The following is a 57,134-nucleotide window of genomic DNA, read 5'->3' as shown; positions in this document are numbered from 1 at the left end:
GACAGGAACGGCGCCGACGGGTCGTGGCGCCCTCCTCGGCCTCCCGGGTCTCGATGACCCGGGAGTCCGGGTTGTGGCAGAAGGGACAACGCACGGCGGTTCCTCCTCCCCCTGCCCGGCACCCCGCCCCGGGGCTCGCTCCGCGAGCGGTGTCCCGGGTGCCCGCCGCGGGGGTCCTGTGGACCCTCCTGGGGACAACCGGTGCACATCCCGGGGAGGAGCTGAGGACGACCTGTGGACGGACTTACATCGGTGCAACTACTAGATGTAGGGGAACCCTAGGCAGGGCCCCACTAGATGTGCAAGACCGGCGCGGCGTGGCGTGTTCCCGTGCAACCCGCTCGTGACCAGGGGCGGTCAGACACACCAGGAGTCACACGGACACGCCGGGCACAGGCGCGAAGAGCGTGCGCGACGACCCGGAAACGGTGTAGTGCGTGTCGCGGTCGCGGCACCGCGCGAGACCCCGGGGCGACCCGCAGTGGGGGGCCGACGACCCCGCCGCGACAGCTCGGGACGCGGCGGCTCAGGACGCGGCGGCCGACCGCGCGGCTGACGACGAGCCCCACGAGAAGGCCACCACGTCGTCCAGCCGGATCGGACGGGTCAGCAGGCTCGGCCCGGACCCGGGGAGCGTGTCGCCCCCCGCCCGGTGCCGACCACCGAACGCCGGCGCCCGGTGGCGACCGGCCAGGGCGGCACCGTCGACGCACCGGACCACGGGCAGCTCGGCCGTCAGGTCGCTCGCATGCCGGCGGCGGCGCCCGGCGACCCGGCCGGGGAGGGCCTGACCCAGCCGCTCGCGCAGCTCGGCGCGGCTCATGACCACCGTCTCGGCGGGCACCTCCGGAACGGACGGCGCCCCCCCAGCGGCTTCGGGCAGACGGACCGCGGCGAGCTCGACCCCGATCATCCGCACGCCGCCGGCGGAGTGCACCCGCACGTGCGCCTCGCACCGACCGGTCTCGTCGTGCCGCCAGCCGAGGACCGCACCCGGCCACCAGGCTCCGTCGACGTAGACCTCCGCCTCGAGGGGCTGGGCGATGGTGGCCGCTGCTCGGCCGGGCTGGTCCATGGGCACGAGCGCCACGCTAGGTCGCCGCCCCCCACCGTCCCGGGGAGGACGGCGCCCCGAGGGTTGACGAACATCGAGCTCCAGGATTGTGGAGGCGCCGGCGCGACCCGCATTCCCCGGGCGCTCACGGCACCTCCAGCACCTGACCCGGGACGATGGTCGCGCCCTCGAGGTCGTTGAGCCGCTCGATCGCGTCGACGACCGTGCGCACGTCGGCCTCCGGACCGGCCACCGACGCCGCGATCGACCACACGGTGTCCCCCGGCTGCACGACGACGCTGCTGACGCCGGCCAGCTCCAGCTCACCCTCCGGAGCCAGCACGGCCGACAGGACCAGCACCGCGAGCGCCGCCACCGCCACGGCGAGCGCGGTCAGCGCGCACCAGCCGCGCCGGGTCAGCCGCAGAGGTGCACCCCCGCCCGCGCGGCGGGTGGCGACGCCGCCGCGCACCCGGCCGGGGCGGACGGCACCCCCCTCGAGCCGCACCGGCCGCGCGCCCGGGCGCACCCCGTCGCGCCGGGCGGGCGGCGCGCCGGCGAGCGGACCGACGCCGCGCACCACCCCTCGCCCCGCCACGCGCTCACCCGTCGGCCGCACCGGCCCCGCCACCCGCGGCCCCGTGCCACCCCCACCGGAGTACCCGATCTCGCGCCCTGTGCCCGCCACCCCAGCACCTCCTCCCACGACCGCCGCCGATCACCCGGCGACCGAACAGCTGTTCGAATCGAACGTCTGTGCGATGTCTACCGCACGCCGCCGACAGGATCGAGCCGACACCCGTCGACTTCGAACATGTGTTTGAGAACGAGCGCTGGACGCGCTACCGTCCGGACGGGCACCACCCGACGCCGGCGCAGGCAACGCGGCCGACGCCGTCGGGCGGACGAACGAGCCGTGGTTCCACGGCCGGCGAGGAGGAGACGTGGCGGGCACGAGCGGGACGTCGAGCGGGCGCGGCGGGTCACGACGCGGGAGCGGCGCGGCGGCGGGTACCGCACCGGCTCCGACCGGGGAGGTGCGCGCCTTCCCCGACCGGGGCGAAGCGGGCGACGGGCTGACCCAGCGGCAGCGCCGGGTGCTGGAGGTCATCCGCGACTCGATCGACCGCCGGGGCTATCCGCCCTCGGTCCGGGAGATCGGCGAGGCGGTGGGCCTGTCCTCGGCCTCCTCCGTCGCCCACCAGCTCTCCGTCCTGCAGAAGAAGGGCTGGCTGCGCCGGGACCCGAACCGGCCGCGCGCGCTGGACGTCCGGCTGCCGGGCGAGATCCCCGCGGCCGGTGGCGTCTTCGCCCCGCCGCCCGTCGCCGAGGACTCCGCCAGCCCCACGCCCACCTACGTGCCGCTGGTGGGGCGGATCGCGGCCGGTGGCCCGGTCCTGGCCGAGCAGGCGGTCGAGGACGTCTTCCCGCTGCCGCGCGAGCTGGTCGGCGAGGGAACGCTGTTCATGCTCCGCGTCGCCGGCGACTCGATGGTCGAGGCGGCGATCTGCGACGGCGACTGGGTCGTCGTCCGCCAGCAGCCGACCGCCGAGAACGGCGAGATCGTCGCCGCCATGATCGACGGCGAGGCCACCGTGAAGACCTACAAGCGCAAGGACGGGCACGTGTGGCTGATGCCGCACAACCCGGCCTACGAGCCGATCCCCGGCGACGACGCGACCGTGCTCGGCCGCGTGGTCACGGTCCTGCGCCGGGTCTGATCTCCCGCCGGACCGGTCGGCGGCCGCCGACCGGTCCGGGCACGGCCCCCGTCGAGCGCGCGCTCAGCCGCGCGGCGGACCACCGGGCGCCGACCCGCGTCGGCGCCAGCGGCCGACCACCCACAGCGCCAGGGTCGCCACGACGGCGGCGGTCAGCCCGGCGGCGACCGGCGAGACGCCGTCGTCGGACTCGGTGAGGACGTCGGTGAGCGAGCCGTCCGATGCGCCGGTGGCGTCGGCGGGCGCGGTCCCGGTCGGCACGGGGACGACGGTCACCGCGCTGGGCAGCCCCTCGCTGGCGACCACGAGGGCGGAGCCGTCGGCGGAGAAGCTGATCGCCTCCCCCTGAGGCGAGTTCGGCAGCGCGACCCGGACGGGTTCGGCAGCGAGGGCGGCGACGACGTCGGACCCGACCAGCGGCCAGACGTAGGCGTCGGTGTAGGTCCGCAGGGCCAGGGCGTGCCCGTCGGGCGCCACGGCTCCCCCGGTCACCAGCAACTGCCCGGCCCGGCCCACCGGGCCACCCGGGGTGCCCGTCAGGGTGAGATCCACCGAGGCCACCTCGACCAGGCCGACGGTCCCGTCCGCCTCCAGTGCGGCGACCGGTCGGTAGACGTCGCTGGAGCCGAACACCTCCTTGGTGACCACGTACGGCGTGCCGTCCGGGGCGATCAGCAGCGCTTCGGCGTCGCGCGGCCCGTCGGGGTAGACGAGCCGGTGGACACCGGTGGATCCGTCCGGTCGGAGCGCGAGCAGCGCGACCGTCTCGCGGACGGCGTTGTTGTCGCCCGTGTCGGCCAGCCACACCGTCCCGTCCGGCCCCACCGCGAGGTCCTCGGGGTCGTAGGGGTCCACATCGGCGGTGTGCACGCCGGTGACCTGGCAGGCGGGGTCGATCACGTGCACGGCGACCTGGTCGCCGCCGTCGTTGATGGCGAGCATGGTGCCGTCGGCGCCGACGACGAGACCCGAGAGCTCGGGCAGCGACGGATCGGTGATCTCGCACTGGACGGTCGCGCCGGCGCCGTCCTCGGCGCGCGCGGGGGCGGCGGAGAGTGTGGGGGCCGCGACGGTCAGGAGCGCGACGCCGGCCAGCACCCGGACCGGCGTCCGCGCCACCCCGGGGTGGTCAGGAGAGCCGGGGGCCTGCGCGCGCACCGAGCCAGCGTGACAGCACCAGATCGTCCAGCGCGTGAACCACGCCCAACAGCAGCAGCCCCACCGCCGCGCCGACGACGGCGTCGCTGAGCCAGTGGAAGTCGAGGGCGACCATGGCGAGGGTGCACAGGACCGGCCCGATCACGGCCAGCCCCCAGAACAGACGCTGGATCCGCGGCGACATGCCGTACTGGACGGCCTGCCAGCGGGCCACCCCCCACAGCAGCACCGCGTTGGCGAGGTGCCCGGAGGGGTAGGACTGGCCGTCGGGGTGGTGCAGGAAGTCGCCGCCGTGCCCCGGCGCCGTCCGGCCGATCGCGTACTTGAGGGCGTAGACGGCGACGGTGAGCAGCACCAGCGCGACGACGACCCGCAGGAGCGGACGCAGCGTCCGGTGCCGGCCGGCGAGCCAGCCGATCAGCCCCACCAGCACGATGAGCACCGAGCCGCGTCCACCGATCTGGGTGACCCAGTAGAGCGGGGTGTAGGCCGCGGTGTCCCGCAGCCCCCAGCCGCCCACCGTGTCGGAGATCCAGCCGTCGACGTGCTCGGTGACGCCGTGCACGAGCAGGTCGACGGTGAGCACCGCACCCACCAGCAGGGCGACGCCCAGCGCCCACCAGGTGGGGCGCCCGATGGACACGACGGGCGGGTGCTCCGGCACACGCCGGCCCGCGTCCGGGGTGTCCGGCGACCGTCGCACCACGCCGCTGGTCACCGGCTCACGGTACCGGGCCGTGACCGAGTCGTGACCTCGGCCGGAGGAACGACCCGGTTCTGCCGGGCGCGCCGCTCAGCCGACCGGTGCGGCGAAGTCGCCGAGAGCCGCCGCCAGCGCGCCGTCCACCCGCGCGTTGAGCCGCGTGCCGGCGGACTCGTGGCTCTCGCTGAGGACCTCGCCGTCCCGGTGGACCCGGGCGACGAGGTCGCCGCGGTCGTAGGGCACGAGCACGTCGACCTCGGTCTCGGGATGCGGCAGCCGGGTGGCGACGATCTCCCGCAGCCGGTCGATGCCCTCCCCCGTGCGGGCCGACACCCAGACCGCGCCGGGCAGCGCCTGCCGCAGGGTGAGGACGTCGTCCTCGCTCATCGCGTCGACCTTGTTCACCACGATCAGTTCGGGCACCGAGCGGGCGTCGATGTCGGCCAGGACGACCCGGACGGCGTCGATCTGGCCGAGCGGGTCGGGGTCGGCGCCGTCGACGACGTGCAGCAGCAGATCGGCGGCGGCCACCTCCTCCAGCGTGGACCGGAAGGCGTCGACCAGCTGGTGCGGCAGGTGCCGCACGAACCCGACGGTGTCGGTGAGCGTGTACTCGCGGCCGTCGGGCGACTCCGCCCGGCGCACGGTGGGGTCCAGGGTGGCGAACAGCGCGTTCTCCACCAGCACCCCGGCGCCGGTCAGCCGGTTGAGCAGGCTCGACTTGCCCGCGTTGGTGTACCCGGCGATGGCCACGCTGGGGACGGCGTTGCGGTCGCGGCCGGCCCGCTGCGTCGCCCGGGCGGTCGCCATGCCGGCGATCTCGCGGCGGAGCTTGCTCATCCGGGCGCGGATCCGCCGCCGGTCGGTCTCGATCTTGGTCTCACCCGGGCCACGGGTACCGATACCGCCACCGCCGGCGACGCGGCCACCGGCCTGCCGGGACAGCGACTCACCCCAACCGCGCAGCCGCGGCAGCATGTACTGCATCTGGGCGAGCTCGACCTGCGCCTTGCCCTCCCGACTGCTGGCGTGCTGGGCGAAGATGTCGAGGATCAGCGCCGTCCGGTCGACGACCTTCACCTTGAGGATCTTCTCCAGCGCGTTGAGCTGGCCGGGGGTCAGCTCGCCGTCGCAGATCACGGTGTCGGCGCCGGTCGAGGCGACGATGTCGCGGATCTCGTTCGCCTTGCCGGAGCCCACGTACGTGCCGGCGTCCGGCGTCGAGCGCCGCTGGCTGACCGCCTCGAGCACCTCGGAGCCGGCCGTCTCGGCCAGCGCCGCGAGCTCGGCGAGCGAGCGGTCGGCGTCGGCCTGCGTCCCCTCGGTCCACACCCCGACCAGGACCACGCGCTCCAGGCGCAGCTGGCGGTACTCGACCTCGGTGACGTCGGCCAGCTCGGTGGACAGGCCGGCGACGCGGCGCAGGCCCTCGCGCTGCTCGAGGTCGTAGCTGCCGGTGGTCTCGTCGGGCTCGTCCCACTGGCCCGCCGGTGCGGGGCGCACGTCGGGTGTCGGGGAGGTGGGCTGCTGCTCGGGCGCGGTGGTCATCGGCTCCAGCGTGGCACGCCCCTCGCGGAGGGGCACCTGAGTTGTCGCTTCGTCGCGGATCGCTGCTCGTGTCATCGCCGGGTACAACACCGGCCGGCCCCGCATGCATCCCGCTGCCGGGCGGGTAGGGAACGCGGACGCCCAACGACGAGGAGGCACCCCGTGAGCACCAGCAGCGACGCCGGCACGGACGACCCGGGCCGCGACCCGAAGGGGCTGGACCCGCCGCGCAACCTCTTCGGAGGCGCCGATCAGGACACAGGCCGGGGCGAGCCCCGGGGGACCGGGAACGTCGGGCCCGGCGACAAGCCCGAGGCCCCCACCGACGAGCCGGAGACGCGGGCCGACAGCCCCGACCGGCCCTGACGGCGGGCGTCAGCTCCCGGGAACCGGCTCCCCGAGCCACTCCGCCGTGAGCTCGCCCGCGGCGACGACGACGGCCGGCCCGCGCAGCACCGTGGTGTCCGGCCCGACGTCCACCGTCAGCCGGCCGCCGGGAACGTCGACCACGACGGTCCCGGCGGTCGCACCGGCGTCCGCGAGCGCGGCGTAGGCCGCGGCGCAGGCGCCGGTGCCGCACGACCGGGTCTCCCCCACACCGCGCTCGTGCACCCGCAGGCGGATGTGCGCGTCGGCGCCCTCGGCGGGCGCCCGGAGCACCGTGATCAGCTCGACGTTCACGCCCTCGGGGAACAGCTCCGCGTCGAACCGCGGCTGCGCCGTCAGGTCGAGTGCGTCCAGGTCGGCGTCGGTCAGGCACGCCAGGTGGGGGTTGCCCATCGACACGGCCAGGCCCTCGAAGCGCCGCCCGGCGACCTCGGCGGAGCCCCGGCCGAACTCGCGCGCGGGCCCCATGTCGACCCAGTACGTGCCGTCGGCGCCGGCGCCCAGCCGGCGCGGTCCGCCCCGGGTGCCGACCCACACCCCGTCGGCGCAGGCGGCGCGGTCCAGCAGCCCCTCGGTGACCAGGACGTGCAGGAACAGCCGCACGCCGTTGCCGCACATCTCGGCCAGCGACCCGTCGGCGTTGCGGTGGTCCATGAACCACTCGCAGCGGTCCAGGGCGTCGCCGAGCACGGCGGGCGCGTCGGGCACGTGCACGCTGCGCACGACCCGCAGGACGCCGTCCCCACCGAGGCCGGCGCGGCGGTCGCACAGCCGGCGGACCATCGCCGCGTCCAGCCGGATCTCCGGCCAGCGGTCGCCGTCGGGATCGGGGAGGACGACGAAGTCGTTCTCCGTGCCGTGCCCGACGAGCACCCGGTCGCGCGTTCTCACCGGCCCAGCGTACGGGCGGCGAGCAGGCCGCCGACCGCGTCGACCAGGTCGGGGCGGGCGGCGTCGAACCAGGTGGTCGAGGCGTCGCGGCGGAACCAGGAGCGCTGGCGGCGCACGAACCGCCGCGTCGTGACGACGGTGCGCTCCCGGGCCTCCTCGGGGGTCAGCGCGCCGTCGAGCTGCGCGAGCACCTGCGCGTACCCCAGCGCCCGCGAGGCGGTCGGCCCCTCGCGCAGCCCGTCGGCGGCCAGCGTCTCCACCTCGGCGACGAAGCCCGCGGCCCACATGCGGTCCACCCGGTGCGCGATCCGCTCGTCGAGCTCGGCCGGCGCGCGGTCCAGCCCCACCACGACCGCCGGGTAGTGCGGCCGCGGCTCGGGCAGGGACGCGCGGAACGGCCCGCCGGTCAGCTCCACCACCTCAAGCGCCCGCACGATGCGCCGCCCGTTGCTGGGCAGCACCGCGGCGGCCGCGGCCGGGTCGACGCCGGCGAGCCGGGCGTGCAGCGCGGCCGGGCCGACGTCGGCCAGCTCTCCCTCCAGCCGCGCGCGCACCGCCGGATCGGTGCCGGGGAAGTCGAGCTCGTCCAGGACGGCGCGCACGTACAGCCCCGAGCCGCCGACCAGCAGCGGCACCACCCCGGCGGCCCGCAGCCGGTCGACCTCGGCCCGGGCGCGCTGCCGGTACTCGGCGACCGACGCAGGCTCGCGGACGTGCCAGAGGTCGAGCAGGTGGTGCGGGACGCCGCCGCGCTCGGCGAGGTCGGGCTTGGCGGTGCCGATGTCCATGCCGCGGTAGAGCTGCATCGAGTCGGCGTTGACCACCTCCCCGCCCACCCGCCGCGCGAGGGCCACCGCGAGCGCCGTCTTGCCGGTCGCGGTCGGGCCGACGACGGCGACCACCGGCGGCGGCGCACCGGCCGGGGCAGCGGTCACCGCGCCGTCCAGGAGGCCACCAGGTAGCCGACGCCGAACGGGGCGTCGTCGTAGCGCAGTTGCGCCTGCACGGCCCGTCCGGCCACGACCCCGCCGACGGCGCGCCACACGGGCACGCCGGCTGCCAGCAGCCGCTCGCCCTCCGCCGGGTCGAGGGCGGCGAGGGCGGCGGCGTCCCCGGCGGCGAGCGCGGCCGCCACCGCGGCGTCGAAGGGGGCTGCGGCGTCGTCGAGGTAGCCGGGGGCCTTCACGCTGCGGCGGGCCGAGCCGTCCCCGACGGCGAGCACCCCGACGGTGCCCGGCAGGCCGGCCACGGCCTCCGCGAGTTCCGCCGGCCCGACGCCCAGCCGCGGCCCGGTGTGCCCGGCCCGGTCGAGCAGCCAGGCCCCGATCGTGAGCGCGGTCGGGGTGCGGCGACCGCCGGCGCGCGCGCCGCCGGCGAAGGGCACCTCCAGGTCCACGCCGACGCCGCGCAGGTCGCCGGCGTCGCCCTCGCCGTAGCGGCCCTCGGCCCCCGGACCGACGACGACGACGCTCTCCGGGCCCGCCGCGAGCACGGCCTCCACCGCCTCCGCGCAGGCCCGGCGCAGCGCCGTCGTCTCCGGCGCCGCCCGCCCCTCGACCGCCGGGAGCAGCAGCGGAGGACCCGGGCAGAAGGCGATCGCGAGCGGCCGAGCCGGCCCCGGGGCGGAGGATCCGGCCTGTTCTGTCGTCACGGCAGCAGTGTCGCCGATGCGACGTGGGACACTGCGGTGCGTGTCGAGCACGGAGAGCCCCGTAGACGGTTCGCAGCAGGTCCCCCAGTCCTCCGAGGGCGGTGCACCCGCCGCGTCCGAGGCCGTCGGATCGCAGGCCGTGAGCCCCGACGCGGGGACGCCGGCGGCGCCCGATCCCGGGGATGCGGTGCTGGCGGACCCGACGGCGAGCGAGGCCGCAGCCCCCCAGGAGTCGCCCGCCCAGGAGGCCCCCGCCGAGGACCCTGTCGCGGAGGCCCCTGCCGAGGAGGCACCCACCGAGCCGGTGACCCCCGGTCCGATCCCCGAGGAGGCGGCCGCCGCGATCGCCGCCGTCCCGGCACCGGGCGCGCCCGCGCCGGGCACGTTCCCCGCGCACCCGGCCGGCGAGCCCACCCCGGGCCCGATCGCCGCGCCGGCGTCGGACCCCACCGCGTGGGGCCGCGTCGACGAGGACGGCACCGTCTACGTCCGCACCGCCGACGGCGAGCGCGCCGTCGGCTCCTGGCAGGCCGGCGACCCGGCCGCCGGGCTGGCCCACTTCGGGCGTCGCTTCGACGACCTGGCCACCGAGGTGACCCTGCTCGAGGCGCGCCTCAAGGCCCACACCGGCAATCCGACCGAGATCAAGTCCAAGGCGCAGGCGCTGGCCGACCAGATCCCGTCCGCGACCGCCGTCGGCGACCTCGACGGTCTCGCCGCGCGGGCCCGGGCGATGGTGGAGACGGCCGACTCGGCCGCCGCCGAGTCCCGGGCCGAGAAGGCCGCCCACCGGGTCGCGCAGATCGCGCGCAAGGAGGCGCTGGCCGCCGAGGCCGAGCAGATCGCCGCCGAGTCGACGGCGTGGAAGGCCGCCGGTGACCGTCTCAAGGCGATCGTCGAGGAGTGGAAGACCATCCGCGGCATCGACCGCAAGACCGACGAGGCCCTGTGGCAGCGGTTCGCCGCGGCCCGGGACGGCTTCGGTCGCCGCCGCGGCGCGCACTTCGCCTCCCTGGACGCGCAGCGCGGCGAGGCCCGCGCGGCCAAGCAGGAGCTCATCGCGGAGGCGCAGCGGCTGTCGACGTCCACCGAGTGGGGTCCGACCAGCGCGGCGATGCGCTCGCTGATGGACCGCTGGAAGGCCGTGCCGCGCACCGGCCGCGACGGCGACGACGACCTGTGGAAGCAGTTCCGCGCCGCCCAGGACGTCTTCTTCGCCGCGCGCACGGAGTCGGACAAGGCGCGCACCACCGAGGAGGTGGCCAACCAGCAGGCCAAGGAGGAGATCCTCGCCGAGGCGGAGAAGCTCGACGCGTCCAAGGACCTGCGGGGCGCGCAGAACGCGCTGCGCAAGCTGCAGGAGCGCTACGACGCCATCGGGCACGTGCCGCGGGGGGCCATGCGGGCGCTGGAGGACCGGATGCAGGCCGTCGAGCAGCGCGTGCGGGGTGCCGCGGACGCCGGGCGGGTGCGCACCGCCCCGGAGAACCCGATGGTCACCTCGATGCGCGCGGCCGTCACCAAGGCCGAGGAGCAGCTGGCCAAGGCCGAGGCCTCGGGGAACGCGCAGCGGATCTCCCAGGCGCAGGCCGACCTCGCCACCCGCCAGGAGTGGCTGGCCGAGGCCGAGAAGGCCGCCTCCCGCCGCTGACGACGTGCAATTCCGCGCTTCTGCTCGGTGCAGAAGCGCGGAATTGCACGGTCAGCAGCTGCTGGGAACGGGAGCGAGCGGGGGTGGGACGCCGATCCGCGGCATGCCGAGCGAGACGCCGGGAGTGGTCGGCCGCGTGCCGGCGTCGTGCGCGTCCCCGGCGCGGGTGCGCCGGTGCGAGAGCAGCGCGCCGTCGGCCATGAGGTGGTGCGGCGCGACCTCGGTCACCACCGTCTCGACGACGTCTCCGGGGCGGACTCCGTCGGCCGCCGTGAAGTGCACCAGCCGTCCGTCGCGCGCCCGGCCGGACAGCCGGCCGCGGGCGGCGTCCTTGCTGCCCTCCCCCGCGGCGACGAGCAGCTCGACGCGGCGGCCGATCTGGGCGCGGTTCTCCGCCCAGCTGATCTCGTCCTGCAGGGCGGTCAACCGCAGGTAGCGCTCCTGGACGACGGCCTTGGGCAGCTGGTCGGCCATCTCGGCGGCCGGGGTGCCGGGCCGCTTCGAGTACTGGAACGTGAACGCACCGGCGAAGCGCGCCTGCCGGACGACCTCGAGGGTCTGCTCGAAGTCCGCCTCGGTCTCGCCGGGGAAGCCCACGATGATGTCGGTGGTGATCGCGGCGTCGGGCATGGCGGCGCGGACCCGGTCGATGATCCCCAGGTAGCGCTCCTGCCGGTAACCGCGGCGCATCCGCCGGAGCACGTCGTCCGACCCGCTCTGCAGCGGCATGTGCAGCTGGTGGCAGACCGCCGGCGTCTCGGCCATGGCCTCGATGACGTCGTCGGTGAACTCGCGCGGGTGGGGGCTGGTGAACCGCACCCGCTCCAGGCCCGCGATCGCGCCCGTGGCGCGCAGCAGGTCCGCGAAGGCGCCCCGGTCGCGGAACTCGACGCCGTAGGCGTTGACGTTCTGGCCGAGCAGCGTCACCTCGAGCACGCCCTGGTCGACCAGCGCCTGCACCTCGCCGAGGATCTCGCCGGGCCGGCGGTCCTTCTCCTTGCCACGCAGCGCCGGGACGATGCAGAACGTGCAGGTGTTGTTGCAGCCGACGCTGATCGACACCCAGCCGGCGTAGGCGGAGTCCCGCTTGGCCGGCAGCGTCGAGGGGAACACCTCGAGCGACTCGGCGATCTCGATCTGCGCCTCGGCGTTGTGCCGGGCCCGCTCCAGGAGGGCGGGGAGCGACCCCACGTTGTGGGTGCCGAAGACGACGTCGACCCACGGCGCGCGCCGCACGATCTCCCCGCGGTCCTTCTGCGCGAGGCAGCCGCCGACGGCGATCTGCATCCCGGGTCGGGCGTCCTTCACCGGCCGCAGGTGCCCGAGGTTGCCGTACAGCCGGTTGTCGGCGTTCTCGCGGACCGCGCACGTGTTGAGGACGACGACGTCGGCGTCGTCGTCCTCGGCGGCCGCGGTGTAGCCGGCCGCCTCCAACAGGCCTGACAGGCGCTCGGAATCGTGCACGTTCATCTGGCACCCGTACGTGCGCACCCGGTAGGTGCGGGCGGCGCCGGGCTTCTCGTGGGTCGTGGCTTCGCTCTCCATCTCGCCGCCGAGGGTACGGCGCTCCCGCGGCCGGCCTGCTTCGTTACCGCTTCGTGACGGCACCGGTGACCGGGGGAAACCGTGTCCCCCTAGTGTCCGGGGTGTGACCAGCGCCACAAGGCAGCATCCGCTCGTCGAGCTCTCCGGCGTCCAGAAGTGGTTCGGCGACCTGCACGTCCTCGCCGACGTCGATCTGGCCATCGACGCCGGGGAGGTGGTGGTCGTCATCGGCCCCTCCGGCTCGGGCAAGTCGACGCTGTGCCGCGCGATCAACCGCCTGGAACCGATCCAGCAGGGCGAGATCCGGGTCGACGGCGAGCTCCTGCCCGAGGAGGGCAAGGCCCTGGCCCGGCTGCGCGCCGACGTCGGCATGGTGTTCCAGAACTTCAACCTGTTCGCGCACAAGACCGTGCTGCAGAACGTGACCCTCGGGCCGGTGAAGGTGCGCCACCGGTCCAAAGGGGAGGCCGACAAGCGGGCCCGCGAGCTCCTGGACCGGGTCGGCGTCGGCAACCAGGCGGACAAGTACCCGGCCCAGCTCTCCGGCGGCCAGCAGCAGCGCGTGGCCATCGCCCGCGCCCTCGCCATGGACCCGAAGGTGATGCTGTTCGACGAGCCGACGTCGGCACTGGACCCGGAGATGATCAACGAGGTCCTCGACGTCATGACCTCGCTGGCGCGCGACGGCATGACGATGGTCGTCATCACCCACGAGATGGGCTTCGCCCGCCGGGCGGCCAACCGCGTCGTGTTCATGGACGGCGGCCGGATCGTCGAGTCCGCGGACCCCGAGACGTTCTTCACCCGGCCGACGTCGGACCGGGCCAAGGACTTCCTCTCCAAGATCCTCACCCACTGACGCCCCAACCGAGAGGAGCACGTCCATGAGGTTCCGTCGCACGGCATCAGCCCTGACCGTCGCCGTCACCGCGCTCGCCCTGGCCGCCTGCGGCGACGACGACGACGGGGGTGGGGGCGGCGGGGACTCCGCCGAGCCGTCGGTCGCCGAGACGCCGGAGTTCGAGGCCGGCACGACCATGGCCGAGATCGCGGAGCGGGGCACCATCCGCGTCGGCACCAAGTTCGACCAGCCCGGGTTCGGCCTGGAGAACCTCGAGGGCGAGGTGGAGGGCTTCGACGTCGAGGTCGCGAAGATCATCGCCGGCGCGCTCGGCATCGCCGAGGGCGACATCGAGTGGGTGCAGACCCCCTCGGCCGTCCGCGAGGAGGTCATCGAGGGCGGCGAGGTCGACATGGTCGTCGCGACGTACACGATCAACGACACACGGCGGGAGCGGATCTCGTTCGCCGGGCCGTACTACGAGGCCGGCCAGCAGATCATGGTCGCGTCGGACGACGACGAGATCACCGGCCCCGAGTCGTTCACCGAGAACCCGGACGCGACCGTCTGCTCGGTCACCGGGTCGACGCCGGCGGAGAACATCCGCGAGTACCTGGCGAGCGACTCCCAGCTGGTGCTCTTCGAGGAGTACTCGCAGTGCGCGGACTCGCTGAGCAACGGCCAGGTGGACGCCGTCACCACCGACAACGTGATCCTGCTGGGCTTCGTCTCGGAGTCCGACGGTGAGTTCAAGCTGGTCGGCGAGCAGTTCACCGAGGAGCCCTACGGGATCGGCATCACCAAGGGTGACGTCGCATTCTGCGAGTTCATCAACGAGACGCTCGCGGACAACGAGGAGGCCTACGTGGCGGCCTGGGAGAGCACGGCGGGCCAGGTCGAGGGCACGGAGACGCCCTCGCTGCCCGAGCCGCAGCCCTGTTCCTGACGCGGTGAGCACCACGGCCGGCCGCTCCCCGCGGCCGGCCGTGGTGCGCCGACCCGACCTCGTCCTCCCGGCCGGAAGGCGGCGCGCATGAGTCCCGTCCTCGACAACCTCGACCTGTACGTCGATGGCTTCCTGACCTCGCTCAGGATCATCGTGTACTCGCTCATCGGGTGCCTGCTGCTCGGCCTGATCATCGCAGCCTGCCGCGTCTCCCCCGTTCCCCCGCTGCGGGCGTTCGGCACCTTCTGGGTGACGACGTTCCGCAACACTCCGCTGACCGTGGTGCTGGTCTTCTGCGCGTTCGGGCTGCCGGAGCTCGGCATCAACCGCAGCTTCTTCTTCTTCGGCGTCCTCGGCCTGATCCTCTACACCTCCGCCTTCGTCGCCGAGGCGATCCGGGCAGGCATCAACTCGGTGCCGGCCGGCCAGGCCGAGGCGGCCCGGTCGCTGGGCCTCGGCTTCTCGCTCACGCTGCGCGACGTCGTGCTGCCCCAGGCGCTGCGCACCGTCGTACCGCCGCTGGGCAGCGTCCTCATCGCGATGTTCAAGAACTCGGCCGTGGTCGGCGCCTTCGGCGTGGGCGGCGACCTGTGGAGCACCGGGCAGATCCTGACCAGCGCGCGGGGGTACGAGACCCTCCCGGTCTTCATCGGGGTCGCCATCGGCTACCTGCTGATCACCCTGCCCGCCGGGGCGCTGCTGCAGGTCATCGAGCGGAAGGTGGCGATCGCCCGATGAGCGAGCCGTCGGTGCTCTACGACGCCCAGGGGCCCAGGGCCCGCCGGCGCACCCTGATCGGCACGGTCGTCGCGCTGCTCCTGCTCGCCGGGCTGGTGTTCCTGGCGGTGCGCCGCCTGGTCGACCGCGGGCAGTTCACGATGGAGAAGTGGGGTCCGCTGATCGACCCCGACAACGAGGCGTTCGACGCGGTGTGGCGGCTGCTCCGCGAGGGCGTCGTGAACACGCTGAAGGCGGCGGCGGTCGCCATGGTCCTGTCGATCGTGCTCGGCACGGTGATCGCGGTCGCCCGCCTGTCGCTGGGACGCGTCGCCCGGATCCCGCTGATCGGCCTCGTGGAGCTGTTCCGCGGGCTGCCCGTGGTCGTGCTCGTCTACTTCGGCGTCCGGGTGATCGACGACGTCGGCATCGACCTCAGCGGTTGGCCCGGCGGCCAGGTCTTCTGGGGGCTGGTGTTCGGGCTGACCGCCTACAACATGGTCGTCTTCGCCGAGGTCATCCGGGCCGGCGTGGCATCGCTCCCGCGGGGCCAGCGCGAGGGTGCGCTGGCGACCGGCCTCACCGACGGCCAGACGATGCGCATCGTGCTGCTGCCCCAGGCGTTCCGCGTGATGCTGCCGGCGATCATCAGCCAGCTCGTGGTCGTGCTGAAAGACACCTCGCTGGTCACCTTCGTGGCCAACTACGACGAGCTGCTCAGCCAGGGCGACACCATCCAGCGCAACCTGGACAACCCGATCCAGACCTACTTCGTGGTCGCTCTCATCTACATCGCGATCAACTACACGCTCGGCCGGCTGGCCCAGTACATCCAGAAGCGGCAGGCCCGCAGCGGCCGCGTGTCGCGCCCCGCCGCGGCGACTGCCGCCAAGGCGGCGGGACCGGCGCAGGTCGGTGGTGGAGCCTGACCGCGCCCGCGCCCGCGCCCCTGCCCGCGCCCGGGCCCCGCGCCGGGCCGGACGGAGGCGAACGCCGGGCCGGGCGGAGGCGAACCCCGGGACGGGCGGGACTCGCGCGACGGATGAGGCGTCCAGGGATCGGCTCCGCGGCCGTACTGCCGAGTAGGACCCCGTGGACACCGCTCTTCGCCCCGCCGTCCCGCTCCCCGCGGTGACGCGACTCTCCGACGGCCCGTCGGACGCCGCCCAGGAGTTCGTCAACCGGGTCCGTGCGGCCGCGCCGGACTTCGCCGCGGCCGCCGGCGCCGAGACGGCGGTCGTCCGTGAGGTCGTGCCGCCCGCCCGCCACCGCCGCGCCCGCTGCCGGCTGGTGCTGCGCTTCACCGGGGACGTGGAGGTCGACCTCACCTTCCTGGGGCCGGTCAGCCGCGACCCCGCCCGCGACACCGGCTTCGGCGCGCAGATCCAGGAGTGGCTGACCAGCGACCGCAGCAACGAGCAGGCCTGGCTGGTGGCCGACGACGAGTCCCCCGACGGCCTCGCCGTCGACGTCACCGCCTGGGCCGACCTGGAGCACCCCGCGGCGAGCTGAGCCCCCCGGCGCGGTCGTCCGCGCCCGGCACACGAGCCGACGGCCCCGACCCCCGAGCAGACGGCCGCTCGTGCGCCGGCTCGAGGGGGCGGGCCCGGAACGACAACAGCGGCCCTACCGCTCCCTGGTCGCCTCGTGCAGGCAGCGGGCGATCTGCACCCGGTTGGTGACGTCGAGCTTGCTGAACAGCGCCCCGACATGCGTCTTGACCGTCGCCACCCCGAGGTGCAGCCGCTCGGCGATCTCGGTGTTCGTCAGCCCCTGGCCCACTGCCTCCGCGACCTCGCGCTCGCGATCGGTGAGCCGGGCCAGCCGCGCACGCGCCGACCGCTGCACGGCCTCGTCGCGCGGTCGGGTGACCGTGGCGATGAGCTGTGCGGTGACGCTGGGCGACAGGATCGGCTGCCCGGCGGCAACCCGTCGTACGGCATCGACGAGGTCGGCGGGTGACGTGTCCTTGAGCAGGAAGCCCGCGGCGCCGTAGCTGAGGGCGGTGACGACCATGTCGTCGGTGTCGAACGTCGTCAGCACGATGATGCGGGCACTCGTGCCGCGGTCGAGCAGTCGACGGGTCGCGGCCAGCCCGTCCATCCGCGGCATGCGGATGTCCATCAGCACGACGTCCGGCGCCTCACGCAGCACGACGTCCACGGCGTCCTGCCCGTCGGCCGCCTCGGCGACGACGTCGATGTCCGGCGCACCGCCCAGGATCATCCTCAGTCCCGCGCGGACGAGCGGGTCGTCGTCGACGAGAACGACGCGCACCGCCCTCACGTCTGCCATGGAAGGCTCGCCTCCACGACGAAGGAGCCGTCGGCGCGTGCGCCGTGCTCGAGGGTGCCGCCCGCCAGGACAGCGCGCTCGGTGAGGCCGGTGAGGCCGACGCCCGCCGACGGGAGCGCCACGCCGGCGCGCGCCCCGATCGGGTTGGAGACCTCGACGTCGAGCCGGGCCCCCGGGGTCCCGGCCAGGGCCACCCTGACCGGTACGCCGGGTGCGTGCTTGCGGACGTTGGTGAGCGCCTCCTGCACGATGCGGAAGGCGTTGCGCGACAGGGTGGTCGGCACCCGGTCGAGCGTCCCGACCAGCTGCGTCGTGTCGAGGGCAACCTCGGTGCCCGCCTCCCGTGAGTCGGCGAGGAGGGCCGGTAGCTCGGCCAGCGTCGGCTGCGGAGACTCGATGTCATGCGCGCCGTCGTCCGGGCGCAGCACGCCGAGCACCTGGCGCAGCTCGGTCAGCGCGAGCTGCGCGTTGTCCTGGATCGTCGCGGCCGTCTCGGCGGTCTGCTCGCGGGTGAGGTCGTCGCGGTAGACGAGCGCGCCGGCGTGCAGCGCCACCAGCGAGATGCGGTGCGCGAGCACGTCGTGCATCTCACGGGCGATGCGTGTGCGCTCGGCCTCGCGAACCGTGTCGGCGACCAGCGCCTGCTCGCGCTCGGCGGCGAGGGCCTGCTCGTGCCGGTTCGCGGCCAACTCACGACGTGCGCCGACGTAGAAGCCGGTCACCGCCGCTGCTCCGTAGACGACGGGAGCGAGCACCAGACCGACGACCACCTCCCACGGCGCCTCGTCGGGCGGGCGCGTCGGCAGGTCGAGCGCGATGACGACGAGCAGGCCGGCGAGGAACACACCGCCGGTCAGCACGGCCCACGGCCGCCGGCGCCATGTCCCCATGGACACGATGGCGACCAGCGCCGGGCCGAAGCTCGCGGCCGACACCGACAGCAACGCGACGACCGTGCACGCGACGGCGAGCGGGTGGCGACGACGCAGCGCCAGCAGGCCGAGCGACACCAGGCCGAGCACCAGATCGAGCGCGACGACGATCACCGTGCCCTGCTGCGACTCCGGCAGCGGGCCGTCCAGCCGCTCGACCGCGCTACCCACCCCCACCAGCGCGCCGACGCCGATCGCGAACGCGTAGCGCCCCACCCGCGGCCACAACGGCAGCGCCGGGTGGAGCGGGTCCACCTCGGTCGTTGCCGTCATGCCGGTCAGCGTAGGGATCGGGCGAAGCCCGCGACTCCCTCTTCCGGTCGCCGCCCCTCCACCTCTGGGTGGAGCTGCTCGAGCCCTGGGGACGAGGTGCGGCGCCCGCTGCACCGACACGGTGGGTCGCCTGCCGATCACCCAGGAGCCTTCCCATGCGCATTCCCCTCGCCGGGCGCCTCGCCCGAGCATCAGCCCGGCGACCGTGGCTGACGATCGGCCTATGGGCCGCCACCCTCGCCGTCGCCCTGCCGCTCGCCGGCCAGGTCGACGGTGCCGTCACTCCCGACGTGCGCAACCTGGTCACGACGGAGTCCGACGCCGGGCGCGAGCTCGACGAGATGCACCGGTCCGCCGGCTCGCAGTCCTACGACGAGACGGTCGTCCTCACCTCGGATGCGGCTCGCTTCGGCGCGCCGTCCTTCGATGCAGCCGTCGCCGCCGTCGTCCGGACGGTGGACGCCGTCGACGGCGTCGAGCGCGTCACCGCGCCGACCGCCGAGGCAGGGGTGGGTGAGTCCGGCCGCACCGCGCTGGTGCAGGTCCGGACGGCGGCGGACACCGAGGTGGTGCAGGCGCTCGTCGACGCGGTCGGCGAACTCGACGTCGACGGCTTCGAGCTGCTGGTGTCGGGCACGGAGTCCGGCGAGCTGGCGTTCACCGAGCTGGCCGGCGAGCAGCTCGCGCGCGGCGAGCTGATCGGCGTGGCGGCAGCGCTCGTCGTCCTCCTGCTCGTGCTGGGCGCGCTCGTCGCGGCCAGCATCCCGCTGGGCGTGGCCTTCGTGTCGGTCCTGTCGGCGATGGCCATGGTCGCCGTCGTGGGTCGCGCGCTGGAGCTCACCGAGGGAGTCCTCGTCCTGACGACGATGCTCGGGCTCGCGCTCAGCATCGACTACTCGCTCGTCTCCGTGCAGCGCTTCCGTGAGGAGCTCGGCCGCGGTCGAAGCGTCCTCGACGCCGTCACCGCGACCGGCGCCACCGCGAACCGCGCGGTGCTGTTCTCCGGCGCCACCGTGATGCTGTCGCTGAGCGGGCTGCTGCTCATCCCGACCACGGAGTACGTCGGCATCGCGCTGTCGGTCATCTTCGTGGCCATCTCCTCGGTCGTCACGACGCTGACCCTCCTGCCGGCCGTCCTGCGCCTGCTCGGCCATCGGGTCGATCGAGGACGCGTGCCCGGCACCGACCCGACCCGCGGGCCGGTCGGCTGGCAGCGCACGGCCCGCGCCGTCATCTCCCGGCCGGCCGTCGCGACGATCGCCGGCGTCCTCGTCCTGCTCGTCTGCGCCGCGCCGCTCGCATCGCTCCGGCTGGCCCATCCCGGGCCGGAGTCGCTGCCCGAGGACTTCGTCGTCCACCGGGCGAGCGCGCTGCTCGTGCAGGAGTTCGGTCGGGGCCAGTCCGCGACGACGATCGCCGTCGTCAACGCTGCGTCCGCCGAGGACGAGGTCGCCGCGCTGGCCCTGGCCGTCGACGCCGACCCGGCGTTCAACGACACGACGGTCGACCGCCGCGACGACGTCGCGTTCATCGACACGCACGACCGCTACGACTCGGCCGACCCACGGGCGGAGGAGGCCATCGAGCGGTTGCGGACCGAGCTCGTTCCGGGGGCGCTGACCGGTACGGCGGCGACCGGCTACGTGACCGGCGACCAGGCCACCTCGATCGACGGCATCGACCTGCTGCTGTCCCGCGCGTGGATGGTCGTCGCCTTCGTCCTCGGCGCGAGCTTCCTGCTCCTGCTGGTGACCTTCCGCTCGATCGTCATCCCGCTGAAGGCGATCACGTTGAACGCGCTCGGCGCCGCCGCGACGTTCGGGGCCATGGTCGCGGCCTACCAGTGGGGCTGGGGCTCGACGCTGCTCGGGTTCCCCGAGGTCGAGGGCATCTCGCCGTACATGCCGGTCATCACGTTCGCCCTGCTGTTCGGGCTGTCGATGGACTACCACGTCTTTCTGCTCAGCCGGATCAAGGAGGGCTACGACGCGACGGGTGACACCACCGAGGCGGTCGTCCACGGGCTCGGCCGGACGGGACGGCTCATCACCGGAGCCGCGGCCATCATGGTGGCCGTCTTCTCCGGCTTCGCCGCCTCGGGCATCCCCGAGCTCTCGCAGTGGGGCTTCGGCCTCGGCTTCGCCGTGCTCGTCGACGCGACCATCATCCGCACCCTGCTGGTGCCCGCCGCGATGGTGTGGCTGGGCGACAGCAACTGGTACCTGCCCCGCTGGCTGGAGTGGTTGCCCCGGATCGGGACGACGGAGCCCCCGGCCGAGCAGCCGTCGCCAGAGCCGGAGCCGGCACTCGTCTGAGCAGTCGGGCCGGCACCGGGCGCATGGACGCGGTGCCGGCCGAGCCTGGACCAGGCGGCCTCGGTGCGGGGCTGTCGTCGTCCGCCCCGCGCCGGTGCGACGAGCCGCGGCGGGTCAGGGCAGGAACGCGTCCAGCCCCTGATCGGTGTCCGCCGCGCTCGGTTCGTCGGCCTCCCACTCGGCGTCCAGCGCCTCGCGGACGACGATCCCCGCGAGCCCCGAGCCGTAGCCCTTGCGGGCGAGCATCCCCAGCAGCCGGCGGTGCGCGGTCTCCCGGTCGACCCGGCGCAGCCCGGACACCCGGCGCGCCACCAACCGGCGCGCGGCGTCCCACTCGTCCTGGTCGCCCACGAGCGCCAGCGCCTGGTCGGCGTCCTCGCAGTCGACGCCCTTCGCCCGCAGCTCCGACTTCAGCGCGCGCCGCGACAGCCCCCGGCTCGCCTGCCGGGAGTCCACCCAGGCTCGGGCGAAGGCGGCGTCGTCGATCAGCCCGACCTCGCCGAAACGGTCCAGCACGGCCGCGGCCGCGTCGTCCGGGATCTCCTTGCGGGCCAGCAGCTCTTCGAGCTGGCGGCGGGTTTTGGCCGTTCCGGTCAGCGCACGCAGGCAGATGTCGCGCGCCGCCGCCTCGGGATCGTCGAGGGCCGCGGCCGCCTCGCTGCTCGCGTCGTCCGCCGGGCCGGCCGCGCCCCCCTCGGGGGACGCGGCGGCCCGGCGGCGCCCGCGGGGTGGACCGAAGCCGCCGCCCCCGAGCCGGTTGCCCACCGGGCTCAGAAGTCGGGGGTGTCGGCCGCGGCCGGCGCGTCGACCTGCGGGCCGATGCCCAGCTTCTCCTTGATCTTCTTCTCGATCTCGTCGGCGAGGTCGGGGTTGTCCCGCAGGAAGTTGCGGGCGTTCTCCTTGCCCTGGCCGAGCTGGTCGCCGTCGTAGGTGTACCAAGCGCCGGACTTGCGGACGAAGCCCTGCTCGACGCCGATGTCGATGAGGCCGCCCTCGCGGCTGAACCCGAGGCCCCAGATGAGGTCGAGCTCGGCCTGCTTGAACGGCGCGGCCACCTTGTTCTTGACGACCTTGACCCGGACCCGGCTGCCGACCGCGTCGGTGCCCTGCTTGAGGGTCTCGATGCGGCGCACGTCGAGGCGGATCGAGGAGTAGAACTTCAGCGCCCGACCACCGGTGGTGACCTCCGGCGAGCCGTAGACGACGCCGACCTTCTCGCGCAGCTGGTTGATGAAGATGCAGGTCGTGCCGGAGTTGCTCAGGGCGCCGGTGATCTTGCGCAGCGCCTGGCTCATCAGCCGGGCCTGCAGGCCGACGTGGCTGTCGCCCATCTCGCCCTCGATCTCGGCGCGGGGCACGAGGGCGGCCACCGAGTCGATGACGATCAGGTCGAGCGCGCCGGAGCGGATCAGCATGTCCGCGATCTCCAGCGCCTGCTCACCGGTGTCGGGCTGGCTGATCAGCAGGGCGTCGGTGTCGACGCCGATCGCCCGGGCGTAGTCGGGGTCGAGCGCGTGCTCGGCGTCGATGAAGGCGACGATGCCGCCGGACGCCTGGGCGTTGGCCACCGCGTGCAGGGCGACCGTGGTCTTGCCGGAGGCCTCGGGGCCGTACACCTCGACCACCCGGCCGCGGGGCAGCCCGCCGACGCCGAGGGCGATGTCGAGCGCGATGGAGCCGGTCGGGATCACCTTCATCGCGACCTCGGGGGAGTCGCCCAGCCGCATGACCGAGCCCTTGCCGAACTGCTTGTCGATCTGGGCGAGGGCCATGTCGAGGGCCTTGTCGCGGTCGAGCGTTGCCATGGTGTTCACCTTCGGGAAGTCACGGTGTCGTGAGTGACGAGCGGGTCGGTGCCGACGCTAGGGGCGAGGGCTGACACTTCCGGGGGACCGACCGGACCTGTGGAGGAACACCCGGCCTGTGGACCCACAGTAGGACGAACAGGTGTTCGAGCGCCACCTGCGACACGCCGCCCGTCCCACCGGCCCCACGCACGCCTGCCCGGAGGCCCGGGGCCGGCTCCGGACGACCGCTCAGCGGTCCTTGCGCGGGACCTCGTACTCCTCGCAGATGGCCAGCCAGACCGTCCGGGTCGGGACCCCGGCCTCCAACGCGTCGAGCGCCGTCCGGCCGCCGAGGGCGGAGAAGACGTGGTCGCGGGTGACGCTCTGGGCCCGCATCGAGCCGAACTGATCGTCGAGCCGGGACCAGAACTCCTGCAGGCGCACCCCCCGACGCTAGCGCGCCCCGGCCACCGCCCCGGGACCTACGCTGGGAGCGTGATCACGACCGGGTCAGCGGCCCTCGACACGGTGCTGGAGATCGGCATCGCCGTCTGCCTGCTCCTGACGCTGGGGCTGCTCTGGCGCAACCTGCGCGACCGCTGACCGCGACCCTCCGGTCGCCGACCCGCGCAGCAGGACCACGACCAGCGGGAGCACCAGCGCCGCGCTGACCGCCGCCACCAGCCCGTACCCGCCCAGGGCCAGCAGGGGCCCGCCGACGACACCGGCCAGCGCCGCCCCCAGGCCCATCAGCAGGTCGGTCCCGCCCTGGGCGGTGGGCCGCTGCTGCGCCCCGACCGCCTCGGTGACCAGCGTGGACCCGGCCACCAGCCCGCAGGACCAGCCCAGCCCCAGCAGGAAGAGGCCGGTGCCCAGCTGCCCCGCGTCCGCCGGGCCGGCCGTGCCCGACAGCGCCGCCGCGGCCAGCAGCAGCCCGGCCGCCAGCGCCACCACCACCCGCCGGCCCAGCCGGTCGGCCAGCCACCCGACGACCGGCGAGAACAGGTACATCCCGGCCACGTGCACGCTGATGACCAGGCCGATGAGCCGCAGCGTCGTCCCCTCCGGGCCGTGCGCGTGGCCCATGTGCACCGGCGTCATGACCATGACGCCGACCATCACGGCGTGGGAGACGACGACGGCGGTCAGCCCGAGCCGGCCGCCGGGATCGGCCCACACCGCCGCCAGCGCGAGCCGGGTCGCCCGGCGCGGCCTGACCTCCGGCGCGCTCCCGCCCCCGCGCAGCCGGCGGGACAGCAGCAGCGGGTCGGGCCGCAGCAGGCCGACGAACAGTGCGGCGACGAGCAGGAACACGACCGCCGACAGCGCGAAGCCGCCGCCCAGCGCCGGCAGGCCGAGGCGGACCCCCAGGTCCGCCCCCGGCCCGGCGAGATTGGGTCCCAGGACCGAGCCGACGGTGGTCGCCCAGACCACCATCGACAGGTCGCGGCCCCGCCGCTCGGGGGCGGCGAGGTCGGCCGCGGCGTAGCGCGCCTGCAGCCCGCACGCGGTGGCCGCGCCGAAGGCGAACAGCCCCACCAGCAGCAGCGACAGGGAGGCCAGCGCCGCCGCGACCACCGTGACCAGCGCGCCGACCACCGCGACGGCGAAGCCCGCGGCCAGGCCCGCCCGCCGGCCGGACCGGTCGCTGATGCGCGCGAGCGGCACGGCGAGCACGGCAGAGCCCAGCACGCCGGCGGTCTGCCCGAGCCCCGAGGCGGCGTCGCTGCCGGCGACGTCCCGGGCGAGCAGCCCGCCCAGGGTGATGCCGATGGTGACGCCCAGCCCGCTGAGCGCCGTGCCGCTGCCCAGGACGGCGACAGTGCGGCGCTGGACCCGCGGGAGGTCGACGGTCGGCGATCCCATCGCGGCTCAGAGGCCCATCGAGCGGCCGATGATCTCCCGCATGACCTCGTTGGTGCCGCCGTAGATCGACTGCACGCGGGCGTCGCGCCAGGCGCGGGAGACCGGGTACTCGTCCATGTAGCCGTAGCCGCCGTGCAGTTGCAGGCAGCGGTCGGCGACCTTGTTCTGCAGCTCCGTCGTCCAGTACTTGGCCATCGCCGCGTCGACGGCGGAGAGCTCCCCGGCGTTCAGCCGGCGCACGCACTCGTCGACGAAGGTGCGAGCGATCGTCGTCTCGGTGTGCAGCTCGGCGAGGACGAAGCGGCTGTTCTGGAAGCTGCCCACCGGGCGCCCGAACGCCGTCCGCGTCGTGACGTACTCGACGGTCTGCGCGAGGACCGTCTCGGCGGAGGCGACGGCGATGACCGCGATCGACAGCCGCTCCTGGGGAAGGTTGTCCATCAGGTGCGCGAAGCCGGCGTTCTCCGTGCCGAGGAGGTTCTCGGCCGGCACGCGCACCTCGTCGAAGAACAGCTCGGCGGTGTCCTGCGCCTTGAGCCCCACCTTCTCCAGGTTGCGGCCGCGGGTGAAGCCGGGCATGCCGCGCTCGACGACCAGCAGGCTGGTGCCGCGCGAGCCCGGCGCCTCCGGATCGGTGCGGGCGACCACGATCACCAGGTCGGCGTTGATGCCGTTGGTGATGAAGGTCTTGGCGCCCGACAGCACCCAGTCCGAGCCGTCGCGGCGGGCGGCCGTGGTGATCGCCTGCAGGTCGCTGCCGGTGCCGGGCTCGGTCATCGCGATCGCGGTGATCAGCGCGCCGCTGCAGAAGCCGGGCAGCCAGCGCTGGGCCTGCTCCTCGGTCGCCAGGTCGCGCAGGTAGGGGCCGACGACGTCGTTGTGCAGACCGAAGCCGACGCCGCTGGCGCCGATGCGGGTCAGCTCCTCGTCGACGACGGCGTTGTAGCGGAAGTCGCGCACGCCCCCGCCGCCGTGGGCCTCGTCGACGTCCATGCCGAGCAGGCCCTGGTCGCCGGCGGAGGCCCACACCTCCCGCGGGACGATGCCGTCGGACTCCCACTGCGCGTGGAACGGCGCGACGGTCTTCTCCGCCCACGCGCGCACCGTCGCGCGGAAGTCGTCGTGGTCGGCCTCGTAGAGCGTGGAGCGCATGGCGGAAGTGTGCCCCCGCCTACCGTCGGCGTCTCCCGACCCGAACGGGCTACGCCGAGGGTGGACGACGTCGCTGCGCCCGGCGAACTGTCGTACCCGCGGGTGACACTGGCGACGTGTCCGCTCTCGACCGGTTCTCCGAGGCCACCCGGGCCTGGTTCACCGGCGCCTTCGCCGAGCCCACGCCCGCCCAGGAGGGCGCGTGGGGCGCGATCAGCTCGGGCGGGCACGCGCTGGTCGTCGCCCCCACCGGGTCGGGCAAGACGCTGGCGGCGTTCCTCTGGTCGCTGGACCGGCTGGCCAGCAGCCCGCCGCCGGAGGAGGAGATCCGCCGCTGCCGGGTCCTCTACGTCTCCCCGCTCAAGGCGCTGGCGGTCGACGTCGAGCGCAACCTGCGCGCGCCCCTGACCGGCATCGGTCAGGCTGCCCTGCGGCTGGGGCTGGCCCGCCCGGAGATCACCGTCGGCATCCGCTCCGGCGACACCCCGGCCGAGGAGCGTCGCGCCTTCAACAAGCGCCCGCCCGACATCCTGATCACCACCCCCGAGTCGCTGTTCCTGCTGCTCACCAGCCAGGCCCGGGAGGCGCTGCGCGGGGTCGAGACGGTGATCGTCGACGAGGTGCACGCCGTCACCGACTCCAAGCGCGGCGCGCACATGGCGGTCACGCTCGACCGGCTCGACGAGCTGCTCGATCGGCCGGCGCAGCGGATCGGGCTGTCGGCGACCGTGCGGCCGATCGAGGAGGTCGCCACCTTCCTGGCCGGCGGCCGGCCCGTCGAGGTCGTCGCGCCGCCATCGGTCAAGCAGTGGGACCTGTCGGTCGTCGTCCCCGTCGAGGACATGAGCTCGCTCGGCCAGCCGACCGGCGAGCTGGACGGCTCGGCGGCGGGCAATCAGCCGCGGACGTCGATCTGGCCGGCGGTCGAGGAGCGGGTGCTCGACCTGGTCGAGGCCTCGCGCAGCACGATCGTCTTCTCCAACTCCCGGCGGCTGGCGGAGCGGCTGACCAGCCGGCTCAACGAGCTGGCCTACGAGCGCGCCACCGGCGAGCCCGTGCCGCCGGGCACCACGCCGGCCGCCCTGATGGCGCAGGCCGGTGCGGGCGGGGGGCTGCCCGAGGCCTTCAGGCCCGTGGCGATGGCGCACCACGGCTCGGTCTCCCGCGAGCAGCGGGCCGTCGTCGAGGAGGCGCTGAAGTCGGGGCAGCTGCCGGCCGTCGTCGCCACCTCGAGCCTGGAGCTCGGCATCGACATGGGCGCGGTCGACCTGGTGGTGCAGGTCGAGTCCCCGCCCACGGTGGCCGCGGGCCTGCAGCGGGTGGGCCGGGCGGGGCACCAGGTCGGCGCGGTCAGCCGGGGCGTGCTGTTCCCCAAGTACCGCGGCGACCTCGTCCAGTGCGCCCTGGTCGCCGAGCGGATGAAGGCCGGCGCGATCGAGTCCATCCGCTACCTCCGCAACCCCCTCGACGTGCTGGCCCAGCAGATCGTCGCGATCGTCTCCGAGCGGCCGCGCACGGTCGACGAGGTCGGGGAGCTGATCCGCCGGTCGGCGCCGTTCGCGGGGCTGCCGGAGTCCGCGCTGCATGCCGTCCTCGACATGCTGGCCGGCCGGTACCCCTCCGACGCCTTCGCGGAGCTCCGGCCGCGGCTGACCTGGGACCGCGTCACCGACACCCTCACCGCCCGCGGCGGCGCCCAGCGGCTGGCGGTGACCAGCGGCGGCACGATCCCCGACCGCGGCCTGTTCGGCGTCTTCATCGTGGGCGCCGAGGGAACGGGCGGGCGCCGCGTCGGCGAGCTCGACGAGGAGATGGTCTACGAGTCCCGGGTGGGCGACGTGTTCCTGCTCGGCTCGTCGTCCTGGCGGATCGAGGAGATCACCCACGACCGGGTGCTGGTCTCCCCCGCGCCCGGCCAGCCCGGGAAGATGCCGTTCTGGCACGGCGACGCCCCCGGCCGGCCGCTGGAGCTCGGCCGCGCGCTGGGGGCGTTCCTCCGCGAGGTCGGATCCGCCGGGCCCGACGCGGGCGCCGAGCGGGCCCGCGCCGCCGGTCTCGACGAGTGGGGCATCGTCAACCTGCTGGCCTACCTGGCCGAGCAGAAGGCGGCGACCGGCCACCTGCCCGACGACCGCACGCTGCTCGTGGAGCGCTTCCGCGACGAGCTGGGCGACTGGCGGCTGGTCGTGCACTCCCCCTTCGGCGCCCAGGTCAACGCCCCGTGGTCGCTGGTGCTGGCCGCCCGGCTCCGCGAGCGCTACGGCGTCGACGTCGCCTCGATGCACTCCGACGACGGGATCGTGCTGCGGCTGCCCGACACCACCGGCGAGCCGCCCGAGGCCGACCTGGCCGTGCTCGACCCCGACGACGTCGAGCGCGAAGTCACCACCGAGGTCGGCAGCTCCGCGCTGTTCGCCAGCCGGTTCCGCGAGTGCGCCGCCCGCGCCCTGCTGCTCCCCCGCCGCGACCCGCGCCGGCGCACCCCGCTGTGGCAGCAGCGCCAGCGCGCCGCCCAGCTGCTGTCGGTGGCCAGCGAGTTCCCCGGCTTCCCGATCACGCTGGAGGCCGCGCGGGAGGTGCTGCAGGACGTCTACGACGTCCCGGGCCTGATCGAGCTGATGCGCGACGTGCAGGCCCGCCGGGTGAAGGTGGTCGACGTCCAGACGCAGACCGCGTCGCCGTTCGCCACGTCGCTGCTGTTCGGCTACGTCGGGCAGTTCCTCTACGAGGGCGACGCGCCGCTGGCCGAGCGCCGGGCGCAGGCGCTCGCCCTCGACACCGGCCTGCTCGCCGAGCTCCTCGGCCGCTCCGAGCTGCGCGAGCTGCTCGACGCCGAGGCGCTCACCGAGGTCGAGGCCGAGCTGCAACGGCTGCCCGCGCCCCGGCATCCCCGCGACGTCGACGGCGCCAGCGACCTGCTCCGCGGCGTCGGCGACCTCACGCCGGCCGAGGCCGCCGTCCGCGGCGTGCCGGCCGAGTGGCTCGACGAGCTGGTCGACGCCCGGCGCGCGATCGTCGTGCGCATCGCCGGCGAGGAACGGCACGTCGCCATCGAGGACGCCGGCCGGCTCCGCGACGCCCTGGGCACCGCGCTGCCCGTCGGCGTGCCGGAGGTGTTCACCGAGCCGGTGACCGATCCGCTCGGCGACCTCGTCGGCCGCTACGCCCGCACCCACGGCCCGTTCCAGCCCGACGAGGTGGCCCGCCGGCTCGGGCTGGGCGTCGCCGTCGTCACCGCGACGCTGCAGCGGCTGGTCTCGATCGGACGGCTCGTATCGGGTGAATTCAGACCGGGCGGCAGCGGCCAGGAGTGGTGCGACGCCGAGGTCCTCCGCTCGATCCGGCGCCGCAGCCTGGCCAAGCTGCGCCAGGAGGTCGAGCCGGTGCCGATCGGCACGCTGGCCCGGTTCACCCCGGCCTGGCAGTCGGTGGGCAGCCGGCAGCGCGGTACGGACGGCGTCCTCGCGGTGGTCGAGCAGCTGGCGGGGGCCCTCGTGCCGGCCAGCGCGCTGGAGTCGCTCGTGCTGCCGTCGCGGGTGCGCGACTACTCCCCCGCGATGCTCGACGAGCTGACCAGCGCCGGGGAGGTGCTCTGGGCCGGCGCCGGCGCGCTGCCCGGCAACGACGGCTGGATCAGCCTCGTGCCGGCCGACGTCGCGCACCTGCTCCTGCCCGAGCCGCTGGAGCCGCCGGAGGAGGGCGGGTACGGCGCCGCCCTGCTCGAGGGCCTCGCCAGCGGGCAGGCGATGTTCTTCCGCGGGCTGTCCGACCTCACCGGCGCCACCGACGACACCGCGCTCGCCGACACGGTCTGGGACCTCGTCTGGTCCGGCCACCTGACCAACGACACCCTCGCCCCGCTGCGCACCCGGCTCGGTGCCGGCGGCACGCACCGCCGCACCCCGGCCCCGCCGCGCGCTCGAACCTCCCGCTACGGCAGGCCCCGCCTGGGCCGCCCGGCGATGCCCACGCGCAGCGGCCCGCCGACGGTGGCCGGCCGGTGGTCCCGGCTGCCCGAGCGGGAGGCGGACCCGACCCGGCGCACCACCGCCCGCGCGGAGGCGCTGCTGGAGCGGCACGGGGTGCTCACCCGCGGCGCGGTCATGGCCGAGCAGGTGCCCGGCGGCTTCTCCGCCGTCTACCCCGTGCTGCGGGCGTTCGAGGAGAACGGCCGGGCCCGGCGCGGGTACTTCGTCGAGACCCTCGGCGCCGCGCAGTTCGGCACCCCCGGCTCGGTGGACCGGCTGCGCGGCTTCGCCACCCCGGACCGGGCGCCCGCCGGCACCGTCGTCCTGGCCGCCACCGACCCGGCCAACGTCTACGGCGCGGCCCTGCCCTGGCCGGAGCGCCCCGATCCGTCGGCCGCCGCGGGCGCCGACGGCGAGGGGCCCGACGCCGTCGACCTGGGCGAGGGCACCGTGAGCAAGCGCGGCAGCGGCCACCGGGCCGGTCGCAAGGCGGGTGCGCTCGTCGTGCTGGTCGACGGCGACCTCGTGCTCTACGTCGAGCGCGGCGGCAAGACGCTGCTGTCGTGGACCGAGGACGAGCAGGTGCTCAAGGAGGCGGCGACCGCGCTGTCCGGGGCGGTGGCGGCCGGTGCGCTGGGCCGCATGGTCGTCCAGAAGACCGACGGCGCCTCGGTGCACGAGGCGGGCCCGCTGTCGGCGGCACTCCAGGCGGCCGGCTTCGCCGCCACCCCCCGCGGCCTGCGCCTCCGCGGCTGACCCATCCCAGTTCCTTGATCCAGATCTGCTCGACCGACGGACGCCGGCTCAGCGCCCGGGGACCGGTCCTGGGGCACGGTGCCGGCTTCGGTCCGGGGCAGCCAGGAGCGGAGAGCGAGGTCCGCCCGCGGCGCAGCGACCTGCATGTCGCGCAGCCCGCTGGGTCTCCTCGACGGCCCGGCTCTCTGCCCGTCCCGACGGGCCGCCGCCCCGGGACGCTGGGTCCCTTCTCTCCGCGGGCCGGCCCCGCGATCGGCTAGCGTCCCGGCGACCGGCGCAGCGTCGGGTCATGGAGGACGGCCGCGCCGTCCTGGTCGAGAGGCGCCGATGTCCGAACCGTTCGCCGAGCCACCCGCGGTCCTCGCGACCCCCGACGCCGTGGCCGAGGGGCTGCGCGCCGCGGGGTACCTGCCCGACGAGACCATCGCCGGGACCGTCCACCTCGCCGCGGCGCTGGAGAAGCCCGTACTGGTCGAGGGACCGGCCGGCACCGGCAAGACCGAGCTGGCGAAGTCGGTCGCTCGGCTCACCGGCGCCCGCCTGATCCGGCTGCAGTGCTACGAGGGGCTCGACGAGGCCAAGGCCCTCTACGAGTGGGACTACCGCAAGCAGTTGCTGCGCATCCAGGCGGGCGGCGTCGGCGGACCCGGCGGCGAGCAGTGGGCGGACGTCGAGGACGACATCTTCAGCGAGCACTACCTCCTGCGCCGGCCGCTGCTGGAGGCGATCCGGGCCGAGGACGACGTCGTCCTCCTCATCGACGAGGTCGACCGCCTCGACGTCGAGACCGAGGCGCTGCTGCTCGAGATCCTCTCCGACTACCAGGTCTCCATCCCGGAGCTCGGCACGGTGACCGCCCGCCGGCGCCCCCTGGTGTTCCTGACCTCGAACAACAGCCGCGAGCTGTCCGAGGCGCTCAAGCGCCGGTGCCTGTTCCTGCACGTCGGCTACCCCTCGCCCGAGCGGGAACGGGAGATCGTCCTCGCCCGCGTACCGGGGATCTCCGACCGGCTGGCCGGCCAGGTCGCGACCGGGGTCGCCGGCCTGCGCCAGATGGATCTCAAGAAGCGGCCCTCGGTGTCGGAGACGATCGACTGGGCGCGGACGCTGGTCCTGCTCGGCGTCGAGACCGTCGACGGCGAGGCTCTGCTGCGGCACCTGCACGTGCTGCTCAAGCACCAGAGCGACATCGAGCTGGCGGGCACGCGGCTCGCCCGGGACACGAGGCCACGGTGAGCTCGGACCTCCCGTGCTGACGGCCCTGGAGGGCCTCGTCGCCGAGCTGCGCGAGGTCGGCGTGCCGGTCCCCGTGAGCGCCGTCGTCGACGCCGCTCGCGCGCTGACCCGCATCGATGTCCTCGACCGGGGCGCGGTGCGGGTTGCTCTGCGTGCGGTCCTGATCAAGGACGCCGGACACCTCACGGTCTTCGACACCGTCTTCGACACGTTCTTCGCCCTGCAGGAGGGGACGGCCGACGGCGAGGACGACGACCGGGGAACCACCGAGGGCGACGGCGACGCAACCGATCCCGCCACAAGCGACGACGGCGACGGCGACGGCGACGGCGGCAGCGGTCACAGTGGGCGGCGCGGCGCGCCGGGCGGCCTCCAGCACCTCGACGACGAGGCCCTGCGCGACCTGCTGGTGCGAAGCCTGCGGGAGGAGGACGCGGCCCTGCTGCGCGCCCTCGCCCGCGTGGTGGTCGACCGGCACGGCGCCGTGAACCCCGCCCGGCCCCAGGACGCGACCTACAACCTGTACCGGGCCCTGCGCATGATCGACTCCAACGGCATCGCGACCCGCCTCGCGGCCGCAGCGGACCCCGGACCCGACGGGGACGGGGTGCCGTCCGAGGTCGCCCTGCTCGCTGCCCAGGCGCAGGTGCAGCGGCTCGGTCTGGCGCTGGATACCGAGATCCGTCGCCGTCTGGTGGCCGGTCGGGGGGCGGAGGACGTCGCCCGGAAGCTGCGGACGCCGCTGCCCGAGAACATGGCGTTCCTGGGTGCGTCGTCGCTGCAGGTGGCGGCGATGCGCACGGCGCTGGGACCGCTCGCCCGCTCCCTGGCCGCCCGGATGGCCGAACGCCGTCGGCGCCGGCGCCGCGGCGCGCTCGACGTCCGCCGCACCGTGCGCACCGCGATGAGCACCGGCGGCGTCCCTGTGACACCGGTGTTCCGCCGGCCGCACCCGGCCAAGCCGCAACTCGTCGTCCTCGCCGACATCTCCGGGTCGGTGTCGACCTTCGCCACCTTCACGCTGCAGCTGATCCACGCGCTGCGCTCCGAGTTCACCTCCATCCGCAGCTTCGCCTTCGTCGACGACATCGAGGAGGTCACCGACCTGATCGGCCGGGCCGAGGACCCCACCGACATCGCGCGCCTGCTCAACAAGGCCGGAGCCGGCGTCTGGCTCAACGGACGCAGCGACTACGGCAACGCCCTGTCCGGCTTCGCCGAGCGGTTCGCGTCCCAGCTCACCCGGCGGACGACGGTCCTGGTGCTCGGGGACGCGCGCAACAACGACCTCGACCCGCGGACCGAGGCACTCGCCACCGTGCGCCGGGCGGCGGGGGCAGTGCACTGGCTGAACCCGGAACCCCGGGAGTCGTGGAACACCGGCGACTCGGTCATCGGTCGGTATGCCGCCCACTGCGACACCGTCGTGGAGTGCCGCACGGTGCGCGACCTCCGGGCGTTCACCGAGCGCCTGGGCGCAGCGGGCGCCTCACTCGCTCCCGGGGTGCAGCCGGCCGCGGAGGGCGTGGGAGAGCGCCGGCACGACCACGCCGCCGAGCACCATCACCACCACCACTGACAGTCACCACCACTGACAGCAGCAGCCGCGCCGGTCGGGCACCAGGGACACTGGGGGCGTGCCCGAGGGAGACACCGTCTGGTTGGCGGCCAAGCGCATGCACCAGGCGCTGGCCGGCGCCACGCTGCGCCGCGGCGAGCTCCGCGTTCCCCAGCTGGCCGCGACCGACCTCGCCGGCCGGACCGTGCGCGAGGTCGTGCCCCGCGGCAAGCACATGCTCATCCGGCTGGACGACGGCTGGACCCTGCGCACGCACTACCGGATGGACGGCAGCTGGCACGTCTACCGGCCGGGCGCGAAGTGGCGGGGCGGCCCCGCATTCGCCGTCCGCGCGATCCTGGCCACCGACGAGTGGGAGTGCGTCGGCTACCGGCTGCACGACATGGCCTTCGTGCCCACCGAGCACGAGGACCAGCTCGTCGGACACCTCGGCCCCGACGTCCTGGGCCCCGACTGGGACCTCGACGAGGCGCTGCGCCGGATGCGCGCCCGCCCCGACGAGGAGGTCGGCGTCGCCGTCCTCGACCAGCGCAACCTCTGCGGCCCCGGCAACCTCTACAAGGTCGAGTCGCTCTTCCTCACCGGCGTGCATCCGTGGGCGCGGGTGACCGACGTCGACGACCGCCTCGAACCGCTGGTGACCCGCGCGCGCACCCTCATGCTGGCCAACCGCGACCACCCCGAGCAGAGCACCACCGGGGACATGCGCAGGGGCTTCGACCACTGGGTCTACGGGCGCAAGGGCAAGCCGTGCCGGCGCTGCGGGACGCCGATCCTCCAGGGCGACCAGGGGCCGGAGCTGCAGGAGCGCGTCACCTACTGGTGCCCGAACTGCCAGGCGGCGCGCTCCCCCATCGACCCCGCGGCCCGCACCGGTGAGCAGGGCCGGCCCCGCCCGCTGGCCACCCCGGGCTAGCCGACCCCGGGCCGGTCACCACGGGACGCACAACGGCGGCCTCCGGTCGACCGGAGACCGCCGCGATGCGCTTGCGGGTGCTGCTCAGGCGCCCTCGGGGCGCTTCACCGGCTCCGCCACGGGCGCGGCGTCGGGCTGCTGGACGGTCTGCCCCTCCTCGATCGCCGCCGGCGACTCGCCCTTGTCGAGCGCGACGGGGGCCGCACCGGCGGTCACCGCGGGAGTTTCCCCGCCCATCGAGGCGCGGATCTGGTCGAGGCGCGAGGCGCCGGCCACGTCGAGCGTCGCCTTCTGCACCTCGATCATCCGGCCCTCCACCGAGCTCTGCGCGAGCTCGGCCTGCCCCAGGGCGTTGGCGTAGCGGGCCTCGATCTTGTCGCGGACCTCGGCCAGGCTCGGGGTGTTGCCCGGCGCCGAGAGCTCGTTGACCTGCCGCATCGACGCGGCCACGTGCTCCTGCATTTTGGCCTGCTCGAGCTGGCTCATCAGCTTGGTGCGCTCGGCGAGCGTCGTCTGCAGGCGCATCCGGCTCGTCTCGACCGCGCTCCGGGCCTGCTCCGCCGCCTGCAGCGCCTCGTCGTGGCTGCGCTTGAGGTCCTCCATCGACTGCTCGGCGGCGACCAACTGGGTGGCGAAGGCCTGCGCGGCGTTCTCGTACTCCGCGGCCTTGGGCTCGTCGCCCGTGGCCCGCGTCTGGTCCGCCAGCACCAGCGCCTGGCGCGCGGAGGCCTGCAACTTCTCGACCTCGCCCAGCTGCCGGTTCAGGCGCATCTCCAGCTGCCGCTGGTTGCCCAGCACCGCGGCGGCCTGGTTGGCCAGCGCCTGGTGGCGCTGCTGCTCGCTCTCGATCGCCTGGGCGATCTGGATCTTCGGGTCGGCCTTCTCGTCGATCTTCGCGTTGGCCGACGCAGTGAGGTACTTCCAGAGCTTCACGAACGGGTTGGGCATGGGTCCTCCGCTGTCTGTCGCCGGCGCGCACCCCGCGGGGCACCCGCGCGGGCACGGCGATCGTCGTCTTCCCCATCGTCCCAGGTGCGTCCGCTCCGCCACCACCAGAGCCCGCGCCTCCGCGCGCGGCGCCGGCGGACCGCCCGCCGCCGTTAGGCTCGGCCGATGGTCGACGGCGAGCCCTCCCTGACCGTGCTCGGCGAGCTGGTGGTCGACCTGCTGCCCGATCCCGGCGGCGACGCGGGACCGCACGGCACGGCGCCGCGCTACGTGGCCGCCCCGGGGGGCAACGCGCTCAACGTCGCCGTCGCCGCCGCCCGGCTCGGCGCCCCGGTCACGCTCCTGGCCCGGCTGGGCACCGGCCCGCTGGCCGCGCCGCTGCGCCGGCACGCGGAGCAGTCCGGCGTCGACGTCGGCCGCTTCGTGGCGGCGACCGAGCCGGTGAGCCTTGCCGTCGTCGGGCTGGGCGACGACGGCTCCGCCGAGTACGGCTTCCACGTCGCCGGGGCCGCGGACTGGCAGTGGACGGACGACGAGCTGGCCGCGGCGCTGCCGGGGACCACGGCGATCCTGCACGTCGGGTCGATCTCGGCCTGGACGCCGCCGGGCTGCGAGGCGATCGCCCGCCTGGTCGAGCGCGTCAGCGGCACGCTGCTGGTCAGCGTCGACCCCAACATCCGCCCCATGCTCGCCGAGGGGCCGGTGGGCGCCTCGCTGGGCAACGACGCGGACGCGGTCCGCCGGCGGCTGCAGCGCCTCATGCTGCACGCGGACGTCGTCAAGGTCAGCACCGAGGACTTCGCCTGGCTGCACCCCGGCGCCGACCCGGACCTCGGCACCTCGGTCTGGGCCGAGCGGGGGCCGGCGCTGGTGCTCATGACCGACGGCGGCCGGCCGCTGCGGGTCGCCCGGCCCGGGCGGCCGCTGCTGAAGCGGGAGATCCCGCAGGTCCCCGTGGTCGACACCGTCGGGGCCGGGGACTCCCTCGCGGCCGGGCTGTTCGCCGGGCTGCTCCGCCGGGGCGTGGCCACCCGGGCGGCCCTGGCGGAGCTGACCGACGACGAACTGGTGGCCGTCGTGGACGAGGCCGCGCTCGTCGCCGCCCTCAACTGCACCCGGGCCGTCGCCGATCCGCCGACCCGGGCCGAGCTCGACGCCCGCAGGGACCTGCGGCCGGGCCGCTAGGCGGCCCCGGCCCGGGTGGCGCCGCCCCCGCCCCCTCCGCCGGTGTCACCGAAGCCACCGCCACCGCCGCCGACCGTCTGGCCGGTGGTCTGGGCGTGCTCGACCTGCTCCAGGCGGTCCTCGTTGGCCATCTCGGTGAGCCGGGCACCGGCCTCGGCGTCACGGGTGAGGTTCTCGCCGGTCTGCGGGTCGAACACGTGCACCTTGCGGGAATCGAGCCAGAACTCGGCCTCCCGGCCCTCCCGGATCCGGCTGGTGGCGTCGATCGACACGATCGCCTGCGTCCGCAGCTCCTCGGAGTCCAGCTCCCGCGACAGGTCGCGCAGCTGGTCGCGGATCGCGTCGGGCGCCTCGTAGGGGATGTAGGCGAACTGGGAGTCCCCGAGCCACTCGGTCACGTCGACGCGCGCCGTGAACACCGAGCCCTTCGGCCGCTTGGCCTCGTCGACCAGCGAGGCGTCCTCGAAGTACTCCGGGCGGATGCCGACGAGCAGCACGTCGCCCTTGCCCTGCAGCGCGGCGGCGCGCTTCTCCTCGAGCTCGATGGGCCCGAAGGGGGTCGACAGGCGGTTGCCGCCCTCCAGGGTCGCCGGCAGGAAGTTCATCGGCGGCGAGCCGATGAACCCGGCCACGAACAGGTTGACCGGCTGCTCGTAGAGCTCCCGCGGCGAGGCGACCTGCTGGATCTTGCCCTTCCGCAGCACGCACACCCGGTCCCCGAGGGTCATGGCCTCGGTCTGGTCGTGGGTGACGTAGACGGTGGTGATCCCCAGCCGGCGCTGCAGCCGGGAGATCTCCGTGCGCATCTGCCCGCGCAGCTTGGCGTCCAGGTTGGACAGCGGCTCGTCGAAGAGGAACGCCTCGGCCTGGCGCACGATGGCCCGGCCCATGGCGACGCGCTGGCGCTGACCACCGGAGAGGTTGGCCGGCTTGCGCTCGAGGTGCTCGCCGAGCTCCAGGACGTCGGAGGCCTCGGTGACGCGGCGGCGGACCTCGTCGTCCGGGGTCTTGGCCAGGCGCAGCGGGAAGGCGATGTTCTCGAACACCGTCATGTGCGGGTAGAGCGCGTAGTTCTGGAACACCATCGACAGGTTGCGCTCGCGCGGGGCGAGGTCGTTGACCCGCTTGCCGCCGATCATCATGTCGCCGCTGGTGATGTCCTCGAGGCCGACGATCATCCGCAGCAGCGTCGACTTCCCGCAGCCGGAGGGGCCGACGAGGATCATGAACTCGCCGTCGGCGATGTCCAGGCTGACGTCGTTGACCGCCGGGAACCCGTCGCCGTACTGCTTGACGATGTTGCGCATCTCGATGGAGGCCATCAGTTCTCGTCCCCTCGGGAGGTCGTGGGAGTGGGGGGCTGGGGAGTCGGGGCCGTGCAGCTGAGGGGCATGGCGCGCGTCAGCCCTTGACCGCGCCGTTGGTGAGCCCGGCGACGATCCGCCGCTGGAAGAGCAGGACCAGGACGACGACCGGGATGGTCACGATGACCGCGGCCGCGGCGATCGCGCCGGTCGGATCCTCGAACTGCGAGGCGCCGGAGAAGAGGCCGAGCGCCGCGGGCACCGGCCGGGCGGCGTCCGTCGAGGTCAGCGAGATGCCGTAGACGAAGTCGTTCCACGCGATGAAGAACGCGATGATCGCCGTGGTGAAGACGCCGGGCGCGGCCAGCGGGACGATCACCTTGCGGAACGCCTGCCAGGTCGTGGCGCCGTCCACCTGGGCCGCCTGCTCCATTTCCCACGGGATCTCCCGGAAGAAGGCCGACATGGTCCAGATCGAGATGGGCAGCGTGAGCGACAGGTACGGGATGATCAGCCCGAGCCAGGTGTCGTAGAGGCCGATCTGCCGCCACACGTTGAACAGCGGCGTGACGATCGAGATGACCGGGAAGATCGCCACCACCAGGGCGGTCGACAGGATGAGCTTCTTGCCGGGGAAGTCGAGCCGGGCGATGGCGTACGCCGCGAACATCGACAGCAGGCAGGAGATCGCCGTGGCGATCAGGCAGATCCCGAAGCTGTTGCGCAGCGCGGGCCGGAACAGGTCCTTGGCGTTGCCGGTGAGGATCGTCCGGTAGTTGTCGAAGGTCGCGTTGTCCGGGAGGAAGCCCCCGCTGTTGAGGTCGGCCGGCGGCTTGAACGACACCGAGACGATCCATGCGATGGGGAACAGGCAGTAGACGAGGATCGCGATGCCCGCGACCCACCACCAGGTCTTCTCCTTGCGCGACATCACTCACCCCTCGCAGACGCCAGGTCGACCTTGAAGCCCTTGATGAACACGGCCGCCAGCAACATCACGCAGATGAACAGCAGGACCGAGACCGCCGAGCCCAGGCCGATCTCCAGCCGCGAGATCGTCTGCCGGTAGGCCAGGAACGAGACCGACTCGGTGCTGTTCGCCCCGTTGGTCATCACGAAGATGCTGTCGAAGACCCGGAACGCGTCGAGGGTCCGGAAGAGCAGGGCGACCATGATCGCCGCCTTCATGTTCGGCAGGGTGACCTTCCACAGCCGTTGCCACCACGTCGCTCCGTCGACCTTGGCGGCCTCCTGGAGCACCTCCGGCACCTGCGCCAGCCCCGCCAGCAGCAGCAGAGAGATGAAGGGCGTCGTCTTCCAGATCTCGGCCAGGCAGATGACGAACAGCGACGTCCCGGTGCCGCCGAACCAGTCCGTGTCGGAGGCGACCCCGGGCAGCCACGCGAACCAGCTGTTCACGAAGCCGGTGTTGATGTCGAAGGCGAACTGCCAGGCGAAGGCGGACACGACCGTGATGACCGCGTACGGGATGAGGATCGCGGCCCGGATCACCGGCCGGATCGCCCGTAGCGCCTTCGCCATCACCATCGCCAGGGCGAAGCCCAGGACGAGCTCCACGGCGACCGTGACGACGGTGATGAGCATCGTCACGCCCAGGGACTTCCACCACAGCTCGTCGGTGAGGATGACCCAGTAGTTGGTCAGGCCGTTGAACGAGCGGTTGTCCGGGTCGGTGAGCCGGTAGGAGAACAGCGAGTCGTAGGTGGCCTGGAGGATCGGGTAGGCCGTGACGGCCAGCATCACGAAGAACGCCGGGCCGGCCAGCATCCAGCCCAGCTTGCGTTCGGCCTTCGCGCGGTCGCTGATCGTGCCGTGCGGAGCGGAGACGGGCTGGGTCTTCTCCGCCGGGGGGAGTGTCGTCTGGCTCATAGCAGCTGCTCTCCTGCCAGGACGGCCGTGATGAACTCGGTCGCGTCGGCGGCGGTCTGCGGGCCCACCGACGCCGGCGAGTGGTAGCTCGCCTGGATGCCGCCGGTGATCTCGCTGTAGTACGGCGACTGCGGCCGCGGGGCCGCCAGCTCGAGGGACTCCCGGATGACGGGGGCCATGGGGAACTTGTCGAGCACCTCCGGGTCGTCGAACGCCGACGCCAGCGACGCGGGGTTGCCGTCGCTGATGAAGTAGGCGATCTGGTTCTCCTCCGAGCGGATGCACTCGACCGCCTCGAAGGCGATATCCACGTTCTCGCTGTACGCGCCCACCCCGAGGTCGATCCCGCCCAGCGGCGGTGCGGCGGGGGTGTCGGCGTCGACCCGCGGGTACACGGCCGCGCCGTAGTCGTCGGCGAGCTCCTGACCCACGGTCTCCACGGCGCGCGGGTAGACGAACGGGTAGTTGACCTGGAAGCCACCGTTGTCGCCCTCGAAGCCGGTGGCGGAGGCGTCCTCGTTCTCGGTGGAGAACGCGGCTCCCGCCGCGTCGGAGTCGGCGACCAGGCGCATGACCTCCGCCGCTCGCTGCCCGGCCTCGGTGTCCAGACCGAGCTCGATGTCCTCCGGCGCGTCCGCGTTCTGCTCGATGATGTGCCCGCCGGCGGACTCGATCAGCGCGTTGACCCAGACGGTCAGCGACTCGGCCCGGGCCCCCTGCGCGCCGATCAGCACGCCCTGCTCCTCGGCCACCTCGACGATCTGCTCCCAGGTGACCGGCTGGGTCATGTCGAGGCCGGCCGCCTCGACCACCGACAGCCGGTACCAGAGCACCTGGGTGTTGGCCCAGAACGGGACGGCGACGATCTCGTCGTTCCAGGTCGCGCCGTCGACGGCGCCCTGGACCACGCCCCCCGTGGTCCGCTCCTGGAGGTCCTCGGGGACCGGGGCCAGGAAGCCGGCCTCGGCGAACTCCGGGACGAACGGCGGGTCCAGGCTCATGATGTCGATCGAGGAGTCCTCGGCCGCGAGCCGGCGGATCAGCTGCTCCCGCTGCCCCGCGGCATCGCGTGGCAGCACCTCGGTGTCGATCGTGTAGCGGCCGCCGGCGTCATCGGTGCAGGCCTCCGCGATCGAGGCCTGCCCGCCGGAGTCCGGGTTGATGTACCAGGTCAGTGTCGGCGGCCCGCTCTCGTCGCTGCCGCACCCGGCCAGCGTGGAGGCCAGCACGATCGCCGCCGCCCCGCCGCCGAGTCCTCTGCGTCTCCGGTCTGGCACCCGTCATCGCCTCCGTCCTCGGCGAGCGTCGTCGATCACCGCCTCGCTACCGTGGCCCTCGTCACAGGCGTGCGCAAGTCGGTCGTTCTCGATACGTGACCGGACATCCGTGGTGGTCAGGGTCGCTTCGCGATGACCGACGGCGTGGTGAGCTCCTCCGGCGTCCGAGGGAGCACCGTCGCGACGTAGGAGCGCGCCGCCGTGCTGGTGCCGACGTCCCGTCCGGCCCGCTCCGAGAGGAACCAGCGGTGCTCCAGCACCTCGTGGAAGACCTCCGCGGGGGCCAGCCGGCCGGCCAGCTCGGGCGGGATCGCGTCGACGACCGGCTGGTAGACCTCGGCCAGCCACTGGTGGGCGGCGACGGTCTCGCGGACCGGCCCACCGGTCTTCTGCTCGAGGTAGGCGCGGAAGGCCCGGATGTCGTTGAGCAGCCGCCGCGCCTGCCGCTCCTGCACCTCCAGGCCGGTCAGCCGGAACAGCTCGCGGCGGTTGCCGCCGGGCTCGGAGACCCGGGTCTCCACGCGCAGGCGCACGCCCTCGGGGGTGTCGAGGAGCTCCACCTCGCCGACGTCGAAGCCGAGGTCGTTGAGCCGCTGGAGCCGCTCGGCGACGCGGTAGCGCTGCTCCTCGCGGGAGAAGACCTCCTCGCGGGTCACCTCCTCCCACAGCACGGCGTAGCGCTGCGGCAGGCTCTCCGAGACCTCGATCGGGTCGATCCCCTCGGGCAGCAGGCCGCCGTACTGCAGGTCGAGCAGCTCCGCGCCGACGCGCTCGCGGGCCAGCTCGACGTCGTAGAGCCGGCGCCCCGGGGACAGCGAGGGCTGCCGGTCGACCGTCTCGGCGTCGACCAGGTAGGCCGCGAGCGTGCCAGCGTCGAGCCGGAAGAGCGTGTTGGACAGCGAGCAGTCACCCCAGAAGATGCCCGCCAGGTGCAGCCGCACGAGCAGCACCACCATCGTGTCCAGGAGCTGCTCGGCGGAGTGGTCGCCCCTCGGCCGCGAGAACAGGTACCGGTAGGACATCGAGTACTCGAGGTAGCGCGTCACCAGGATCGCCTGCTGGTCGCCCGGCCGGTCCACGCAGATGCCGAGCACGGAGACGGCCGGCAGCCCCTCCTCCTCGAACTGGCTCAGCAGCGCGTACTCGTGGCGGGCCAGCGACTCCGCGATCTCCTTGAGGGCGTAGACGTGCCCCTCGGCGGCGACGAAGCGGACGACGTGGCGGGAGATGCCGCGCTGCGGGACGTCGATGGTGAGGGCGGGGTCCCACTCCTCCAGCGGCCGGTGCCAGGGCAGGGCCAGGAGCGCGGCGCCGTCGGTGGCCGGGGGTCGGAAGAGGTACCGCAACGCGCGCTCCCGGGTTCCGGGCACGCCGGCCGCTCCGTTGCGACACGGCAGAGCACCCACCATGGCACGGCGACCGGTCCGCCGCACGGACGGGGCGGGCTCAGCCGGGCGGGTGCAGGAGGAGCGCCAGCCGGCGCGCCTGACGCCGGCGGGCCGGCGGATCGGCGGGCTGGAACACCAGGCCCAGCAGCCAGCGGGCGATCGTCTCGGCGGTGTCGGCATCGGTGTCGAGCACCTCGGCCAGGGTGCCGGTCCCCGCCGACCAGCGCTCGGCGCCCGCACCCAGCAGCTCCGCCAGGTCGGCGGGGTCGGTGCGCGCCATCGTGCGCAGCACCGGATGGTCGGCGACGGCGTCGGCGAGCAGCACCAGCGCCTCCTCCGGGACGAGCGCGGCCGACTCCACGGCGAGCCTCGCCAGCTCGGCCGACAGCAGGGCCCGGACGACGTCGTCCTTGGTGCGGAAGTGGTTGTACAGGGTCGCCTTCGCCACGCCCGCGGCCGCCGCGACCGCCTGCATCGTGGTGGCCCGCAGCCCGGTGTCGGCGAAGGCGGCGGCCGCACCCCGCAGCAGCGCCAACCGCGTCCGGTTCACGACGGGCCGGCTCACGCGGCGATCATGGCCGGGTCCCCCGTCAGGCGGCGAGCGAGACCGCCTCGCCACGGCGCAGCGCCGCGGAGGCCGACGGCGCCTGACCCGCGCCGACCAGGGCCAGGGCCGGCTCCCCGGCGGGGACGTCGGCGGCCTCGGCCGCGTCGTCGGCGGCCGGCAGCGCGCCCGCGGCGGCCGGCGGGACCGGGCGCAGGCCCCCGTCGGACACGCGCAGTTCGAGGCTCACCTCGGCCAGCAGGTCGGCGAGCTCCAGCTCCAGCGCGTCGCAGATCGAGGCGAGCAGCTCGGAGGAGGCCTCCTTCTGCCCCCGCTCGACCTCGGAGAGGTAGCCGAGGCTGACGCGGGCGACGCCGGAGACGTCGCGCAGGGTGCGCCGCTGCCGCAGCCGGTGCCCGCGGAGGGTGTTCCCGAGCTGGGTGCGCAACAGCGTCATGGCCGTCTCCTGTCCTGCCTGTGCGGAAGCGGCGACGCCCCGGGGGACGCCGTGCGCTCACGGTACGCGGCGCCCGTGACGGGAGTCCGCCCATCCCGGCCGCGTCCGCTCATGGCGTAACGCCCGGGCCCGGCCGGAGCCTTCCCGGGACTACGCGGCGGTGTCGGTGCGCTCGCCGGTCTCACCGGTGCCGGCGGCGGTGCGCCGGGCGACCGCCGCCTGCATCGCCCGGGCGCTGGTGCGCCGCAGGGAGAGCGCGCGGACCACGTAGTCCAGCCCGGTGACGAGGGTGAGCACCAGCGCCGCGGCCATGACCCACCAGCGGGCGGTGGCCAGGAGGCCGGTCAGCGGGAGCAGGTACAGCGCGATCGCCAGCGCCTGGACGACGGTCTTGGCCTTGCCGCCGCGGCTGGCGGCGATCACCCCGTGCCGGATCACCCAGAACCGCAGCAGCGTGACCCCGACCTCGCGGACCAGGATGGCGACGGTCACCCACCACGGCAGCAGCTCGAGCACCGAGAGGCCGATGAGCGCGGCGCCGGTGAGGGCCTTGTCGGCGATCGGGTCGGCCAGCTTGCCGAACTCGGTGACCTGGCCGGTGCGGCGGGCGATCATCCCGTCGTAGCGGTCGGTGATGATCGCCAGCCCGAAGAACAGCGTCGCCCAGTACCGCTGGCTCTCGTCCAGCCCGCCGTCGGTCAGCAGCAGCACCGCGAACACCGGGACCACGGCCAGCCGCAGCACGGTCAGCGCGTTCGGCACGTTCACCAGCCGCACCGACTGGACCGGGGTCGCTGCCGGGTCGGGGGCGACGTCGCTCACGGTGCTCAGCGTCCCGCCGGGGAGAGCGCGGGCACCACCACGGCGGCGACCAGGTCGACGCCCTCGGTGTCCACGACCTCGGCCGCGACGAGCTGACCGGCGACGGCGCCGGCGGGGACGCCGGTCACCGTCGTCGTCCCGTCCGCGTCGGGGTCCTGGTGGGCGGCGTGGCCGAGCCAGACGCCCGGGCCCTCGGCGGCGGAGAGGTCCTCGGTGAGCAGCACCTCGACCCGCTCGCCGATCCGGTCCTCGGCGCGCTGGGCGGTCAGCTCCTCCACCAGGTCGGTGATCCGGCGGACGCGCGCGTCGATCTCGTGCTGGTCGAGCTTGCCGGGCAGGCCGACCGCCTCGGTGCCCTCCTCGTCGGAGTAGCCGAACACGCCGACCGCGTCCAGGCGGCCGGCCACGAGGAAGCGCTCGAGCTCCGCGACGTCGTCCTCGGTCTCGCCGGGGAAGCCGAGGATGACGTTGGTGCGGAAGCCCGCCGGAGGGGCCAGCTCGCGCGCCCGCTCGATGATCCGGAGGAAGTCCTCGGTGCCGCCGAAGCGGCGCATGCGGCGCAGCAGCGAGGGCGAGGAGTGCTGGAACGACAGGTCGAAGTACGGCGCGACGCCGGCCGTCGTCGCGATGACGTCGAGCAGGCCGGGCCGCAGCTCCGCGGGCTGCAGGTAGGCGACGCGCACCCGGGCGATCCCCTCGACCGCGGCCAGCTGCGGCAGCAGACCCTCCAGCGTGCGCAGGTCGCCGAGGTCCTTGCCGTAGGAGGTGGAGTTCTCGCTGACCAGCACGAGCTCGGTGACGCCCTGCCCGGCCAGCCACTGCGCCTCGCCGAGCACCTCGGCCGGGGGGCGGGAGACGAAGGCGCCGCGGAAGGCGGGGATGGCGCAGAAGGCGCAGCGGCGGTCGCAGCCGGAGGCGAGCTTCACCGCTGCCGTGGGGCCGGTGGCCAGCCTCTTGCGCTGCACCCAGCCGTGGCCGGGGATGGCCGGGGCCGACTCCGCGGCCACCGCGGCCGTGCGGTCGACCGGGCTGATCGGCAGCAGCGTGCGGCGGTCGCGCGGCGTGTGCGGCACCAGCGGGCGGCCGGCGAGCACGTCGTCGAGCCGGTCGCCGATGGCCGCGTAGTCGTCGAAGCCCAGGACCGTCGCCTCGGGCAGCGCGCCGGCGAGCTCGGAGCCGTAGCGCTCGGCCATGCAGCCGACGGCGATCACCTCGGCGCCGGAGTCGGTGGCGGCGAGGATCGCGTCGACCGAGTCCTTCTTGGCCGTCTCGATGAAGCCGCAGGTGTTGACCAGCACGGCGTCGGCGCCCTCGGCGTCCTCGACCAGGGAGTACCCGTCGGCCAGCAGCCGGCCGGCCAGCTCCTCGGAGTCGACCTCGTTCCGGGCGCACCCGAGGGTCACCACCGCCACCGTGCGGGCAGGGCGGAGCGGAGGTGTCACCGGGCCATCGTAGTCGCCACCTCCGCGCCCGTCGGGTGGACGCGAGGTGACGTTCAGCCTTCTGCTCCCCCGCCGTTGCGGAGCAGGAAGAGCGTGCCCTCCAGCTCGTCGGGCTTGATGAGCACGTCGCGGGCCTTGGAGCCCTCGGAGGGGCCCACGATCCCGCGGGTCTCCATGAGGTCCATCAGCCGGCCGGCCTTGGCGAAGCCCACCCGCAGCTTGCGCTGCAGCATCGACGTCGACCCGAACTGGCTCGTGACGACGAGCTCGACGGCCTGGACGAGGAGGTCCAGGTCGCCGCCGATGTCCTCGTCGATCTCCTTCTTCTCGGCCGCGGCCGCGGTGAAGACCTCCTCGCGGTACTCCGGCTCGGCCTGGCGCTTGGAGAACTCGACGACCGACTCGATCTCGGCATCGGAGACGTAGGCGCCCTGCACGCGCACCGGCTTGCCGGCCCCGATGGGCATGAACAGGGCGTCGCCCATGCCGATCAGCTTCTCCGCGCCCGGCTGGTCGAGGATGACCCGACTGTCGGTGAGGCTGGAGGTGGAGAAGGCCAGCCGCGAGGGCACGTTGGCCTTGATCAGGCCGGTGACGACGTCGACCGAGGGCCGCTGCGTGGCGAGCACCAGGTGGATGCCGGCAGCGCGGGCCTTCTGCGTGATCCGGACGATCGACTCCTCGACGTCGCGGGGGGCGACCATCATGAGGTCGGCGAGCTCGTCGACGATCGTGAGGATGTAGGGGTAGGGCTGGTAGATCCGCTCGCTGCCGGGCGGGGCGGTGATCTCGCCGCGCTCGACCTTGCGGTTGAAGTCGTCGATGTGCCGGACGCCGGTGGCCCGCATGTCCTGGTAGCGCTGCTCCATCTCCTCGACCAGCCAGGCCAGCGCGGTGGCGGCCTTCTTGGGGTCGGTGATGATCGGCGTGATCAGGTGCGGGATGCCGTCGTAGGGCGTGAGCTCGACCATCTTCGGGTCGATCAGGATCATCCGCAGCTGGTCCGGGGTGGCCCGCAGCAGCAGCGAGGTCAGCAGCGAGTTGATGCAGCTGGACTTGCCGGCGCCGGTCGCGCCGGCGACCAGCAGGTGCGGCATCTTCGCGAGGTTGGCGCAGACGAAGCCGCCCTCGATGTCCTTGCCCAGGCCGACCAGCATCGGGTGCGGGTCCTGCTTGGCGGCCGTCGAGCGCATGACGTCGCCGAGGCTGACGGTCTCGCGGTCGGTGTTGGGCACCTCGACGCCCACCGCGGACTTGCCCGGGATGGGGGCGAGGATCCGGATGTTGTCGTTGGCGACGGCGTAGGCGAGGTTCTTCGTCAGCGCGGTGATCTTCTCGACCTTGACCGCGTTGCCCAGCTCGATCTCGTACCGGGTGACCGTCGGACCGCGCGTGTAGCTGGTGACGGCGGCGTCGATGTTGAACTGCTCGAGCACGCCGGTGATCGCCTCGATGGCGGTGTCGTTGGCCTGCGAGCGCGCCCGCGGGGGCGTGCCCGGCCGCAGCATCGACAGCGGGGGCAGCGTGTAGTTGCCCTCGACCGGCTGGATGGTGAGCTGCTGCGGCTCGTCGATGGGCGGCAGGTCCTCCGGCGGCGCGGTGCGGTCGACCGGCTTGGGGCGCGCGGCCGGCGGGGGCACCGGCGGAAGGCCCGTCGGGAGCTCGGTGTGGTCGGGACCGGTGGTGCGGGTGGCGTCGGGCGCATCGGCCAGGGCTGCGTGGTCGATGACCGGGCCGGTGGCCAGCAGGTCCTCGGCCAGCGCCTTGCGGCCGCGCCGCTTCGGCGCCTCCTCGAGGGCCGCCTCGTCGTCGTAGTCCTCGTCCTCGTCGTAGTCCTCGTCGTACTCCTCGCGCCCGAGGACCCGGTCCAGCCAGCCGCGCAGCCGCTCGGGCACCTGGTGCACGGGGGTGGCGGTGATGACGAGCAGGCCGAAGACGGCGAGCAGCACGAGCAGGACGACGGCGACGGCGCGGCCCACCCCGGCCGCGAGCGGGGTGCCGACCGCCCAGCCGAGCAGGCCTCCGGCGCCGGGGTCGGTCGCGGCCATGTCGGCGTCGAGGGCGATGACGTGGGCGGCGCCGACGACGGACAGCAGCGCGCAGGCCCAGCCGATGAGCAGCCGCCCGCGGGCCTCGGGGCGCGGACCGCGACGCAGCAGTCGCAGCGCGGCGAACAGCAGGACGACGGGCAGCACGAGCACGAGCGCGCCGACACCGAAGCGCACGCCGTCGGCCAGCCCGGTGCCGACCGGGCCGATGCCGTCGGTCCAGGCGGCCGCCCCGAGGACGACGGCGAGACCGAGGACGGCCAGGCCGACGCCGTCGCGCCGGTGCTCGGGCGCCAGCGGCTCGGTCTCCTCCGGGCGGGCGACCGAGCGGGCCAGGCCGCCGGCACCGCGGGCCAGCAGCCCCCAGCCGCCGCTGACCATCCGCCACACGGAGGCTGCCGCGCCGGGCCCGGACTGCTGCCGGGCCGGGGCCTTGCGGGCGCCCGCGGTCCGGGCGGCGGGCTTGCGCCCGCCCTTGACCGGCGGCCGCTTCCGGCTCGCCGTGGACCCCGAGCGGCCGCGGGCGGCACCCCGACCGGCCGCGGGGCGGGTCGTCGTTCCGCGCGCAGGCATGCGTCAGACGGTAAGCCCGCGGAGGCCCCCGCCCGGGCAGGCGGACGGACGTGTCCCCCGCATACGGTCGGCCCATGACGAACCCGGCCACGGCGCCCTTCGGCAGTTGGCCCACCCCCATCACCTCGGCGCTGGTCGTGCGGGCGGCGGCCCGCCTGGGCGAGGTGGTCGTGGACGGGGACGACATCTGGTGGTCGGAGTCACGACCCGGCGAGGCGGGTCGGTCGGCGCTGGTCCGGCGCTCCGCCGACGGCTCGGTCACCGACGTCCTCCCGCCGCCGTGGAACGCCCGCACCCGCGTGCACGAGTACGGCGGCGGGGCCTGGACGGTGGCCGACGGCGACCTGTGGTTCACGGAGTTCACCGACCAGCGGCTCTACCGGTTGGCCCCCGGCGACTCCGCCCCGGTCGCGGTCACGCCGGAGCCGGGGATCCCCTCGGGCGTCCGGTTCGGCGACCTGCACCCGGTGCCCGGCGGCGTCCTCGCGGTGCGGGAGAGCCACGCGGCCTCGGGTGCCGCGGTCGACGTGGTGAACGAGCTGGTGCGGGTCGCTGCCGACGGTGCGGTCGAGGTCCTGGTCAGCGGACCGGACTTCGTGTCCGACCCGCGGCCCGGGCCCTCCGGCGAGCTGGCCTGGCTGCAGTGGGACCACCCGCGGATGCCGTGGGACGCCGCGCAGCTGATGGTGCGGTCGCCCGACGGCACCGAGTCGGTCGTCGCCGGCGGGCCGGGCGAGTCGGTGGTCCAGCCGGTGTGGGAGCCCGACGGCGGCCTGCTCTTCTTCTGCGACCGCACCGACGTCTGGGCGCTGTACCGCCGCCGCCCGGACGGCGCGGTGGAGCCCGTGCTGGACGTGGGTGCCGACCTCGCCGGGCCGCAGTGGCAGCTGGGGGCCAGCCGGATCGCGCTCTTCCCCGGCGGCCGCGTGGTCGTCGACGTCCGAGCCGACGACGGCGAACGGCTCACCCTCCGGGACCCCTCGGGCGGGCTGCGCGAGCTCCCGACGCCCGGGTACACCGCCTTCCGGGCGCTGCGCGCCGCCGGGGACGCCGTGGCCTGCGTCGCCGGCGGCCCGTCCGCGGAGCCGGTGGTGCTGAGCGTGCCGCTCGACGGCTCCGGCGCCCGGGTGCTGCGCCCCGCGCGCGACCTGGGTCTGGACCCGGCCTGGTTCTCCCGCCCCGAGCACGTCTCCTTCCCCACGCCGGACGGCGGCACGGGCATCGGCAGCGCCCACGCGCTGGTGTACCCGCCGGCCAACCCCGGCGTCCGCGCCCCCGAAGGCGACCTGCCCCCGCTGCTCGTCGTCGTGCACGGCGGCCCGACCGCGTCGGCGACCCCGGTGCTGAACCTCGACGTCCAGTACTGGACCTCGCGCGGGTTCTGCGTCGCCGACGTCGACTACCGCGGCTCGACCGGCTACGGCCGGCGCTACCGCGACGCACTCCAGGGCCGGTGGGGCGAGGTCGACCTCGACGACGTCATCGCGTGCGCGCGGTTCCTCGCCGACTCCGGGCGGGTCGACCCCGCGCGGATGGCGATCCGCGGCGGCTCGGCGGGTGGCTTCACCACCCTCGCGGCGCTGGCGATGCGCCCGGGCACGTTCTCGGCGGGAGCGAGCCACTTCGGCGTCGCAGACCTCGGCGCACTTGCCCGGGACACGCACAAGTTCGAGTCCCGCTACCTCGACGGGCTGGTCTCGCCGTGGCCGGAGCGGGCCGACGTCTACGCCGAGCGCTCCCCGATCTCGCACGTGGGCACGCTCGACACCCCGCTGGCGGTCTTCCAGGGCGAGGAGGACCGGATCGTGCCGCTGGAGCAGGCCGAGGCGATCGTCGCGGCCCTGCGCGCGCGGCGCGTGCCACACGCCTACCTGCTGTTCCCCGGCGAGCAGCACGGCTTCCGCCGGGCGGAGAACATCCGCGCCGCCCTGGACGGCGAGCTGTCGTTCTACGCCCAGGTGTGGGGCTTCGACCTCCCCACCGCCGAGGCCATCCCGCCGATCGAGGTGCGCCGTGGCTGAGTGGAGTGCCGGAGCGCAGGTTTCCTGCACTCCGGCACTCCGCTACACCTCGAGGACCGTGGGGATGATCATGGGACGGCGGCGGTAGGTGTCGCTCACCCACTTGCCGACCGTCCGGCGGATCACCTGCGCGAGCCGATGGGCGTCGACCTCGCCGTCTGCCAGCGTGCGCTTGAGGTTGTCCTCGACCAGGCGCAGCGCCTCGTCGAAGGCCGACGGGTTCCCCGAGAAGCCCCGGGTGGACAGGTGCACCGGCCGGACGATCGTGCGGGTCGAGGGCTCGACGACGACGGTGAGCGCCACGAAGCCCTCGTCGCCGAGGATGCGCCGCTCCTGCAGCGACTCCTCGCCGACGTCGCCGACATTGAGCCCGTCGACGTAGACGTTGCCGATCGGCACGGAGCCGACGATCTGCGCCTTGCCGTCGACGAGGTCCACGACGACGCCGTCCTCAGCGAGGATGACGCGGTCGGCGCTCATCCCGGTCTGCTCGGCGAGCGCGGCGTGGGCGCGCAGGTGGCGCCACTCCCCGTGCACCGGCATCAGGTAGCGCGGCTTGGCGACGTTGAGTAGCGTGCGCAGCTCCCCCGCCGGCGCGTGCCCGGAGACGTGCACCATCGCCGTCTCCTTGTGGATCACGGTCGCGCCCAGCCGGGCGAGCCCGTTGATCACCTTGTAGACGGCGGTCTCGTTGCCGGGCACCAGCGACGACGCCAGGACGATCGTGTCGCCGGCCTCGATGGTCACCTGGTGGTGCTCGCCGCGTGCCATCCGCCCCAGCGCCGACAGCGGCTCCCCCTGCGAGCCGGTGCTGATCAGCACGACCTGCTCGGGCGGCATCGACGTCGCCTCGTCGAGGGACACCATCAGCCCCGGCGCCATGCGCAGCAGGCCGAGATCGCGGGCCACGCCCATGTTGCGGACCATCGAGCGGCCGACGAGGGCGACCTTGCGGCCGTGGGTGTGCGCGGCGTCGAGGACCTGCTGGATGCGGTGCACGTGGCTGGCGAAGCTCGAGACGATCAGCCGCTGGGTGGCGCGGCGGAAGACGTCCTCCAGGACGGGGCCGATCGCCCGCTCGCTGGTGACGAACCCCGGGACCTCGGCGTTGGTGGAGTCCGACAGCAGCAGGTCGATGCCCTCGATGCCGAGCCGGGCGAACGCGCCGAGGTCGGTCAGCACGCCGTCGAGCGGGAGCTGGTCCATCTTGAAGTCACCGGTGTGCACCAGCAGCCCCGCGGGGGTGTGCACCGCGACGGCCAGGGCGTCGGGGATCGAGTGGTTGACCGAGATGAACTCGCAGTGGAACGGCCCGGCGAGGTGGTCGTCGCCGGCGGCCACCTCGACCAGCACCGGATCGATGCGGTGCTCGCGCATCTTCGCCTTGACCAGGGCGAGGGTGAACCGGGACCCGACCAGCGGGATGTCCGCCCGGAGCCGGAGCAGGTAGGGCAGCGCGCCGATGTGGTCCTCGTGCCCGTGGGTCAGGATCACGGCGTCGATGTCGTCGAGCCGGTGCTCGATGACGCCGAAGTCCGGGAGGATCAGGTCGATGCCCGGCTGCTCGGCCTCGGGGAACAGCACGCCGCAGTCGATGACCAGCAGCCGCCCGTCGAACTCGAGGACGGCCATGTTCCGGCCGATCTCGCCGAGCCCGCCGAGGGCGATGACCCGCAGGCCGCCGTCCGGCAGCGGGGGCGGCGTCTTGAGGTCCAGGTGCGGCTGGGTGGGTGCACTCACAGGGTGACGCCTCCGGCGGCGAGTTCGGTGCGCAGCTGCTGGAGCTGCTCGGGGGTGGCGTCGACCAGGGGCGGTCGCACGGGCCCGGCGGGCAGGCCGAGCGCGTTCAACGCCGCCTTCACCAGGATGACGCCCTGGGTGCGGAAGATGCCGGTGTAGACGGGCAGGAGGCTCTCGTTGACCGCGCGGGCCTTGACCAGGTCGCCGGACTCGACGGCGGCCACGAGCTCGGCCAGCCGGGGACCCACCAGGTGCCCGACCACGCTGACCACGCCGACGGCCCCCAGCGCCAGCAGCGGCAGGTTCAGCATGTCCTCGCCGCTGTAGTAGACGAGGTCGGTGCGGGCCAGGGTCCACGCCACGGCGCCGAGGTCGCCCTTGGCGTCCTTGACCGCGACGATCCGCGGGTGCTCGGCGGCGCGCACCAGCGTCTCGACCTCGATCGGCACGACGGTGCGCGGCGGGATGTCGTAGAGCATCACCGGCAGGTCGGTCGAGTCGGCCACCGCGGTGAAGTGCCGCAGCAGGCCCTCCTGCGGGGGCTTGTTGTAGTACGGCGTCACCACCATCAGGCCGTGCGCGCCCAGGCGTGCGGCGTCCCGGGCCTTCTCGATGGAGTGCGCGGTGTCGTTGGTGCCGACCCCGGCGAGGACGACGGCGCGGTCGCCGACGGCGTCGAGCACCGCCTCGAGCACGGCGCGCTGCTCGGCGTCGCTGAGCGTCGCGGACTCCCCCGTCGTCCCGGCGACGACGAGACCGTCGTGGGCGCCGCGGTCGACCAGGTGGGCGGCCAGCTCCTGGGCGCCGGAGAGGTCGATGGAGCCGTCCTCGGCGAGCGGGGTGACCATCGCCGAGAGCACGCGCCCGAAGGGCCGGGCGGGGTCGCTGGTCATGGGGAGAATCTACCCAGCGGGGTCATGGTCATCCGCCGTGCGGGGCGGCTGCGCGCCGGTGGTCCGCGATGGCGTACCGCAGGCCCGTGGACGGCGACGTCGTCCAGCCCTCGGCCGGGGTGCGCGACACCCGCCGCCACTGCGCGTCCAACGCCGGGGCCAGGGTGTCGCCGGCCACCGCCAGGTCGACCTCGGTCACCACGGCGCGAACGGCGTGCGGCAGGAACGCGGCGTACACCGCGCCGCCGCCGATCACCCAGCAGTCGGGATGCCGGTCCAGCACCTCGTCCACCGAGGACGCCCGATCCGCGCCGTCGGCCCGCCACCGCGGATCGGACGTGAGGACGACGTTGGTGCGACCGGGCAGCGGGCGGACGCGCTCGGGCAGCGACTCCCAGGTGCGCCGGCCCATCACCACCGTGCACCCGCTGGTGAGCTCGCGGAACAGCCGTAGGTCCTCGGGGAGGTGCCACGGCAGCGTGCCGCCGGCGCCGATGACCCGGTCGTGGGCCTGGGCCCAGATCAGCGAGACGCCCGCCCGCGCCGCGTCCATCTGCGCTGCGGTCAGACGGCGACGGCGGCGCGGATGGCGGGGTGCGGGTCGTAACCGCGCATGCCGACGTGCTCGACGGTGTAGTCGAACAGCGACGGCGCCGGCGCCAGCTCCAGCGTCGGGAACGGCCGGGCCGGGCGGGAGAGCTGCTCGCGCACCTGCTCGTGGTGGTTGTCGTAGACGTGGCAGTCGCCGCCCACCCAGATGAAGTCGCCGGGCTCGAGGCCGACCTGCGCGGCGACCATGTGCGTGAGCAGCGCGTAGCTGGCGATGTTGAACGGCACGCCGAGGAACATGTCGGCGCTGCGCTGGTAGAGCTGGCAGGACAGCCGCCCGCCCGCGACGTGGAACTGGAACAGCGTGTGGCACGGGGCCAGCGCCATCTCGGGGATGGCGGCGACGTTCCACGCGGAGACCAGCATGCGGCGGGAGTCGGGGTCGCGGCGCAGGGTCTCCAGGACGGCGGAGATCTGGTCGACGTGCTCGCCGGACGGCGTGGGCCAGGAGCGCCACTGCACGCCGTAGACCGGGCCCAGCTCGCCGGTGGGCGAGGCCCACTCGTCCCAGATCGAGACGCCGTGTTCGTGCAGGTAGGCGACGTTGCTCTCGCCGCGGAGGAACCACAGCAGCTCGACGACGATCGAGCGCAGGTGCACCTTCTTCGTCGTCAGCAGGGGGAACCCGGCCGAGAGGTCGTAGCGCAGCCGCTCCCCGAAGAGGCTGACGGTACCTATGCCGGTGCGGTCCGCCTTCGGCGTGCCCTCCTCCAGGACCCGTCGCAGGAGGTCCTCGTACTGCGTGTCGACCGGCGCCCCGGGAGTCCCCACCACGTCCCCGAGAGTAGAGGCCGGGTGCGACGGAACGCCCGCGCCGCTCAGGGCGCGACGACCGAGGCGGCGATCAGGTCCGCGGCCAGGTCCCCCGCTCCGACGACGACGACCCGGTCGAGCTCGAGCCAGTCGGCCATCAGCCCGAGCTCGGCCGCCAGCTCGACCGCCACCTCGGCGCGGTCGATGCCGTCCTCGCCGTGGACGGCCTGCACGAGCAGGGCCCCGGACCGGCGGTCGGCCTTGAGGTCCGCACGGGCGACGAGCCGGTCGCCGAGGAGGAAGGGCAGCACGTAGTAGCCGTGCACGCGCTGCGCCGCCGGCGTGTAGATCTCCAGGCGGTAGCGGAAGCCGAAGAGCCGCTCCACCCGCGGCCGCTCCCACACCAGCGAGTCGAAGGGGCTCAGCAGCGCGCGTGCCGTGGCCCGGCGGGGACGGCGCGCGGCCGGGTCCAGCCACGCTGGCGCGGCCCAGCCGTCGACGCGCACGGGCAGCAGCTCGCCGGCCTCGGTGAGCTCCGCGATCGCCGTCCGCGCCGCCTCGGGCCGCAGCCGGAAGTAGTCGCGCAGGTCCCGCTCGGTCGCCACGCCCAGGGCGCGCGCGGCCGTCCGCACCAGCTCCCGGAACGCGGCGGCCGGCTCCGGGGTCGGGGCGGCAACGACAGCAGGCGGCAGCACCCGCTCGGTCAGGTCGTACACCCGCTCGAAGCCGGCCGTGCGGCTGCGGGCGGTGAGCGCCCCGGTGAAGAACAACCACTCGAGCGCGACCTTCGCCGGATGCCAGTTCCACATCGTGCCGGGCTGCTCGCGCCGGGTCTCCAGCAGCTCGCTCGCCTTCGTCGGCCCCCGCTCGCGCACCCGGTCGAGCACCTCGGTCACGTACCCGGGCCGGTCGCGCTGGACCGCGATCATGTTCCCCCAGGCGTGCTCCTCCGCGGCCGCCATGCGCCACCGCAGGTGCGGGTGGAGCCGGACCGGTAGGTAGGACGCCTCGTGCGCCCAGTACTCGAACAGCTCGTGCCGGCGCCCGGCGAAGTCGTCGAGTGCCGCCCTCGGATAGGCCCCGAGCCGGCTGAAGAACGGCAGGTAATGCGACCGGGAGAGGACGTTCACCGAGTCGATCTGGACGACGCCCACCCGATCGGCCACCCGCCGGAGCCGGCGACTGTCGGTCGGCCCGGTCGGCCGGGGGTCGGCCACGCCCTGGGCCGCCAGCGCGATCCGCCGCGCCAGGGGGGCGGGCAGCCGGTCGACGGCGGAAGCGCTCACGGCTGCCGATCCTGCCTGCCGGGTCCGACAGTCGCGCCGCCACCTGCGCCTACGCTGCCGGGGTGGAACCGCCCCGCTTCCCCCGGCTGACCGGCGACGCCGCCGTCTCGGTCCGCCCGGCCCGCCCCGACGACGCTCCGGACATGGCGCGCGTGCAGGCGGTCACCTGGCGGACGGCGTTCCGCTCCGTGCTTCCAGCGGACGTGCTCGACGAGTGGGACGAAGCCGCCGCAGCGGAGGTCTGGCGGGCGACGGTGGTCCGCCCGCCCACACCGGCACACGGCGTCGTCGTCGCCCTCGACGGGGCGACCGTGGTCGGTTTCGCCGCCTACGGCCCGCCCGAGGTGGACCCCGGTGAGCCGGCGTCGGCGGACGGGCCCACCACGGAGCTCGCGATCCTGCTGGTCGAGCCGCGCTGGGGCCGCCGCGGGCACGGCAGCCGACTCCTGGCCGCGGTCGCCGACCTGGCCGGCGCCACCGGCGCCGCACGGTTGAGCATGTGGGTGGCGGAAGCGGACGAGGTGACGGCGCGCTTCCTGGAGTCCGCCGGGTGGGCTCGCGCCGGCTGGGCCCGCACCCTGGACACCGGTGACGAGCCGCTGCGCGAGGTGCGGTGGCACGCGGAGCTCGACGGGGAGGGCGTGCGGTGACCTTCGACGGCTTCCCCGACGAGGGACTGGTCTTCTACGAGGGCCTCGAGGCCGACAACAGCAAGACCTACTGGACGCAGCACCGCGCGGTGTACGAGTCCTGCGTCCGGGGGCCGCTGCAGGCACTGGCCGACGAGCTCGCCTCCGAGTTCGGGCCGGCCAAGCTCTTCCGCCCCTACCGGGACGTGCGCTTCAGCAACGACAAGACGCCGTACAAGACGCACCAGGGCGCCGTCGTCGAGCCCCCGGGGCGCGGTGCGGGGGCCTGGTACGTGCAGGTCTCGGCCGACGGCCTCCGGGTCGCCGGGGGTTGCTGGCGCCTGGAGTCCGACCAGGTGGCGCGCTACCGGCGGGCGGTCGTCGACGACGTGCAGGGCCGGCGGCTCGCCGGCGAGGTCGCGCGGCTGACCGCCGCCGGTTGGGAGGTGGGCGGCGACCGCCTGACGCGGACCCCGACGGGCTTCGCCGTGGACGACGGCGACCGCGCCGCACTGCTGCGGCACCGGTCGCTCTCGGTCGCCCGCCAGTTCGAGCCGGCCCCCTGGTTGCACGAGCGCGAGGCGCTCAACCGGGTGCGGACCGCCTGGCGCGACCTCGTGGCGCTCAACTCCTGGCTCGCCGACAACGTCGGCGCGACCACCAAGGAGAACCGCCGCCGCTGACCACAAGGGCAATTACGCCCTTCTGCGCGGTGCAACTCTGCGCTTCTGCACGGTGCAACTCTGCGCTTCCGCACCGTGCAACTCCGCGCTTCCGCACCGTGCAACTCCGCGCTTCCGCACCGTGCAACTCCGCGCTTCCGCACCGTGCAACTCCGCGCTTCTGCGCGGTGCAATGTTGCGCTTCTGCGCGGTGCAATGTTGCGCTTCTGCGCGGGGGGTGCGGTGGTGCGGGGTGGGGTGGGGGAATGCAGATAGGGCCCCAGCCGGTTGGCTGGGGCCCTATCTGGGAATGGTTGTCCGGCGGTGTCCTACTCTCCCACCCCGTCTCCAGGGCAGTACCATCGGCGCTGAGAGGCTTAGCTTCCGGGTTCGGAATGGGACCGGGCGTTTCCCTCTCGCCATGACCGCCGTAACTCTGTGAACTTGTCGACCCCTTCCGCGGTTCCGCGGCCGGCCCCGATCGCGGGGGGCGGCACGGAACGACGGGGGTGGTCGTTCGTTCAGAGCTGCACAGTGGACGCGTGGTTCTTCGACAGCCACGGTGTTCGTGGTTGGAAGTGGGTTGTGTGGTCAAGCCCTCGGCCTATTAGTACCGGTCAGCTCCACACCTTGCGGTGCTTCCACTTCCGGCCTATCAACCCGCTGGTCTGGGCGGGGGCCTTACCCGGTTGACCCGGTGAGAGACCTCATCTCGAAGCGAGCTTCCCGCTTAGATGCTTTCAGCGGTTATCCCTGCCGAACGTAGCCAACCAGC

General features: G+C 74.1%; 50 protein-coding genes and 2 rRNA genes (1 of these 52 running past the window's edge). 17 read left to right on the top strand and 35 right to left on the bottom strand.

The window, feature by feature from the left end:
• The 3 genes from nrdR to BMY88_RS17530 form a co-directional block, all read right to left on the bottom strand.
• Positions 1-94, bottom strand: partial view of a transcriptional regulator NrdR gene (nrdR, locus tag BMY88_RS17540; protein ID WP_091946476.1) — the start only. 461 nt of this gene lie to the left of the window's left edge; 94 of the gene's 555 nt are visible here — the first part of the coding sequence; it begins with the start codon at positions 92-94; its stop codon lies off the left edge, out of view.
• Positions 95-526: 432 nt separating this feature from the next.
• Positions 527-1,081 carry a hypothetical protein gene (locus BMY88_RS17535; protein ID WP_139220507.1) on the bottom strand — a complete coding sequence of 185 codons (555 nt, stop codon included), beginning with the start codon at positions 1,079-1,081 and terminating at the stop codon, positions 527-529.
• Between the two features lie 118 nt (positions 1,082-1,199).
• The gene (locus tag BMY88_RS17530; protein WP_091946471.1) at positions 1,200-1,742 is read right to left on the bottom strand and encodes a LysM peptidoglycan-binding domain-containing protein; all 543 of its coding nucleotides are present in this window, start codon (positions 1,740-1,742) and stop codon (positions 1,200-1,202) included.
• A 256-nt stretch (positions 1,743-1,998) separates the two neighbouring features.
• Between BMY88_RS17530 and lexA the strand changes: the two genes are divergently transcribed.
• Positions 1,999-2,775 carry a transcriptional repressor LexA gene (lexA, locus tag BMY88_RS17525; protein WP_091946468.1) on the top strand — a complete coding sequence of 259 codons (777 nt, stop codon included), beginning with the start codon at positions 1,999-2,001 and terminating at the stop codon, positions 2,773-2,775.
• A 63-nt stretch (positions 2,776-2,838) separates the two neighbouring features.
• Here the strand turns inward: lexA and BMY88_RS17520 are convergent, their stop codons facing one another.
• The 3 genes from BMY88_RS17520 to hflX form a co-directional block, all read right to left on the bottom strand.
• A complete protein-coding gene (locus BMY88_RS17520) occupies positions 2,839-3,933 on the bottom strand; it encodes an SMP-30/gluconolactonase/LRE family protein (RefSeq protein ID WP_211435701.1) in 1,095 nt (364 codons plus the stop codon).
• A complete protein-coding gene (locus tag BMY88_RS17515; RefSeq protein ID WP_244524763.1) occupies positions 3,905-4,651 on the bottom strand; it encodes a phosphatase PAP2 family protein in 747 nt (248 codons plus the stop codon). Before BMY88_RS17515 ends, BMY88_RS17520 begins: the two co-directional genes overlap by 29 nt.
• 75 nt (positions 4,652-4,726) lie before the next feature.
• Positions 4,727-6,184: a GTPase HflX gene (gene hflX / locus BMY88_RS17510; protein WP_091946721.1), complete on the bottom strand. Its 1,458-nt coding sequence runs from the start codon at positions 6,182-6,184 to the stop codon at positions 4,727-4,729.
• Positions 6,185-6,346: 162 nt separating this feature from the next.
• Between hflX and BMY88_RS17505 the strand changes: the two genes are divergently transcribed.
• Positions 6,347-6,550 carry a hypothetical protein gene (locus tag BMY88_RS17505; RefSeq protein WP_091946465.1) on the top strand — a complete coding sequence of 68 codons (204 nt, stop codon included), beginning with the start codon at positions 6,347-6,349 and terminating at the stop codon, positions 6,548-6,550.
• A gap of 9 nt (positions 6,551-6,559) precedes the next feature.
• On the opposite strand, the gene dapF is transcribed toward BMY88_RS17505, so the two are convergent.
• From dapF to BMY88_RS17490, 3 genes are read right to left on the bottom strand one after another with little or no spacing between them, the layout of a single operon-like run.
• Positions 6,560-7,462 (bottom strand): diaminopimelate epimerase, encoded by a 903-nt coding sequence (gene dapF / locus BMY88_RS17500; RefSeq protein ID WP_244524762.1) that lies wholly within the window; start codon positions 7,460-7,462, stop codon positions 6,560-6,562.
• Positions 7,459-8,397, bottom strand: coding sequence for a tRNA (adenosine(37)-N6)-dimethylallyltransferase MiaA (gene miaA, locus BMY88_RS17495; RefSeq protein WP_211435700.1), 939 nt, complete (start codon positions 8,395-8,397; stop codon positions 7,459-7,461). The genes dapF and miaA overlap by 4 nt, the downstream gene beginning before the upstream one ends.
• Positions 8,394-9,113, bottom strand: a complete 720-nt coding sequence (locus BMY88_RS17490) for a class III extradiol ring-cleavage dioxygenase family protein (protein WP_091946457.1) — start codon at positions 9,111-9,113, stop codon at positions 8,394-8,396. The genes miaA and BMY88_RS17490 overlap by 4 nt, the downstream gene beginning before the upstream one ends.
• A 139-nt stretch (positions 9,114-9,252) precedes the next feature.
• Here BMY88_RS17490 and BMY88_RS17485 point away from each other — a divergent pair, with 139 nt between their 5' ends.
• Positions 9,253-10,764: a DUF349 domain-containing protein gene (locus tag BMY88_RS17485; RefSeq protein ID WP_244524761.1), complete on the top strand. Its 1,512-nt coding sequence runs from the start codon at positions 9,253-9,255 to the stop codon at positions 10,762-10,764.
• 51 nt (positions 10,765-10,815) lie between these two features.
• Here the strand turns inward: BMY88_RS17485 and miaB are convergent, their stop codons facing one another.
• On the bottom strand, positions 10,816-12,309 hold the full coding sequence (gene miaB, locus BMY88_RS17480; protein WP_091946455.1) for a tRNA (N6-isopentenyl adenosine(37)-C2)-methylthiotransferase MiaB: 1,494 nt from the start codon (positions 12,307-12,309) through the stop codon (positions 10,816-10,818).
• 103 nt (positions 12,310-12,412) lie between these two features.
• Here miaB and BMY88_RS17475 point away from each other — a divergent pair, with 103 nt between their 5' ends.
• From BMY88_RS17475 to BMY88_RS17455, 5 genes are all read left to right on the top strand, one after another.
• Positions 12,413-13,168 (top strand): amino acid ABC transporter ATP-binding protein, encoded by a 756-nt coding sequence (locus tag BMY88_RS17475; protein ID WP_091946452.1) that lies wholly within the window; start codon positions 12,413-12,415, stop codon positions 13,166-13,168.
• 25 nt (positions 13,169-13,193) lie between these two features.
• Positions 13,194-14,096: a glutamate ABC transporter substrate-binding protein gene (locus BMY88_RS17470; RefSeq protein WP_091946449.1), complete on the top strand. Its 903-nt coding sequence runs from the start codon at positions 13,194-13,196 to the stop codon at positions 14,094-14,096.
• An 87-nt stretch (positions 14,097-14,183) separates the two neighbouring features.
• Positions 14,184-14,834 carry an amino acid ABC transporter permease gene (locus BMY88_RS17465; RefSeq protein ID WP_091946446.1) on the top strand — a complete coding sequence of 217 codons (651 nt, stop codon included), beginning with the start codon at positions 14,184-14,186 and terminating at the stop codon, positions 14,832-14,834.
• On the top strand, positions 14,831-15,742 hold the full coding sequence (locus BMY88_RS17460; protein ID WP_091946443.1) for an amino acid ABC transporter permease: 912 nt from the start codon (positions 14,831-14,833) through the stop codon (positions 15,740-15,742). The genes BMY88_RS17465 and BMY88_RS17460 overlap by 4 nt, the downstream gene beginning before the upstream one ends.
• 202 nt (positions 15,743-15,944) lie before the next feature.
• A complete protein-coding gene (locus tag BMY88_RS17455; RefSeq protein WP_244524760.1) occupies positions 15,945-16,325 on the top strand; it encodes a hypothetical protein in 381 nt (126 codons plus the stop codon).
• A gap of 114 nt (positions 16,326-16,439) precedes the next feature.
• Here the strand turns inward: BMY88_RS17455 and BMY88_RS17450 are convergent, their stop codons facing one another.
• Together BMY88_RS17450 and BMY88_RS17445 are read right to left on the bottom strand one after the other, a co-directional pair.
• Positions 16,440-17,108 (bottom strand): response regulator, encoded by a 669-nt coding sequence (locus BMY88_RS17450; protein WP_091946438.1) that lies wholly within the window; start codon positions 17,106-17,108, stop codon positions 16,440-16,442.
• Positions 17,096-18,313, bottom strand: coding sequence for a sensor histidine kinase (locus tag BMY88_RS17445; protein ID WP_091946435.1), 1,218 nt, complete (start codon positions 18,311-18,313; stop codon positions 17,096-17,098). Before BMY88_RS17445 ends, BMY88_RS17450 begins: the two co-directional genes overlap by 13 nt.
• A 155-nt stretch (positions 18,314-18,468) precedes the next feature.
• Between BMY88_RS17445 and BMY88_RS17440 the strand changes: the two genes are divergently transcribed.
• Complete coding sequence (locus BMY88_RS17440) at positions 18,469-20,628, top strand: MMPL family transporter (RefSeq protein WP_091946432.1); 2,160 nt, start codon at positions 18,469-18,471, stop codon at positions 20,626-20,628.
• Between the two features lie 114 nt (positions 20,629-20,742).
• Here BMY88_RS17440 and BMY88_RS17435 read toward each other — a convergent pair whose 3' ends face one another.
• The 5 genes from BMY88_RS17435 to BMY88_RS17415 form a co-directional block, all read right to left on the bottom strand.
• On the bottom strand, positions 20,743-21,393 hold the full coding sequence (locus BMY88_RS17435) for a regulatory protein RecX (protein WP_091946429.1): 651 nt from the start codon (positions 21,391-21,393) through the stop codon (positions 20,743-20,745).
• A gap of 5 nt (positions 21,394-21,398) precedes the next feature.
• On the bottom strand, positions 21,399-22,433 hold the full coding sequence (recA, locus tag BMY88_RS17430) for a recombinase RecA (RefSeq protein WP_091946426.1): 1,035 nt from the start codon (positions 22,431-22,433) through the stop codon (positions 21,399-21,401).
• 231 nt (positions 22,434-22,664) lie between these two features.
• Positions 22,665-22,859 carry a DUF3046 domain-containing protein gene (locus BMY88_RS17425; protein ID WP_091946423.1) on the bottom strand — a complete coding sequence of 65 codons (195 nt, stop codon included), beginning with the start codon at positions 22,857-22,859 and terminating at the stop codon, positions 22,665-22,667.
• Between the two features lie 66 nt (positions 22,860-22,925).
• Positions 22,926-24,281 carry an MFS transporter gene (locus BMY88_RS17420; protein ID WP_091946420.1) on the bottom strand — a complete coding sequence of 452 codons (1,356 nt, stop codon included), beginning with the start codon at positions 24,279-24,281 and terminating at the stop codon, positions 22,926-22,928.
• Between the two features lie 6 nt (positions 24,282-24,287).
• Entirely contained in the window at positions 24,288-25,433 is a 1,146-nt protein-coding gene (locus tag BMY88_RS17415) for an acyl-CoA dehydrogenase family protein (protein WP_091946416.1), read from the bottom strand.
• Between the two features lie 116 nt (positions 25,434-25,549).
• Between BMY88_RS17415 and BMY88_RS17410 the strand changes: the two genes are divergently transcribed.
• From BMY88_RS17410 to BMY88_RS17395, 4 genes are all read left to right on the top strand, one after another.
• Positions 25,550-30,157: an ATP-dependent helicase gene (locus BMY88_RS17410; protein WP_091946413.1), complete on the top strand. Its 4,608-nt coding sequence runs from the start codon at positions 25,550-25,552 to the stop codon at positions 30,155-30,157.
• 327 nt (positions 30,158-30,484) lie between these two features.
• Positions 30,485-31,393, top strand: a complete 909-nt coding sequence (locus tag BMY88_RS17405; protein ID WP_091946411.1) for an AAA family ATPase — start codon at positions 30,485-30,487, stop codon at positions 31,391-31,393.
• 13 nt (positions 31,394-31,406) lie between these two features.
• The gene (locus BMY88_RS17400; protein WP_091946408.1) at positions 31,407-32,972 is read left to right on the top strand and encodes a VWA domain-containing protein; all 1,566 of its coding nucleotides are present in this window, start codon (positions 31,407-31,409) and stop codon (positions 32,970-32,972) included.
• A gap of 58 nt (positions 32,973-33,030) precedes the next feature.
• Positions 33,031-33,888 carry a DNA-formamidopyrimidine glycosylase family protein gene (locus BMY88_RS17395; RefSeq protein ID WP_091946405.1) on the top strand — a complete coding sequence of 286 codons (858 nt, stop codon included), beginning with the start codon at positions 33,031-33,033 and terminating at the stop codon, positions 33,886-33,888.
• Between the two features lie 84 nt (positions 33,889-33,972).
• Here BMY88_RS17395 and BMY88_RS17390 read toward each other — a convergent pair whose 3' ends face one another.
• Entirely contained in the window at positions 33,973-34,836 is an 864-nt protein-coding gene (locus tag BMY88_RS17390; RefSeq protein ID WP_091946401.1) for a PspA/IM30 family protein, read from the bottom strand.
• A gap of 165 nt (positions 34,837-35,001) precedes the next feature.
• Between BMY88_RS17390 and BMY88_RS17385 the strand changes: the two genes are divergently transcribed.
• The gene (locus BMY88_RS17385; protein WP_091946398.1) at positions 35,002-36,021 is read left to right on the top strand and encodes a PfkB family carbohydrate kinase; all 1,020 of its coding nucleotides are present in this window, start codon (positions 35,002-35,004) and stop codon (positions 36,019-36,021) included.
• Here BMY88_RS17385 and BMY88_RS17380 read toward each other — a convergent pair.
• The 10 genes from BMY88_RS17380 to BMY88_RS17335 all read right to left on the bottom strand — a co-directional run bounded on the left by BMY88_RS17380 (position 36,018) and on the right by BMY88_RS17335 (position 47,766).
• Positions 36,018-37,343 (bottom strand): ABC transporter ATP-binding protein, encoded by a 1,326-nt coding sequence (locus BMY88_RS17380; RefSeq protein ID WP_244524759.1) that lies wholly within the window; start codon positions 37,341-37,343, stop codon positions 36,018-36,020. The two genes, BMY88_RS17385 and BMY88_RS17380, sit on opposite strands and share 4 nt — an antisense overlap.
• 79 nt (positions 37,344-37,422) lie before the next feature.
• Positions 37,423-38,256 (bottom strand): carbohydrate ABC transporter permease, encoded by an 834-nt coding sequence (locus tag BMY88_RS17375; protein ID WP_091946395.1) that lies wholly within the window; start codon positions 38,254-38,256, stop codon positions 37,423-37,425.
• Complete coding sequence (locus BMY88_RS17370; RefSeq protein ID WP_091946391.1) at positions 38,256-39,215, bottom strand: carbohydrate ABC transporter permease; 960 nt, start codon at positions 39,213-39,215, stop codon at positions 38,256-38,258. The genes BMY88_RS17375 and BMY88_RS17370 overlap by 1 nt, the downstream gene beginning before the upstream one ends.
• Positions 39,212-40,492 carry an extracellular solute-binding protein gene (locus BMY88_RS17365; protein WP_091946388.1) on the bottom strand — a complete coding sequence of 427 codons (1,281 nt, stop codon included), beginning with the start codon at positions 40,490-40,492 and terminating at the stop codon, positions 39,212-39,214. Before BMY88_RS17365 ends, BMY88_RS17370 begins: the two co-directional genes overlap by 4 nt.
• 116 nt (positions 40,493-40,608) lie before the next feature.
• A complete protein-coding gene (locus tag BMY88_RS17360) occupies positions 40,609-41,862 on the bottom strand; it encodes a DUF4032 domain-containing protein (protein WP_244524758.1) in 1,254 nt (417 codons plus the stop codon).
• A gap of 76 nt (positions 41,863-41,938) precedes the next feature.
• A complete protein-coding gene (locus BMY88_RS17355) occupies positions 41,939-42,445 on the bottom strand; it encodes a TetR family transcriptional regulator (RefSeq protein WP_244524757.1) in 507 nt (168 codons plus the stop codon).
• A gap of 25 nt (positions 42,446-42,470) precedes the next feature.
• The gene (locus BMY88_RS17350; protein WP_091946382.1) at positions 42,471-42,881 is read right to left on the bottom strand and encodes a helix-turn-helix domain-containing protein; all 411 of its coding nucleotides are present in this window, start codon (positions 42,879-42,881) and stop codon (positions 42,471-42,473) included.
• Between the two features lie 150 nt (positions 42,882-43,031).
• Entirely contained in the window at positions 43,032-43,703 is a 672-nt protein-coding gene (gene pgsA / locus BMY88_RS17345; protein WP_244524756.1) for a CDP-diacylglycerol--glycerol-3-phosphate 3-phosphatidyltransferase, read from the bottom strand.
• Between the two features lie 5 nt (positions 43,704-43,708).
• Entirely contained in the window at positions 43,709-45,145 is a 1,437-nt protein-coding gene (locus BMY88_RS17340) for a MiaB/RimO family radical SAM methylthiotransferase (protein WP_091946378.1), read from the bottom strand.
• A 53-nt stretch (positions 45,146-45,198) separates the two neighbouring features.
• Positions 45,199-47,766: a DNA translocase FtsK gene (locus BMY88_RS17335; RefSeq protein WP_091946375.1), complete on the bottom strand. Its 2,568-nt coding sequence runs from the start codon at positions 47,764-47,766 to the stop codon at positions 45,199-45,201.
• A 74-nt stretch (positions 47,767-47,840) separates the two neighbouring features.
• Here BMY88_RS17335 and BMY88_RS17330 point away from each other — a divergent pair, with 74 nt between their 5' ends.
• Positions 47,841-49,787, top strand: coding sequence for an alpha/beta hydrolase family protein (locus tag BMY88_RS17330; RefSeq protein WP_091946371.1), 1,947 nt, complete (start codon positions 47,841-47,843; stop codon positions 49,785-49,787).
• 42 nt (positions 49,788-49,829) lie between these two features.
• Here the strand turns inward: BMY88_RS17330 and BMY88_RS17325 are convergent, their stop codons facing one another.
• The 5 genes from BMY88_RS17325 to BMY88_RS17305 are packed head-to-tail and all read right to left on the bottom strand — an operon-like array spanning position 49,830 to position 55,068.
• Complete coding sequence (locus tag BMY88_RS17325; protein WP_091946369.1) at positions 49,830-51,527, bottom strand: ribonuclease J; 1,698 nt, start codon at positions 51,525-51,527, stop codon at positions 49,830-49,832.
• Positions 51,524-52,420 carry a 4-hydroxy-tetrahydrodipicolinate synthase gene (gene dapA, locus BMY88_RS17320; RefSeq protein WP_091946366.1) on the bottom strand — a complete coding sequence of 299 codons (897 nt, stop codon included), beginning with the start codon at positions 52,418-52,420 and terminating at the stop codon, positions 51,524-51,526. Before dapA ends, BMY88_RS17325 begins: the two co-directional genes overlap by 4 nt.
• Positions 52,421-52,448: 28 nt before the next feature.
• Positions 52,449-52,973 carry a dihydrofolate reductase gene (locus tag BMY88_RS17315; RefSeq protein WP_091946363.1) on the bottom strand — a complete coding sequence of 175 codons (525 nt, stop codon included), beginning with the start codon at positions 52,971-52,973 and terminating at the stop codon, positions 52,449-52,451.
• Positions 52,974-52,984: 11 nt separating this feature from the next.
• Positions 52,985-53,803, bottom strand: a complete 819-nt coding sequence (locus tag BMY88_RS17310) for a thymidylate synthase (RefSeq protein ID WP_428978323.1) — start codon at positions 53,801-53,803, stop codon at positions 52,985-52,987.
• A 44-nt stretch (positions 53,804-53,847) separates the two neighbouring features.
• Positions 53,848-55,068, bottom strand: coding sequence for a winged helix-turn-helix domain-containing protein (locus BMY88_RS17305; RefSeq protein ID WP_170861156.1), 1,221 nt, complete (start codon positions 55,066-55,068; stop codon positions 53,848-53,850).
• 62 nt (positions 55,069-55,130) lie between these two features.
• Here BMY88_RS17305 and BMY88_RS17300 point away from each other — a divergent pair, with 62 nt between their 5' ends.
• Together BMY88_RS17300 and BMY88_RS17295 are read left to right on the top strand one after the other, a co-directional pair.
• A complete protein-coding gene (locus BMY88_RS17300) occupies positions 55,131-55,718 on the top strand; it encodes a GNAT family N-acetyltransferase (protein ID WP_244524755.1) in 588 nt (195 codons plus the stop codon).
• Entirely contained in the window at positions 55,715-56,380 is a 666-nt protein-coding gene (locus tag BMY88_RS17295) for a DUF2461 domain-containing protein (RefSeq protein ID WP_091946357.1), read from the top strand. The genes BMY88_RS17300 and BMY88_RS17295 overlap by 4 nt, the downstream gene beginning before the upstream one ends.
• 295 nt (positions 56,381-56,675) lie before the next feature.
• Here the strand turns inward: BMY88_RS17295 and rrf are convergent.
• Together rrf and BMY88_RS17285 are read right to left on the bottom strand one after the other, a co-directional pair.
• Positions 56,676-56,792, bottom strand: a 5S ribosomal RNA gene (gene rrf, locus BMY88_RS17290).
• A gap of 154 nt (positions 56,793-56,946) precedes the next feature.
• A 23S ribosomal RNA gene (locus BMY88_RS17285) occupies positions 56,947-57,134 on the bottom strand; the annotation flags it as partial.

The organism is Trujillonella endophytica, assembly GCF_900110555.1.
Lineage (GTDB): Bacteria > Actinomycetota > Actinomycetes > Mycobacteriales > Geodermatophilaceae > Trujillonella > Trujillonella endophytica.
Note: the sequence above shows the minus strand (reverse complement) of the source record. Positions and strands in the feature narration are given on the sequence as shown.

Excerpts from the sequence above, each read along its gene's own strand:
- BMY88_RS17440 (WP_091946432.1), top strand. The coding sequence starts at position 18,469 with ATGCGCATTCCCCTCGCCGGGCGCCTCGCCCGAGCATCAGCCCGGCGA.
- BMY88_RS17415 (WP_091946416.1), bottom strand. The coding sequence starts at position 25,433 with ATGCGCTCCACGCTCTACGAGGCCGACCACGACGACTTCCGCGCGACG.
- BMY88_RS17450 (WP_091946438.1), bottom strand. The coding sequence starts at position 17,108 with ATGGCAGACGTGAGGGCGGTGCGCGTCGTTCTCGTCGACGACGACCCG.
- BMY88_RS17330 (WP_091946371.1), top strand. The coding sequence starts at position 47,841 with ATGACGAACCCGGCCACGGCGCCCTTCGGCAGTTGGCCCACCCCCATC.
- dapA (WP_091946366.1), bottom strand. The coding sequence starts at position 52,420 with ATGACCAGCGACCCCGCCCGGCCCTTCGGGCGCGTGCTCTCGGCGATG.
- BMY88_RS17420 (WP_091946420.1), bottom strand. The coding sequence starts at position 24,281 with ATGGGATCGCCGACCGTCGACCTCCCGCGGGTCCAGCGCCGCACTGTC.
- BMY88_RS17380 (WP_244524759.1), bottom strand. The coding sequence starts at position 37,343 with ATGGCCTCCATCGAGATGCGCAACATCGTCAAGCAGTACGGCGACGGG.
- BMY88_RS17335 (WP_091946375.1), bottom strand. The coding sequence starts at position 47,766 with ATGCCTGCGCGCGGAACGACGACCCGCCCCGCGGCCGGTCGGGGTGCC.
- BMY88_RS17390 (WP_091946401.1), bottom strand. The coding sequence starts at position 34,836 with ATGCCCAACCCGTTCGTGAAGCTCTGGAAGTACCTCACTGCGTCGGCC.
- BMY88_RS17350 (WP_091946382.1), bottom strand. The coding sequence starts at position 42,881 with ATGACGCTGTTGCGCACCCAGCTCGGGAACACCCTCCGCGGGCACCGG.
- BMY88_RS17405 (WP_091946411.1), top strand. The coding sequence starts at position 30,485 with ATGTCCGAACCGTTCGCCGAGCCACCCGCGGTCCTCGCGACCCCCGAC.
- BMY88_RS17370 (WP_091946391.1), bottom strand. The coding sequence starts at position 39,215 with ATGAGCCAGACGACACTCCCCCCGGCGGAGAAGACCCAGCCCGTCTCC.
- BMY88_RS17445 (WP_091946435.1), bottom strand. The coding sequence starts at position 18,313 with ATGACGGCAACGACCGAGGTGGACCCGCTCCACCCGGCGCTGCCGTTG.
- hflX (WP_091946721.1), bottom strand. The coding sequence starts at position 6,184 with ATGACCACCGCGCCCGAGCAGCAGCCCACCTCCCCGACACCCGACGTG.
- BMY88_RS17375 (WP_091946395.1), bottom strand. The coding sequence starts at position 38,256 with ATGTCGCGCAAGGAGAAGACCTGGTGGTGGGTCGCGGGCATCGCGATC.
- BMY88_RS17460 (WP_091946443.1), top strand. The coding sequence starts at position 14,831 with ATGAGCGAGCCGTCGGTGCTCTACGACGCCCAGGGGCCCAGGGCCCGC.
- BMY88_RS17385 (WP_091946398.1), top strand. The coding sequence starts at position 35,002 with ATGGTCGACGGCGAGCCCTCCCTGACCGTGCTCGGCGAGCTGGTGGTC.
- BMY88_RS17470 (WP_091946449.1), top strand. The coding sequence starts at position 13,194 with ATGAGGTTCCGTCGCACGGCATCAGCCCTGACCGTCGCCGTCACCGCG.
- miaB (WP_091946455.1), bottom strand. The coding sequence starts at position 12,309 with ATGGAGAGCGAAGCCACGACCCACGAGAAGCCCGGCGCCGCCCGCACC.
- BMY88_RS17315 (WP_091946363.1), bottom strand. The coding sequence starts at position 52,973 with ATGGACGCGGCGCGGGCGGGCGTCTCGCTGATCTGGGCCCAGGCCCAC.
- recA (WP_091946426.1), bottom strand. The coding sequence starts at position 22,433 with ATGGCAACGCTCGACCGCGACAAGGCCCTCGACATGGCCCTCGCCCAG.
- BMY88_RS17465 (WP_091946446.1), top strand. The coding sequence starts at position 14,184 with ATGAGTCCCGTCCTCGACAACCTCGACCTGTACGTCGATGGCTTCCTG.